The organism is Echinicola arenosa, from assembly GCF_014841125.1.
GTDB lineage: Bacteria > Bacteroidota > Bacteroidia > Cytophagales > Cyclobacteriaceae > Echinicola > Echinicola arenosa.
The window spans coordinates 1-57,671 of record NZ_JACYTQ010000006.1 but is presented as its reverse complement, the minus strand read 5'-3'; the positions used below and the strand labels follow the sequence as shown (position 1 = coordinate 57,671).

At 42.1% G+C, this 57,671-nt stretch carries 46 protein-coding genes and 1 tRNA gene (1 of these 47 running past the window's edge); 17 read left to right on the top strand and 30 right to left on the bottom strand.

The features are described from left to right. Positions 1-376, bottom strand: partial view of a polyprenyl synthetase family protein gene (locus IFO69_RS15710; RefSeq protein ID WP_192011087.1) — the beginning only. 599 nt of this gene lie to the left of the window's left edge; the window shows 376 of its 975 coding nt (coding positions 1-376); it begins with the start codon at positions 374-376; the stop codon falls past the left edge of the window. A gap of 105 nt (positions 377-481) precedes the next feature. Beyond that, positions 482-1,402, bottom strand: coding sequence for a lipid A deacylase LpxR family protein (locus IFO69_RS15705; protein WP_394354474.1), 921 nt, complete (start codon positions 1,400-1,402; stop codon positions 482-484). Positions 1,403-1,570: 168 nt separating this feature from the next. Between IFO69_RS15705 and IFO69_RS15700 the strand changes: the two genes are divergently transcribed. The 3 genes from IFO69_RS15700 to IFO69_RS15690 are packed head-to-tail and all read left to right on the top strand — an operon-like array spanning position 1,571 to position 5,244. Further along, positions 1,571-3,271, top strand: coding sequence for a 1-acyl-sn-glycerol-3-phosphate acyltransferase (locus IFO69_RS15700; protein ID WP_192011085.1), 1,701 nt, complete (start codon positions 1,571-1,573; stop codon positions 3,269-3,271). Further along, positions 3,246-4,310, top strand: a complete 1,065-nt coding sequence (locus IFO69_RS15695) for an NAD(P)H-dependent glycerol-3-phosphate dehydrogenase (protein WP_192011084.1) — start codon at positions 3,246-3,248, stop codon at positions 4,308-4,310. Before IFO69_RS15700 ends, IFO69_RS15695 begins: the two co-directional genes overlap by 26 nt. Positions 4,311-4,347: 37 nt before the next feature. Beyond that, positions 4,348-5,244 carry an SMP-30/gluconolactonase/LRE family protein gene (locus tag IFO69_RS15690; RefSeq protein WP_192011083.1) on the top strand — a complete coding sequence of 299 codons (897 nt, stop codon included), beginning with the start codon at positions 4,348-4,350 and terminating at the stop codon, positions 5,242-5,244. Between the two features lie 11 nt (positions 5,245-5,255). Here IFO69_RS15690 and IFO69_RS15685 read toward each other — a convergent pair whose 3' ends face one another. From IFO69_RS15685 to IFO69_RS15670, 4 genes are all read right to left on the bottom strand, one after another. Next, positions 5,256-6,287: a phosphotriesterase family protein gene (locus IFO69_RS15685; RefSeq protein WP_225444171.1), complete on the bottom strand. Its 1,032-nt coding sequence runs from the start codon at positions 6,285-6,287 to the stop codon at positions 5,256-5,258. Between the two features lie 129 nt (positions 6,288-6,416). Continuing rightward, positions 6,417-7,997, bottom strand: coding sequence for a M81 family metallopeptidase (locus IFO69_RS15680; protein WP_192011082.1), 1,581 nt, complete (start codon positions 7,995-7,997; stop codon positions 6,417-6,419). A 132-nt stretch (positions 7,998-8,129) separates the two neighbouring features. Next, a complete protein-coding gene (locus IFO69_RS15675; RefSeq protein ID WP_192011081.1) occupies positions 8,130-9,365 on the bottom strand; it encodes a M48 family metallopeptidase in 1,236 nt (411 codons plus the stop codon). 12 nt (positions 9,366-9,377) lie between these two features. Further along, complete coding sequence (locus IFO69_RS15670; RefSeq protein WP_192011080.1) at positions 9,378-10,427, bottom strand: PorP/SprF family type IX secretion system membrane protein; 1,050 nt, start codon at positions 10,425-10,427, stop codon at positions 9,378-9,380. A 78-nt stretch (positions 10,428-10,505) separates the two neighbouring features. Between IFO69_RS15670 and IFO69_RS15665 the strand changes: the two genes are divergently transcribed. The 3 genes from IFO69_RS15665 to IFO69_RS15655 all read left to right on the top strand — a co-directional run bounded on the left by IFO69_RS15665 (position 10,506) and on the right by IFO69_RS15655 (position 17,309). Continuing rightward, positions 10,506-16,115: a T9SS type B sorting domain-containing protein gene (locus IFO69_RS15665; RefSeq protein ID WP_192011079.1), complete on the top strand. Its 5,610-nt coding sequence runs from the start codon at positions 10,506-10,508 to the stop codon at positions 16,113-16,115. Between the two features lie 2 nt (positions 16,116-16,117). Further along, entirely contained in the window at positions 16,118-16,870 is a 753-nt protein-coding gene (gene yaaA / locus IFO69_RS15660; protein WP_192011078.1) for a peroxide stress protein YaaA, read from the top strand. 76 nt (positions 16,871-16,946) lie between these two features. Further along, a complete protein-coding gene (locus IFO69_RS15655) occupies positions 16,947-17,309 on the top strand; it encodes a septal ring lytic transglycosylase RlpA family protein (RefSeq protein WP_192011077.1) in 363 nt (120 codons plus the stop codon). 60 nt (positions 17,310-17,369) lie between these two features. Here IFO69_RS15655 and IFO69_RS15650 read toward each other — a convergent pair whose 3' ends face one another. The 11 genes from IFO69_RS15650 to IFO69_RS15600 all read right to left on the bottom strand — a co-directional run bounded on the left by IFO69_RS15650 (position 17,370) and on the right by IFO69_RS15600 (position 28,492). Further along, the gene (locus tag IFO69_RS15650; protein WP_192011076.1) at positions 17,370-18,569 is read right to left on the bottom strand and encodes a phosphoglycerate kinase; all 1,200 of its coding nucleotides are present in this window, start codon (positions 18,567-18,569) and stop codon (positions 17,370-17,372) included. A gap of 34 nt (positions 18,570-18,603) precedes the next feature. Further along, complete coding sequence (locus IFO69_RS15645; protein ID WP_192011075.1) at positions 18,604-19,566, bottom strand: L-threonylcarbamoyladenylate synthase; 963 nt, start codon at positions 19,564-19,566, stop codon at positions 18,604-18,606. Continuing rightward, positions 19,566-20,282, bottom strand: a complete 717-nt coding sequence (locus IFO69_RS15640) for a tetratricopeptide repeat protein (RefSeq protein WP_236252667.1) — start codon at positions 20,280-20,282, stop codon at positions 19,566-19,568. Before IFO69_RS15640 ends, IFO69_RS15645 begins: the two co-directional genes overlap by 1 nt. Before the next feature lie 173 nt (positions 20,283-20,455). Beyond that, on the bottom strand, positions 20,456-21,007 hold the full coding sequence (locus IFO69_RS15635) for an NUDIX hydrolase (RefSeq protein ID WP_192011074.1): 552 nt from the start codon (positions 21,005-21,007) through the stop codon (positions 20,456-20,458). Positions 21,008-21,012: 5 nt separating this feature from the next. Next, positions 21,013-21,594: a hypothetical protein gene (locus tag IFO69_RS15630; protein ID WP_192011073.1), complete on the bottom strand. Its 582-nt coding sequence runs from the start codon at positions 21,592-21,594 to the stop codon at positions 21,013-21,015. After that, complete coding sequence (locus IFO69_RS15625; RefSeq protein ID WP_192011072.1) at positions 21,591-23,513, bottom strand: RecQ family ATP-dependent DNA helicase; 1,923 nt, start codon at positions 23,511-23,513, stop codon at positions 21,591-21,593. The genes IFO69_RS15630 and IFO69_RS15625 overlap by 4 nt, the downstream gene beginning before the upstream one ends. A 1-nt stretch (position 23,514) precedes the next feature. Beyond that, positions 23,515-24,291, bottom strand: coding sequence for an enoyl-CoA hydratase/isomerase family protein (locus IFO69_RS15620; protein WP_192011071.1), 777 nt, complete (start codon positions 24,289-24,291; stop codon positions 23,515-23,517). Between the two features lie 65 nt (positions 24,292-24,356). Further along, positions 24,357-26,312: a ComEC/Rec2 family competence protein gene (locus tag IFO69_RS15615; RefSeq protein ID WP_192011070.1), complete on the bottom strand. Its 1,956-nt coding sequence runs from the start codon at positions 26,310-26,312 to the stop codon at positions 24,357-24,359. Positions 26,313-26,473: 161 nt separating this feature from the next. Further along, positions 26,474-27,013 carry a DUF3575 domain-containing protein gene (locus IFO69_RS15610; RefSeq protein WP_317173478.1) on the bottom strand — a complete coding sequence of 180 codons (540 nt, stop codon included), beginning with the start codon at positions 27,011-27,013 and terminating at the stop codon, positions 26,474-26,476. An 83-nt stretch (positions 27,014-27,096) separates the two neighbouring features. Next, positions 27,097-27,534, bottom strand: a complete 438-nt coding sequence (locus IFO69_RS15605; protein WP_192011069.1) for a GNAT family N-acetyltransferase — start codon at positions 27,532-27,534, stop codon at positions 27,097-27,099. Beyond that, positions 27,497-28,492: a PhoH family protein gene (locus IFO69_RS15600; RefSeq protein ID WP_192011068.1), complete on the bottom strand. Its 996-nt coding sequence runs from the start codon at positions 28,490-28,492 to the stop codon at positions 27,497-27,499. Before IFO69_RS15600 ends, IFO69_RS15605 begins: the two co-directional genes overlap by 38 nt. A gap of 102 nt (positions 28,493-28,594) precedes the next feature. Here IFO69_RS15600 and IFO69_RS15595 point away from each other — a divergent pair, with 102 nt between their 5' ends. Both IFO69_RS15595 and IFO69_RS15590 read left to right on the top strand, forming a co-directional pair. After that, entirely contained in the window at positions 28,595-29,374 is a 780-nt protein-coding gene (locus IFO69_RS15595; RefSeq protein ID WP_192011067.1) for an SAM hydrolase/SAM-dependent halogenase family protein, read from the top strand. Positions 29,375-29,852: 478 nt separating this feature from the next. Next, a tRNA-Leu gene (locus IFO69_RS15590) sits at positions 29,853-29,934 on the top strand. 429 nt (positions 29,935-30,363) lie between these two features. Here IFO69_RS15590 and IFO69_RS15585 read toward each other — a convergent pair. From IFO69_RS15585 to IFO69_RS15560, 6 genes are all read right to left on the bottom strand, one after another. Next, the gene (locus tag IFO69_RS15585) at positions 30,364-31,209 is read right to left on the bottom strand and encodes a hypothetical protein (RefSeq protein WP_192011066.1); all 846 of its coding nucleotides are present in this window, start codon (positions 31,207-31,209) and stop codon (positions 30,364-30,366) included. An 828-nt stretch (positions 31,210-32,037) separates the two neighbouring features. Further along, a complete protein-coding gene (locus tag IFO69_RS15580) occupies positions 32,038-32,889 on the bottom strand; it encodes an HAEPLYID family protein (protein ID WP_192011065.1) in 852 nt (283 codons plus the stop codon). Positions 32,890-32,953: 64 nt separating this feature from the next. Next, positions 32,954-33,340, bottom strand: coding sequence for a hypothetical protein (locus IFO69_RS15575; protein WP_225444170.1), 387 nt, complete (start codon positions 33,338-33,340; stop codon positions 32,954-32,956). A gap of 277 nt (positions 33,341-33,617) precedes the next feature. Then, complete coding sequence (locus IFO69_RS15570) at positions 33,618-34,214, bottom strand: dihydrofolate reductase family protein (RefSeq protein WP_192011064.1); 597 nt, start codon at positions 34,212-34,214, stop codon at positions 33,618-33,620. A 258-nt stretch (positions 34,215-34,472) separates the two neighbouring features. Continuing rightward, entirely contained in the window at positions 34,473-35,108 is a 636-nt protein-coding gene (locus IFO69_RS15565; RefSeq protein WP_192011063.1) for a DUF2306 domain-containing protein, read from the bottom strand. 337 nt (positions 35,109-35,445) lie between these two features. After that, on the bottom strand, positions 35,446-35,601 hold the full coding sequence (locus IFO69_RS15560) for a hypothetical protein (protein WP_192011062.1): 156 nt from the start codon (positions 35,599-35,601) through the stop codon (positions 35,446-35,448). A 126-nt stretch (positions 35,602-35,727) separates the two neighbouring features. Between IFO69_RS15560 and IFO69_RS15555 the strand changes: the two genes are divergently transcribed. From IFO69_RS15555 to IFO69_RS15545, 3 genes are all read left to right on the top strand, one after another. Next, entirely contained in the window at positions 35,728-37,794 is a 2,067-nt protein-coding gene (locus IFO69_RS15555; RefSeq protein ID WP_192011061.1) for a family 20 glycosylhydrolase, read from the top strand. Between the two features lie 178 nt (positions 37,795-37,972). Continuing rightward, entirely contained in the window at positions 37,973-38,134 is a 162-nt protein-coding gene (locus tag IFO69_RS15550) for a hypothetical protein (RefSeq protein ID WP_192011060.1), read from the top strand. Positions 38,135-38,689: 555 nt separating this feature from the next. Next, complete coding sequence (locus IFO69_RS15545; protein WP_192011059.1) at positions 38,690-39,886, top strand: serine hydrolase domain-containing protein; 1,197 nt, start codon at positions 38,690-38,692, stop codon at positions 39,884-39,886. Between the two features lie 428 nt (positions 39,887-40,314). On the opposite strand, the gene IFO69_RS15540 is transcribed toward IFO69_RS15545, so the two are convergent. Next, on the bottom strand, positions 40,315-40,512 hold the full coding sequence (locus IFO69_RS15540; protein ID WP_192011058.1) for a hypothetical protein: 198 nt from the start codon (positions 40,510-40,512) through the stop codon (positions 40,315-40,317). 747 nt (positions 40,513-41,259) lie between these two features. On the opposite strand from IFO69_RS15540, the gene IFO69_RS15535 reads away from it, so the two are divergent. From IFO69_RS15535 to IFO69_RS15525, 3 genes are all read left to right on the top strand, one after another. Then, a complete protein-coding gene (locus tag IFO69_RS15535) occupies positions 41,260-42,024 on the top strand; it encodes a hypothetical protein (RefSeq protein WP_192011057.1) in 765 nt (254 codons plus the stop codon). Positions 42,025-42,026: 2 nt separating this feature from the next. Then, complete coding sequence (locus IFO69_RS15530) at positions 42,027-42,515, top strand: hypothetical protein (RefSeq protein WP_192011056.1); 489 nt, start codon at positions 42,027-42,029, stop codon at positions 42,513-42,515. A 123-nt stretch (positions 42,516-42,638) separates the two neighbouring features. Next, positions 42,639-42,869: a hypothetical protein gene (locus IFO69_RS15525; protein WP_192011055.1), complete on the top strand. Its 231-nt coding sequence runs from the start codon at positions 42,639-42,641 to the stop codon at positions 42,867-42,869. Between the two features lie 521 nt (positions 42,870-43,390). On the opposite strand, the gene tnpA (IFO69_RS15520) is transcribed toward IFO69_RS15525, so the two are convergent. The 3 genes from tnpA (IFO69_RS15520) to IFO69_RS15510 all read right to left on the bottom strand — a co-directional run bounded on the left by tnpA (IFO69_RS15520) (position 43,391) and on the right by IFO69_RS15510 (position 46,526). Continuing rightward, positions 43,391-43,852: an IS200/IS605 family transposase gene (gene tnpA, locus IFO69_RS15520; RefSeq protein WP_192011054.1), complete on the bottom strand. Its 462-nt coding sequence runs from the start codon at positions 43,850-43,852 to the stop codon at positions 43,391-43,393. Between the two features lie 416 nt (positions 43,853-44,268). Beyond that, positions 44,269-44,730 (bottom strand): IS200/IS605 family transposase, encoded by a 462-nt coding sequence (tnpA, locus tag IFO69_RS15515; RefSeq protein WP_192011054.1) that lies wholly within the window; start codon positions 44,728-44,730, stop codon positions 44,269-44,271. Positions 44,731-45,950: 1,220 nt separating this feature from the next. Continuing rightward, positions 45,951-46,526 carry a hypothetical protein gene (locus IFO69_RS15510; protein WP_192011053.1) on the bottom strand — a complete coding sequence of 192 codons (576 nt, stop codon included), beginning with the start codon at positions 46,524-46,526 and terminating at the stop codon, positions 45,951-45,953. 1,069 nt (positions 46,527-47,595) lie between these two features. Between IFO69_RS15510 and IFO69_RS15505 the strand changes: the two genes are divergently transcribed. Together IFO69_RS15505 and IFO69_RS15500 are read left to right on the top strand one after the other, a co-directional pair. Continuing rightward, positions 47,596-48,024, top strand: coding sequence for a MauE/DoxX family redox-associated membrane protein (locus IFO69_RS15505; RefSeq protein ID WP_192011052.1), 429 nt, complete (start codon positions 47,596-47,598; stop codon positions 48,022-48,024). A gap of 487 nt (positions 48,025-48,511) precedes the next feature. Then, the gene (locus IFO69_RS15500; protein WP_192011051.1) at positions 48,512-48,766 is read left to right on the top strand and encodes a DUF6520 family protein; all 255 of its coding nucleotides are present in this window, start codon (positions 48,512-48,514) and stop codon (positions 48,764-48,766) included. Positions 48,767-48,818: 52 nt separating this feature from the next. Here IFO69_RS15500 and IFO69_RS15495 read toward each other — a convergent pair whose 3' ends face one another. The 3 genes from IFO69_RS15495 to IFO69_RS15485 all read right to left on the bottom strand — a co-directional run bounded on the left by IFO69_RS15495 (position 48,819) and on the right by IFO69_RS15485 (position 55,613). Next, on the bottom strand, positions 48,819-50,171 hold the full coding sequence (locus IFO69_RS15495; RefSeq protein WP_192011050.1) for a RagB/SusD family nutrient uptake outer membrane protein: 1,353 nt from the start codon (positions 50,169-50,171) through the stop codon (positions 48,819-48,821). Between the two features lie 513 nt (positions 50,172-50,684). Continuing rightward, positions 50,685-53,873 carry a SusC/RagA family TonB-linked outer membrane protein gene (locus IFO69_RS15490; protein WP_192011049.1) on the bottom strand — a complete coding sequence of 1,063 codons (3,189 nt, stop codon included), beginning with the start codon at positions 53,871-53,873 and terminating at the stop codon, positions 50,685-50,687. A gap of 30 nt (positions 53,874-53,903) precedes the next feature. Next, positions 53,904-55,613: a TlpA family protein disulfide reductase gene (locus IFO69_RS15485; RefSeq protein ID WP_192011048.1), complete on the bottom strand. Its 1,710-nt coding sequence runs from the start codon at positions 55,611-55,613 to the stop codon at positions 53,904-53,906. A gap of 1,115 nt (positions 55,614-56,728) precedes the next feature. Between IFO69_RS15485 and IFO69_RS15480 the strand changes: the two genes are divergently transcribed. Further along, positions 56,729-57,262, top strand: a complete 534-nt coding sequence (locus tag IFO69_RS15480; protein WP_192011047.1) for a helix-turn-helix domain-containing protein — start codon at positions 56,729-56,731, stop codon at positions 57,260-57,262. Positions 57,263-57,671 lie beyond the last annotated feature (409 nt).

Here is a 57,671-nt window from a genome sequence, read left to right as displayed (position 1 = left end):
CACTTAATAGCAACCCTCTTGAAAGCAGGTAATCGCCCACCAAAACTGCAATCTTATTTTTCCAAAGGGCATTAACAGAAAAGAAACCTCGACGGTAATTGGCATCATCCACCACATCATCATGTACCAAGGTCGCTGTATGTAATAACTCAATTAAAGCAGCTCCCCTGTAAGTGGACTCAGTGATGCCGCCTGTCACACCAGCTGTTAAGAAAACAAACATAGGACGCATCTGCTTTCCTTTTCTTTTTACGATATAACTGGTAATGTGGTCCAGGAGCTTGACCTTGCTTTTCATAAAAGATCGAAACTTCTTTTCGAAGTCGGTCATCTCGACAGCAATAGGGGCTTGTATTTGTTTGAGGTCTGGCTTCATCGCTTTTTTGGTGATGCAATAATACAATCTAATAAACCATTGACAAAATAGAGGGGATGATTATTCCAAAGCAATGTCATCATTCAAGGCCTTTTAGCCCATTGATTAAAAAAGGTAAGAGAAATTCAAGCTACCCAAAAGCTGCCCCTTTGCAGCCTCAGTCTCCTTACTTCGGTAAAAAAACCTGTACGAAAAGCCAAACTTAGGATAAGCCAGTACCAATTCGCCAAAATATTCATTGACCATCTTTTCTGGCACCATCCTAATAACGCCCCAGTCAGCCCTTTCACCAACGCCTTGGATGGTTGCATTCCAAAAGACCCGTTTAAATTCCATTCCTCCATGAAAATAGATTTCCGTTCCCCCACTTTGTCCCACTCGTGAGCCAGTGATATAACTTTGGCCTGAATGATTAAACTTCCCCAGTCTAAAAGAAGGAGATAAACGTATACTTCGATCAAAAGTCCCTAAAGCAAACTTAGAAGAAAGCCAAAAATCAAAATGCCCAGCATCAATCACTTGATATGCAGCATCTGTCCTAACATTTACCAAAGCACCGCTTCCAATCTGATATCGCCATCCCTGAGGCTGTGGGAAACCAAAAAGACGATGGTACCAAACCTGTACATCCTCAGCTTTTGAGCCAGGACCAACCTTTCCAAGAAGGAGATTGCCTTTTAACCAACCTCTTTTAATCAAGTACTGATATGAAGAATTCAAAAAGAGTATTCCTGCATAAGGCCGGTCATATTTTCTTACATCTTTCTGGGTATATCTCTGTGGGGTATAAATCTGCTGAGATAAATCAAATTTCATTCTGCTGCGGGGGGTCAAATACCGAACATACCCTAGAAAAACGCCATGGGTATAATACCGATCAAAATGGGTAAATGCCAACGCATCATTATCCACTTGCAAAAATATTTCATGTTTTCTTAATGCCTCGTCATCGCTTTGAGCCTGACAACAAATGACTCCAAACATCAAAAAACATAAGGAAAATAAGATTTTATTGGGCTTACTCAATTTTAATGCTTCTAAGTCGAAAAGATGAAGTAAATTATCAAAAAATCTTTATTCATATAGTTTTTGAGGGCATTTCTTAGTGTTTTGTTTTAATGAGCATATTATTTCTGCTTGTTATCAAAGCTTCATTTTTTCATTATCTTTGACAAATCATCAAATCTAATCCCCTTGACTGACGATTATATCAAACATAAATACGACCCCATTCTTCCCCGGAAAGATGAGTGGCCGGTGGTGAAGCTTTCCAAAAACAGAAAAGAATTTGTCCAAACCATAGCTTCCCATAGCAGCGATAGGATCATCAACATCACGGGAAACAATTTAGATCTTCTCAAGGAAGAACTCGAGACCACCCTTTACCGGGAAAGAATGAGAGTAAAGCAAAACCCTTGGTTGGTAGATCCAGATGATGAAGAGGATTTTTGGTCTGGTGTTAAATCTACCTTGGTGCAACTCTCCTCAGAAACCCATAGCACAGAAGAAGACAGAAAAGCGGGGTACCATAAAATCCTTGACAGCATCACCACGCGTTATGCTGAAGAAATCGCCAGTAATTTCAAACACAGTCATTACAAGGCCACTAGAAAAATTGTAACTTTTGGCTTTTCCCGACTGCTCAATGCTGGGAGAGTAAAGGGTTTCGGGTCGATCTTCAGTAAGCAATACACCCTTCAGGACAAAATCCAGATCATTGGTGAGACGGATCAAATCAGGGATCTTGCTTCCAAAGGAACGATAGTCATGGTCCCTACCCATTTCAGCAACCTGGACAGTATTTTGATTGGTTGGACCATCAGCACTTTGGGCATGCCACCATTTATTTATGGTGCCGGACTCAACTTATTTAACATCCAGATTTTTGCCTACTTTATGAATGCCCTTGGTGCTTATAAAGTCGACAGAAGAAAAAAGAATTTACTGTATAGGGAAACCTTGAAAACCTATTCCAGTGAGGCTATCCAGTTTGGATGTCACAGCCTTTTCTTTCCAGGAGGAACTCGATCTAGAAGTGGCAAAATTGAATCCAAACTAAAACTAGGATTGCTCAGCACCGCAATAGAAGCGCAAAGAGCCAACTATGAGCAAGGGCTGAACGATATCAGTGGAAAAGTATTCATTGTTCCTGTCACGATCAACTATCACTTCGTATTGGAAGCTCCCAGTTTGATCAAAGAACACTTGAGCTTAACCGGTCAAGAAAGGTACTATAAGGAAACAGATGAATTTTCCACTTCTTATAAAATCTCAAAGTTCCTGGTAAAGTTTTTCACCAAAGGATCTGATATTTCCGTATCCATTGGACAAGCCATGGATATCCTCGGGAACTATGTGGACAAAGATGGAAACAGCCTAGATAGAAACAACCGCGTCATTGATTGCCGTGACTATTTCCTTTCCGATGGAAAAGTGACGGTAGATCCTCAGCGGGAAGAAGTGTATACTCACAAACTAGGAGAACGGATAGTTGAGGAATTTCATAAAATCAACAGGATTTTCAGCAGTCACCTTGTTGCCTTTACTGCTTTTCAGATGATCAAAAAGAAAAACAGTAAAATGGACCTTTTCAACCTGCTAAGACTACCAGATGACGAACTGATCTTGGAATACAATGATTTCAGGTCAGAATGCCAAAGGGTACTGAACCGAATCATGGAAATCCGTAGTGAAGGACTAGTTCATGTGGCTCCCCATTTAAAGCAAGGCCTAGACGAAATCATTTCTCATGGCTTGGCCAATGTGGGGATGTACCATGCCAAAAGACCACTTATCAAAAACTCTGACAATAAAATCACCACGCAGGACATGAGCCTCCTGTATTTTTACCACAACAGACTTGACGGATATGACCTTGAAAAGCTCTTCAAATAATTTTGACAAACCTGTCGGGGTGATTGGAATTGGCAGTTTTGGTACAGCCATCGCCAATATTCTTGCCGAAAAAAGTAAAGTAATCGTTTATGCCCGAAAGCAGGAAATCGTTGACGAAATCAACTTTCAACATAGTGCGGAAGGAAGGAGCCTCCACCACAATATATCGGCTACAACTGATCCTGAAATAATTTGCGACTCCTGTGAAGTCATGTTCCCAGTGATTTCTTCATCAGGTTTTAGGGAGGTCATGCAAAAATTCGCTCCTTTTCTCCACCCTTACCATATTCTGATCCACGGCACCAAAGGCCTTGCCCTCAATCTCCCCGGTGACAAAAGCCTAGAAGATGTCAGCAAGATCAAAAGGGAGAATATATGCACCATGAGTGAGGTAATCCTCAATGAAACAGTAGTGGTTAGGGTTGGCTGTTTGGCTGGTCCAAATCTTGCCAAGGAACTTTCAAAAGGACAACCAGCCGCTACCGTAGTCGCTAGTAGATTCAATGAGGTTATTGTGGAAGGTCAAAGGCTTCTGCGATCTGACAAATTCCAAGTATATGGAAACCAAGATATCATAGGCGTAGAACTTAGTGGCGTACTCAAAAACACCATTGCCATAGCTTCAGGTGCATTGGCCGGATTAGGTTTGGGAGAAAATGCACGCGGACTCCTTATTTCTCGAGGCATGGTTGAACTGATTCACTTAGGAAATGCACTTGGTGGACAAACTCAATCCTTTATCGGCTTAGCAGGCATTGGAGACCTAGTGGCCACTTGCAGCTCTACGCTTTCCAGAAACTATACTGTTGGCTACCGTCTGGCCCAAGGTGAAACCTTAGAGCAAATCAATGACAGTATGGAAGAAGTCGCTGAAGGCATCAATACGGTTAAACTCATGAAAACTTTCCTAGAGGGAACAGGCATGCGCGCCCCAATCACTGAAAATCTCTACAAAGTCCTTTTTGAAGGTTTTAAGGTGGAAGATGCCTTATACTACTTGATGAAATATCCATTCAATGTGGATATTGATTTTCTGTAGGAAGAAATTTGGAAACTCAAATGACCATTTAAGCTTTATGAAAAACCTTTCTATCTTTTATTTTCTGATCGCTTTCAGCTTACTTTTCTCCTGCAAAAGTAGTCAAGAGCTACTTTACACAGATGGCCCCACCCCTGCCTTAGTGGCTGATGGCTTTGCATTTACGGAAGGCCCCGCGGTAGCTCCCAATGGGGATATCTATTTTACTGACCAGCCTAATAACCGCATTCATCTTTGGTCTGCTGAAACAGGAAAAGTAACTGTCTATATGGAAAATGCTGGAAGAGCCAATGGTTTATTCTTTGATCAAGAGGGCAATTTATTGGCCTGTGCCGATGAAAAATTCCAATTATGGCAAATTGACAAAAACAAAAATGTAAAGATATTGGTGGATGGCTTTGAGGAAAAGGATTTTAACGGCCCCAATGACCTTTGGGTAGATCAAAAAGGAGGAATTTACTTTACCGACCCTTATTACCAGCGTGAATATTGGGAAAGGCAAAAAATGGAGATGGAAAGCCAGCGGGTTTACTATAGAAATCCTGAAAACAAAGAAGTGAAAGTAGTGGCAGACCATTTTGTGAGACCAAATGGTATTATCGGCACAAAAGATGGTAAAACACTTTATATCGCTGATATTGGAGACAAGAAAACCTACAAATACACCGTTCACAAGGATGGAAGCCTTGGTGAGCCTCAACTTTTTACCGCACTGGGATCTGATGGCATGACCATCGATGAGAAGGGGAATGTTTACCTTACTAGCAATGGTGTCACTGTCTTTAATCCTCAAGGGCAGCAAATTGGCCATATCCCCGTCCCTCAAAAATGGACAGCTAATGTTACTTTTGGAGGAAAGGACAGAAAAACCCTTTTTATCACTGCCAGTACAGCTGTTTATACAGTAGACATGAATATTAAAGGAGCTAAATAAGAGTATTCAAATTAATCTTCATTTGAAGGGCGCCCTAAGCTTTTAACTGAAATTCCAAAAGCTTTGGCAGGGTTGACTTTCAAGAGCGTGTTAATATCATGTTGGGTAAAGCCCTGCTCTTCTAAAGCTGGGAGGAGCTCCTTAAAAATCCGGGTGTAGCCAACAATATTTTGATCTGTCTTTTGAGGATCATACCATCCCGCATCATGTGAAATCAATACCTGGTCCAAAATCCCATTTTCCTTGGCAAAGACCAACTTCTCCAAATGCTTCTTCATCTCCCAACCTAAGCCATCAAAACTAATCCAACACCCTGAATCGGCTGCTTTTAAGTATTGAGTCATATCCTCCTCTGCTTGGGCGTGCACCCAAATAAACGCGCTTGGAGAAACATTGAGACCCTTTAAAATGTCTAATTGTGGCCACAAACCCTTAGCCGCTCCAGTGTGAGAGGCAATGGTCAGCCCAGTCTTAAGGTGTGTTTTAGCTGCTGCTTTCACCAGTTTGGCATCCATGACCTCAAGTGGGGCCAAATTATCTACGCTTATCTTTATAAACCCAGGCTTGATTCCTGTATCTTCTATTCCATTTTCAAATTCACTTATCCAACTTTCAGCCAATTGGTCATCAGTCCATTGGTAGGCATATTCAGGTATATGTTTGTTGTTGACCGCACCATACAAACCTGTATTAGTAATAATGGCAATACCAGACTTCTCTGAAAACTGTTGGAGCAAACCAACGTCCCGTCCTAAAAAATTTGGAGTAGGATCAACAAAATAATGTACACCATAGGTATGTAGATCACTTAAATAAGGAAGCATTACCTTTAACACCTTTTCATCGACCCAATCCTCTTGAGAAATACTATCGGCACCAATAAAGTCCACTAATAAATGCTCATGCGTCAACCATACTTTAGAGGTATCTATCTCATTTGTGCCATTAACGGTCTGAATAAATGGCATATCCTTACTTCGAGAACAAGAATGAAAGGACAAGCACAAGACGACAATGATGATATATACTGGGTCATTTCTCATATGGAATAAATTAAATACCTCCAATTAATTTACCATCCTTTCCTTTTCAATCAAATGCCAATGACCTAAAAAAGCCTCTTACTAATGATATAAGAGGCCTTGAAAAGTTTTAATAAGTAATTTGGAAGCTTATTCATGGGATAAAGGAATCCACTGGACTGATAAATCAGGATCTTCCATACCTGCATCAAACGGGAACATTGGCCTTTTGATACGGTTATATTCCAGGCGCATCAAGTCCTGATCCACTCCGCCTGGGGTCAAAGCAAGCAGCCAGTCAGCCCTCATGTTGTAGAGTTCAGGTACAAGGTATCCTATCTTTACGACCACTATATCTGTCTCTTTTGGGTTCAATCCTAAATTGGTAAAGTCACTTTCATGATGATAAGGCTTGCGCTTATTAGTCACTATTACATGTACACTTCCTACTTTGACCACAACTTCTGTTTCTGCGTCCCTGTCACCATGTTCGATGGCTTCCACGGTTCCTTTCAAATTAATCGGCCCAGCATATCTATTATCAACAGCTGCTCCCACAGGTGCATCGACCTCTCCGCCTACACCTGCTTCAACAGCAGCCTTTATCAATTCAGGCCCTGGGATGGACGCATAGATCAAGCTGGGGCCATCTGCTGATTTAAATTCTGGTCTAGCCAAAATTTCCCTCAAAGTCCAGGTCACATCTCCCGCTCCACCAGCAGTGGGATTGTCACCTGAATCACTGATCATAAATGGTACTTTATCACTCTTCAATGCAGCATCCAAAGCCTCTTCAAGCGTAGCAGTTGGTGCTACAAAATCAAACTCATCTCTAACCGCCCAAAAACTTTTAGCCAAATCTTCAGCTGTCTGACCCACCTTTTCTTTATCATCTCCGGTGACCATCACCACTCCATGATTGCGAGGTTCATCAGCCCAAGCATAACCAATCCAGATGGCAGCATCTACTACTCCTTCTTGATCGGCAGCAGGAGCTACCTTGGCATATAAACTTTTCCCAGGCTCAATTCTTGTACTGGTTTTTTCTCCAGGCAATAAGATCGGCACTGGAATATAGGCTTTATAGGCTGGCTTACCCTCACCACTTTCCAGTCTTTCCAAAAGGTTGCCCATGGCTCTTTTTTTGGATTCCATAGCATCCTCATGAGGTGCTAAGCGATAGCAAGTGATGATATCAGAATGCTTTGCCAGCTTATGAGAAACATTGCCGTGCAAATCCATAGAAGTAGAAATAATTGGCTCGTCACCGATTACTTCACGAATTCTCTCAATCATATCTCCTTCAGGATCGTCCAGCCCCTGGACACTCATGGCACCATGAATATCAAAGAATAAACCATCATAAGGACCATTTTCTTTCAACATAGTGAGGGTCTTTCCCATTAAAGACTCATAAGCCTCCTTACTGACAATTCCACCTGGAATAGCATGGCCTTTTACCGTGGGAATCCATTCTGCTCTTTTTCTATTGGTCGAATCGGGTGCCATAAAGGGATAATAAGAAAATATATCGTCTCCGGTCTTGGCATGAAATGCAGCTTCCTCTGTAACAGCAGGAGAAAAAGTACTGGATTCTATTGCCAATCCTGCAATGGCTATGCGAGGCAAGGAAGAAGATTCTTCTTGCTCTGCGGAAGGGTTACAGGAAATCAACCCAACTACAGCAAACAACAAAACAAAGAATTTGGTGAGGGTGAGTGTTTTTTGCATAAATGAAGTTTTTACGTAATTCAACTAATTTAAATAAAAATTTCATCAATGTTTAACCATTCATCAAGTTCTCAACTGCATTTGTGACTATTCCATCAATTTAATATTAAAAAGAAAAATCATAGAGACCTATCAGGGTAATTCAAGCTTCTCCAACCTGGCCAAGAGCGGGGGATGGGAATAGTTAACAAATACATGCAATGGGTGTGGGTTGATCTGTGTCAAGGTTTTGACGGAAAGGGTTTTGAGCGCACTGGCCAACGGTTCTCCCGCGTAAGTCTCTTTGGCATAGCGGTCTGCTTCAAACTCATTCTTTCTACTCAATATATTCATCCCAATTCCCAAAAGAGTTGATATGGGAGAAAAAAGCAATACAAAACCTATAAGGTTGAGATGCACTGCTACCCTTTCACCGCCAAGTGCTTGACTAATTGCTTCACTGTTCACAAACAATGATAAAATAAACAACATCACACCTACTTGAAGCACGCTCAGCACCATGCTTTGAAGGATGTGCTTTTTCTTGTAGTGGCCAATTTCATGTGCCAATACTGCTACCAATTCTTCTGTCGTATTTTGATTGATCAAAGTGTCATACAGCACAACTTTCTTCTGTTTCCCAATTCCAGAGAAAAAAGCATTGGCTTTCGTTGACCGGGTGCTACCGTCAATGACAAAAACATTCTCCAAAGAAAAGCCTACCGAATTGGCATAAGCCATGATACTTTCTTTTAGCTCACCTTCTACCAAAGGTGTCAACTTATTGAAAAGAGGTAAAATCCATGAAGTATAAAACATATTCAGCAGCACCATAAAAAAGGCAGCCACGGCCCAGAAATAGAGCCAAAATGAAGCCCCCAACTGATCGATCAACCAAAGCAACAAGGCCAACAACCCTCCACCAAGAACAATACCAAGCACATAGCCCTTCAACTTGTCCAGCACAAAAGTCTTATGGGTAGTTTTGTTAAAACCAAAATCCTCTTCAATCTTAAATGTATGATAGTAGTCAAAAGGCAGTGACAAAAGGTCTGATGCAATAAAAAGCAATCCAAAGAAAATCAAAGATTGCCAAACGGGGTTTTCCACCCATCCACTTACCCAAGTATCCATAGCGCCAAAAGTTCCCCAAAAAATCAAGCCCAAGGTCACCACAAATGAAAGTAAGCCTGTAAGTAAACTGAAACGATAATTTGTCTTTTGGTAAGCTTTTGATTCTTTTAATTTCTCTTGGTCCAGATGGCTGATAAGTGTTCTTGGAACAACGGGTACCTTTTGGTTTACATTCAACCAACTTATCCATTTATCAAAAAAGAAACCGGCCATAATCAAGCCGATCATCAGGTATTTCAATCCTTCTGCGCTCATGCCGCAAATCTACTAAAATTTGGGACAAGGCAACAAGGTCTCTCTTAATCGTGGTGCTCCAGGGTTACGATCTGGAAATCGATAGGAAATACTGATTTCATGCGCTCCACCGGACTGTATTCCTAACTGAGACACCGTATAATCAAAACTATAGCCAATATCAAGTCCAGTTGGAAGGCTGACGCCTAGTAGCATAACCAAAGCATCCCGATTACTTTCACTATTTAGGGGCTTATAAGGGAGTCCTCGATACCACAATCCGACAATCAGTGGCTCCGCATACAAGTAAGCCCCCATATCCAATTGCTCAAATGGCCCTTGTCTTTTGTAGTTTAGGGTAGGCACAAAATACCTTTGTCTATAGGTATGGGTAAAATCCCTTTTCATGGCTCCATGTCCCAGTGAAATCCGGTAACCGGCATGTGCGGAATATTTTCTAGGCAGTAAACTTTCATCCTCCAAAAATGATTGATTAGGTTGATTGATATGATGGACTGATGCACCAAACCAAAGGTTTTCTGTAAATAGCAAACCACCAAATGATAATGAGAGCATATTCACAGGTTCTCCCAAACCGGACAAGTCTGTATTTCCTGGCAAAGTAGGCCCAAAAGGATCTTCAGGATTGATTTGATTCGCGAACACCAGGTTTTCATAATAACCAATATCCCGACGAATATAACTGGCCTGAAAACCAGGGCGGAAGTAAACTGACTCGCCAATCCTCAATTCATAAGAGTAAATTCCGGAAATAGTCAAAGACCTTAAATCCGCAGCCCCCTCGACATCGTTCATAATCATAAGACCAAAGCCACTGTTATATTGCTCAAGGAATGTATCGGCGTACACTGAAAACGTATTGAACTGGGCATCCAAGCCAGGCCATTGGCTTCGATAATTAGCTCCAATACGTGTTTGTAAATCTGAACCTGCAAAAGCCGGGTTTAAATATAGTGGCGCTGCATAGTACTGACTATATTGAGGATCTTGTCCAAAACTATTGCCAGTAGAGAACGTTAATGCTAAAGCGCAAAAAACTAAATATATATAAGACCTAAACAAATATTTGTTCGTTTATTTGAGTAATATAAGCATATAAACGAAACCTAAGGAAAAGGTGTTTACTGCAGCCCGTAAATTATGAAAAGGACTCCTATTTACATAAATTTCAGATTGATTTATATTTTTTTCCTGATATTTTTGTGCCCTTCCATTTACAACATTACTCACGCCCAAGGCTATAACAATAACGAGTGGATTTTTGGCTACTGTGGACCTGGCACCGAAAATAACTACATTTCTTTCGGTAAAGGAGGCTCACCCAATGTAAACACCCTTCCCGGCAATGTAGTGGTCGGCCAAAACAATAATGCGATCGCTATCAACCCTATTACTGGAGAACCACTGTTTTATACCAACGGAGAACTGGTTTATAATTACCTCAACGAACCCATACAAGGCGCCCCTAATGGTATCAATGGGAATTTTGATGGCATTCAGACGGTGGCTATTTCTCCACTTAACTATGACCCAGAGGGAGAACAAACTTTTTATACCTTTTACATCAGCCCCAGTGGACAATTGCAATACGCTGTCATGGACATGAATGCCCAAGGTGCCGCTCCTGCCAACTCTCCACCAGCTGGAGAGGTAACCAGTCTTGATCACAACATTGGAACAGCTTCAGGTGCTATCGCAGTAGTCAAAACGCCCGATTCCCCCAGTTATCTGATCAGTTTTGAAAATGGACAGCTGGTATCTCGTGAAATCACGGATATTGAGGGTGATTTTATTGAAACGGACAACACAAGCCTTCCTATCACCCCTGAGCGAATTATCTTCGATGAAGCCACAGGCACTTTGATACTCATTCCTGAAAATCCCGAAGATGCTATTTATATTTCCAATTTTGACACGGCATCAGGAACATTTACTACTCCGGAGCCTATTGCAGAATCTCCAGGAACTGTTTCCAATCCACATGGTGGTGCCACTGTCTCCCCTGACGGGAATTATATTATTTATTCTCAAGGTGACAATATACAAAGGGTTCCCATCAATGACTTAAATGCACCAGCAGAGCAACTCCCTGTCCCTCCAAGTTCACTGGAGCCTGTCCAGCAAATTCATGATATCAAGATAGGACCTGACGGACAATTATACTATATCTATCAAGAGCCCAATAACGACGCCTTTTATGTTGGTACCATAGAAAACCCTGCCGAAGAAGAAATAACCGAGGTTATCGTTGACGCTGACCCTTTTGATGGCACAGATTTCTGTGGTGGTATTTTTCCTTCATTTGCACCCAACTCAGATATAGATGTCAATGTGGATTTCACTTGGTCTCCAGCAATGCCATGTATGAACAACCCTCTTCAGTTGACATCTACTTTGACTCCTCCAAATATCCCAATTGAGTCCTATGAGTGGGAGATTAGTCCTCCCCCTGTGGATGAAGATGGTGAAGAAATTGAAATGGACCTGACAGAGGAACATTTATTGATTCCTGCTGATGCCACCGGTGAACAAAACATTACCGTCACCTTGACTGTGACCTTGGCAGATGGAAGCACCGAAACAGTTTCCTACCCGATCACTTTTACTGAAAACAATTTACAGGCTAGCTTTACACCTTCTGACACCACCACTTGTTTACAATGTCTGGACCTCAATGAAATGCTGGAAGTGCAATCCAGTGAAGAAGGCCAAGGCGGTGGTTCTGGCGGTGGTGGCGGTGGAATTGGTATTCCAGGCAATGGAGGAGGGCAAGGGGGAGGCGGCAGTGGCTCTACCTATGAGTATTTCTGGTCCAATAAAAAAGAGGATGGCTGGATTCCTGAAGGGGCCAATGAAGTCTGCGAGCCAGGCACTTATTGGGTTTTGGCCCGTGAACCTGGCTCAACTTGCTACGTCTATGCAGAAACCACAATCAAAATGTGGGATCCGGTGGCCAATGAAAAAGTCAATGACCAAACCAATAACATATGGTACTTCGGGAATGGAGCCGGGCTGGACTTTAACCCTGACCCAGATAACCCCGACGGTCCTTTGCCAAGACCTGTTGAGGATCCTGGTTTCACTTGGGACATTCCTGCCGGAACCACTACTATTTCTGATCAGGCTGGCCAAGTACTTTTCTATACTGATGGACAAACTGTATGGGATTTGAATGGCAATGTCATGCAAGATGGGGATGACATTGGAGGAGATAACTCATCCGCTCAAAGTGTCATTGCTGTCAAAGTACCTCAGGAACAAACGCTATACTATCTCTTTACGACAGAGTCTTCTGGCGGAGGCAGCAATACCGTTAAATTCTCTTTGGTGGACATCAAAGGAGAAAACCAGCAAGGAGTGGGAAGTGTGGTCAGCAGTGATAACTTCCTATTTAGCCCTGGCACGGAACAGTCCGCTGCCATTGCCTCAGGAGACACCACTTGGGTCATGTTCCACGAACTCGGCAACAACACTTTTAGGGCTTACCCGGTCACCTCTGAGGGTGTTGGTCAATCTGTCAACAGCTCCGTAGGAACTGACCACGGCTTTAGCTCAGGGGTAGGTTCCATGAAATTCAGTCCTGACGGGGAAAAACTTGCCGTAACCATTGTTGATGAAAGTGGATGTAGTGTTGTAGATGTCTTTGACTTTGACGAAAGCACTGGTGAGCTCAGGGAATACGCCACTATAGACTTAGGATGCGATGATGAAGTCTATGGACTTGAATTTGGCAGTGACAGTAACAAGGTTTTTGTTTCCTATAAAAACGGAAAAGGCATTGAAGAATTCCCAATCAGTGGTACTGAAATTGATGAAGACGATGGCAGCACCAGCACCTGCCCTGACTGTTTCCAAAGTGCCAGTACCCAAGACGAAATCGAACAATGTATTCTAGCTAACAGATCAGTACTCTCAGGAAGTACTGGAGGAACACTTGGAGCCTTACAAATGGGCCCTGATGGACAAATTTATGTCTCAGTTGTAGGTGCTCCACAAGTAGGTCAAATCCAACCCGGAGCTGACTGCAACAATAGCACCTATAATCCACAGGGTCCCATCACCAACGGAACAAATAATTTAGGCCTTCCTTCCTATGTTCAAAACTCCGGCAGCAATGTACCTGACCCTGAAATTTCAGGTCCAGAAAGGCTTTGTTTGATCGAAGGTGAGGCGCTAGCAGAGTTTGAGGGAGCAGGAGAACCAGATATTGATTTTTACAATTGGGTAATCACTGATAGTGACGGACTTGAAGTATTTACCTATGCAGGTGAAGGTGACGACTTCCAGCTAATGGAATATGCGTTTGACTCAGCGGGTGTATACACCGTTAGTTTGGATGTGGAAAGATGCGGCAATCCAGAATACTACCGGGGCAGCATGGAAATTGAGATTGTTGCTCCACCTGAACTCACGCTACAGGATGATATCACGCTTTGTAGCGGAAACACCGTTACATTAACGGCCATTGACGGGTATGACCCCAGTGAGGGGTTGTATAATTTTGAATGGATAAACTCTGCTGGCGAGATCTTAGGGGACAGTACTTCCAATTCCATTGATGTCACAGAGGAAAGTATTTATACCGTCACGGTTAATCATGTGATTCCAGCAGGTGCTGATTCCACTTTCCAATCTTGTCCTGCCACCGCTTCAGTATTTGTTGGTCCAGCATTTGACTTTGAGGTCAATCAGGATGCGGAATCATCCTGCTATGAAGAGAACTATATTACCTTTGCTCCTGATACGCCTGTGAGTGGCGAATGGTCCTACCAGTTACAAGGCAGTAATGATACACCAACGATTTTGGGCGAAGGTTATGAGTGGGAAGTCAATGTAGAAGAACTTCCTGGCCCTGGGACATATGATATTATTTTCAGAGCAGATGACCCTATATTGCCCGGTTGTGTGGTCGAAAAAAGAGTAGAGTTGCTGGTTTCTCCATTGCCAGAACTTACCACCAATGTGATCAGCACCGCAACTGATTGCGCCACTCCTGACGGCAGCTTTGAGTTCACCATGCTTTCTGATGCAGACACCGTAACTGTAGTAGAAACAGGCGAAGTCTTCTTGGGTGTCACCGAAGGACAGACCATTGGGCCAATAGCAGACCTTTTGCCTGGTATCTACACCATAACTGCTGTCAATGGAGGCTGCTCATTTACAGAGACCGTAAGCATAGACAATGAAAATCCTCCAGCAGGATTTAGTTATACCATTAGCGTTAGCCCTGAATCTTGTGGACCAACGGGAGTGGATAATGGCAGCATCAGTATCATTCTGCAGGGAACTCCTAACACAGGGTCCTATGTCATTACCAGAGAAGACGATGGAGAGCAATTTACTGGGACTATCAATGGTGAAGTGAATGTTTCTTTGGAGGACGGAACCTATGCAGTGGAAGTTTCTGACCCCGCAGGCTGTGCGGTGCCTGATGCTCAAAATTACATAATTGAAAACCAAGGCTTGGTGTCCTTTAGTGTTCCGAGTAATGCCATTGCCTGTGAAGTGTTTTATTTTGCTCCTGAACCAGCGAATGGGGTCAATTATACCATCACTGGGCCCGATGGAAGTATTCTTACCCCACAGCCTAATGATCTATATGTCATGGATCAGGAAGGCGTGTATACGATTGTAGGCGAGGACCCAAATGGTGTTGAATGCCCACGAACCCGGGAAATGAACCTGACCCTTACCAATCAGGTTGAATATGAATTGGCGGACCCAATATTTGATTGCGAAAACGGGGTTCGGTATTTGGCTGAGCTTGGGGCTAACTTTAATGAAGAAGATTATAATTTCCTTTGGAGGAATACAGTAGGCGAAATCATTGGCAGGGGTATTTCTTTTGTTCCAAACAACCCTGGCGATTACTCTTTAGATGTCCAACCCAAGGTAGGCGCCGGCTGTCCAAGACCTCCAATTGAGTTTACTGTAGAACCATTTACAAGCAGGGTTCCAGTGGAACTGATCCTAGATGCCGGCATCTGTTCCAACAATCCAACAGGAACTATTCAGGCCGTATTTACAGCACCTGCTAGTTCAAATATTGAAACAGCGTGGTTTACGGTCGATGAGGATGGCGTCAGCTCACGCCTTCCAGAATTTGACGGCATGACCAGCATTCCCGTTACCCAGGAAGGGACTTATAGGGTAAGGCTTATCAACGAATCCTATGGCCAGCTTTGTGCAGTGGGCACGGACAGAATAGATGTTTTGAGTTCCAACGCTGAGGCTCCCCTATTACAACCGAGTTATACCATTTGCGCCATTGAAGGCGTGACGGAGACCTTGGACTCTTTGGGCAACTGGTCTGAATATGAGTGGTGGCTGGAAGATGATATGGTCAGTACAGATTCTACCTTCACCCCCACTTTGCCAGGGAACTACACCTTATTTGTAACAGATGAGGCAAGCTGTACTTTTGCCGTCAACTTTGAGGTCATTCAGGACTGTGCTCTGCTCATCACCACCCCGAATGCTTTGATCCCTGGAGATGAAAGCCGAAACTTCATTGTCTATGTCAATGACTTTGTAGACGAAATCAGTGTCTTGATCTACAACCGCTGGGGAGAGCTCATTTATCACTGTATAGAAGAAAATGTACCAGAAAATTCGCCTTTCTGTCAGTGGGATGGCTTGGTGAACGGAAAAAAAGTCCCTGTAGGAACCTATCCCGTAATAATCAAGTTTAAAAGCCGAGACCAAGCAATTGAGAAAACCATCAAAAAAGCAATAGTAGTAATCGAATAAATATGATCGCATTAATTTCTCCAGCCAAAACGCTGGATATGAGTACAGCTGATGTGCCCACGGCCACTCAGCCAGACTTTAAAACTGACATCAAAGCATTGGTATCGTTGATGAAAAAAAAGTCAGCTTCTGATATTCAAAAACTGATGAAAGTGAGTGAAAATATCGCCCAGTTGAATGAAGAAAGATACCGCACTTTCAACAAAGACTTCACGCTGGAAAACTCCAAACAAGCCCTTTTAGCCTTTAAAGGGGATGTCTACCGAAGCATGGATGTAGATAATTATTCAGAGGATGATCTCGTCTTTGCCCAAGATCATTTAAGAATCCTTTCCGGTCTATATGGACTACTCAAACCAATGGACCTGATCCAACCGTACAGGTTGGAAATGGGCATTAGCCTAGAGAACAAAAAAGGAAAAAACCTTTATGAATACTGGGGCACTAAAATCTCCAAGGCCATCAATGCAGCGGCCCAAGGTGAACCTATTATCAATTTGGCCTCTCAGGAATATGCCAAAGCCGTCGACAAAAAGGCATTGAAATCCCGCATCATCCATGTCAATTTCAAGGAACACCGAGACGGAAAATATAAGGTCATAGGGATTTTTGCCAAACAAGCTCGAGGGATGATGGCGGACTATATCATCAAAAACCGCATTACTTCTCCTGAAAAAATCAAACTCTTTAATGCAGAAGGCTATGAATTTTCTGAACCTCAAAGCAAAGAAAATGAGTGGATCTTCGTTAGGTAATTAGTTTACACCTTGAACAAATAAGCCATCAGTAAAACTATCCTGCTGATGGCTTATTCATTGCTATTAGCCAACTATGAAAAAACAGCTAACGCTCTGGATCCTCATTATATTGATTTTCAGCTCTTGTGCCACCTCCAAAAATCAATCTGCAAGGGTGGAAAAAGGAATGGCCAGCTACTATGCCAACAAGTTCAATGGAAGGAAAACCGCTAGTGGCGAGAAGTACCATCACAACCAGATGACGGCTGCTCACCGAACTTTGCCTTTTGGCACCATTGTGCAGATCAAAAATTTAAACAACGGCAAAACGGTTAAGGTACGCATCAATGACCGAGGGCCCTTTGTCAGAGGCAGAATCATTGACCTTTCCAAAAAAGCAGCCCGGCAATTGGACATGATCCGTGAGGGCGTTGTACCTGTGGAGATAAGATATTAATACAAAAAAAGGCTGCCTTCTAAGAAGCAGCCCTTACAGTTAATAGTCTTTAAATTATACTTAAGGCTCTAATGCTTTAACACCAGGAAGTACTTTACCTTCCATATGTTCTAGTAAAGCACCACCACCGGTAGAGACAAATGATACTTTATCCCCAAAGCCAAATTTGTTTATCGCAGCAGCAGAGTCACCTCCACCGATCAAGCTAAACGCACCACCTTCCGTAGCTTCGACCAAGGCCTCGGCTACCGCTTTGGTACCTTTATCAAAGCTCTCCATTTCAAATACACCCATTGGGCCATTCCAAAGAATGGTTTTCGAGTTTTTGATGACGTCAGAGAACAACTTACGGGTATCCACCCCGATATCCAGTCCCATCCATCCATCAGGAATTTCGCCACTTTTTGCAGTGCCTTGCTCAGCATCATTGGCAAATTCTTTGGAGGTAATGTTATCTACAGGCAAATAAAGATTGACTCCCTTTTCTTTGGCTTTAGCTTCCAATTCCTTGGTCAGTTCCATCTTGTCTGCTTCCAACAATGAATCACCAATAGATCCGCCTTTGGCTTTGGCAAAAGTATAAGACATCCCTCCACCGATAATCAAGTTGTCCACCTTATCCAAAAGCTTCTCGATAATCAAAATCTTATCAGAAATCTTCGCTCCTCCCATGATAGCCGTGAAAGGCCTCACAGGGTTTTCCAATACCTTATCTGCATTCTCCAACTCAGAAAGCATCAAGTAACCGCATACTTTATCATTAAAGAATTCTGCCACAATGGCTGTGGAAGCATGGGCACGGTGAGCTGTTCCAAAAGCATCATTGACATAGATGTCTCCTAATGAAGCTAGCTTACCAGCAAAATCTTTATCTCCCTTGGTTTCTTCAGGGTAGAACCTCAGGTTTTCAAGTAACAAAACTTCTCCACCCTTAAGAGCTGTCGCCAACTGCTTAGCTTCAGCACCAATACAATCAGGGGCAAATTTCACTGGTCTGTCCAAAGCTTTTTCCAAATCAAGCAAAATGTGCTTTAGGGAAAACTTATCTTCAGGTCCGGTTTTAGGCCTTCCCAAGTGTGACATCAAAACAACAGATCCTCCATCATTCAAAATTTTGTTGATGGTGGGCAGTGCTGCCTGGATTCTGGTATCATCAGTAACCTTTAAATCTCCATCCAAAGGCACATTAAAGTCTACTCTAACTAGGGCTCTTTTACCCTCAAAACTAAGGTTGTCAACAGATTTTATCCTACTGTTCATGGTTAAATAGGTTTTATATGATGTTTCTAAAATTCTATCTCGCTGAGGCTCTTCTCAAACGGTCATTGATGGCTTTTCCGAGTCCCTTTTCCGGAAGTTCTTCGGACAATATTACATTGACATTTTGATTGTCCAAGTACCTCATGGAAGCAAATAGGTTTTGTGCGGCCTCCTGAAAATCCCCTTCCTCACTGAGCACCCTTTGGTCTTCAGGATCTACCTGATCAAAAAGCTTATTAAAGCTTAACACTCCAAACTTTTCCCCCTTATTAAGGTAATGAGGGACCAACTGGTCCAAATCTCCCAATACAAAAGGAATACGTGGAGCATAATGGCTCTTCAGCATACCTGGAGATTTTGGATTACTACTGGATTGTGGTAATATAAGGACATTTCCTACTACCTTTTTGATTTCGGAAACTTCCACTCCTCCCAATCGGTAAATAATAACCTGGCCGTCTTCTACGCCCACAATGGTACTCTCCAAACCTACTTGACATGGACCTCCATCCAACACATACTGGATTTTTCCCCCAAGCTGATCGACCACATGGCTGGCTTGGGTAGGGCTAATATAACCAAAAGGATTGGCACTAGGAGCCGCCAATGGAAAATCAAGTGATAAAAGTAATTCTCTCGTCAAAGGATGGCTGGGCACCCTCACCGCTACCTGGTCCAAACCACTGGTCACTAAGTCTGGCACAATGGATTTTTTGGGAAGCAAAAGCGTCAATGGTCCAGGCCAAAACCCCTGAGCCAACTCTTTTAATTCCGGTAACAGCTCAGTAGTATAATCACCAATCTGCTCAATACTCCCGGTATGAACAATCAGCGGATCAAAACTAGGTCTGTTTTTGGTTTCAAAAATCTTACTGACAGCATCTGGGCTTAATGCATTTCCTGCCAAACCATAAACTGTCTCTGTAGGGATTCCTACCAACTCACCCGCTTCAAGGAGTTGTTTTGCTTTGCTAATATCCTTTCCGATTGTTGTCATCAAGATGCTGTATCACAAAATTCATCAATCCATTCCTTTGCACCAGTGTAGCCTAACTTTAAGGCTGTCTTAAGATGCATGCAGCCTTCCTCTTTTGTATTGGTCAGACTCATTTCCGTAACACCCAAAAGATAAAATGCTGCCCCATTTTGATCATCCAACTCCACGGATCTGTGCAGTGAATTGATCGCCTCCTCGGGGTTATTGTTGCCGATAAGTGCTTTTCCGCGGTTAAAGTGGGTAAGGGCCTGACTTGGATCTACTTGAAGTGCATTGTCAAAATCCAAAATGGCATCTTCATAGGCCTCCATTCCCAAAAGGGCCAAACCTCGATTGTAGTAAATATCTGTTTGGTTCGGGTCCAGTGAACTGGCTATATTGTAATTAATAACCGCTTGCTTGAATTCTTTTTTCTCCAAATAAGCATTGCCTAAATTCAGGTATGGCTTATAAGAAGTAGAGTCTTTTTCCATTGATGTCTTAAAAGAGGCTATGGCAGCGTCCCAATTCTCTTGTTCAAAAAATGCCACTCCCTTTGCATTATGGGCTTCTGTATTGTCTGGGTTGATTTCAATAACTTTATCAAAATAAGTAATTGACTCTTGATAGTTTCCGGACCTTAATTCCTTGACCCCTCTATCATAAAGCTCTTGCTCTGAGGGAGAACAGCCCATCAAGAGCCCGATCAATAAAGGAAGTAATATTATTTTTCTCACTTTTAGTAATTTTTCAGACAAAGATAAGAATTATAAGCGATATCGCAGTCTTTTTGCCTGATCTTTACCAAATACACAATCTCTTTGTCACTTAGGCCTTTCTGCAAGAAACAGATTTGATAATACTAGGCCTGTTCTTTTGAGCAAAAACCAAGCCTAAGGTGGTTTCGTTGTTAATAAACAAATTCTGACTTACTGGTCTTTTCCAGCATTCTCAGGATTGACTCATTGCCAGCAACCACATCTGGGACTGTTTCATAACTTACCCAAGCCAAATCTTTACTTTCTTTACTTATGGTCAAGGGCTCGTCCATGGCTGCTTCAATCAGAAAACGCACATCATAATGATAGTGCTGAGGGTCTTTAGCATTGGCGGGAATAATATGCTTATCAATATCAAAGATATAGCTGTCCACCAATTTCAGGGAAATCAGCCCACTCTCTTCACGGGCTTCAGTCATGGCAACCTCCATTAAGTTTTCATTTCCATCAGCATGACCACCTAATTGCAGCCAACGGCTCAACTTTCTATGATGGGTCAACAAAGCATGGGTGCGTGTTTTGTTGACTATCCAGGCGGATGCTGTAAAATGTCCTTCTTTCCTTTCTCTCTGAAAGGCTAATGGATCTTCAGTAAGAGCAATAAACTCAGCCACAAAATTTTTCTCTTCCTCAAATGGTGTCCGGTAGCTTTTCAGTATTTTTTTTAGTCCTTCTCTATTCATATAAATTACTGGGGGTTAAATATCGCTTCTATAAAGGCATCAAATGATCTGGCCTTGGTGTACAGCCGATCAGAATAGACCGTGACCAAGATTTTTATCATTTGAGGTTGGTGATTGACCGACACCTTTTCGATAGCAACATTCCCAAAAAGTTGGTCGGTCTGATCTGCATTGAAGGTTGCTTTGGGCTTTAAGTACTGTTTCTCGGTGACATTGACTCCGGGATCTTTTTCTTGAATGGTCCGGTCCAAACTCACCCTTTCATAACCTAAATCTACGATTCGCTGACCAAAAGCAAAGAAAAGTTGTGAAAAAGTTTTCGTTTTAAGGGGCAAATCGTATAAAATCGCTATTCCATTGGCATATGGCGACCTAAATACGAGCATTTCAGGGGTAATTTCCTCTCCAGTTTTTTGTAGATGATAGTTCTTATAGATCATTTCAAAGATAGACTTCCCCTCTTCTGAAGCCATCCAATTCTGTATTTCAACTGCCTCACCATCAGCTTGCGAAAAGTTTTCTTTATGAGTATAAGTCTCTCCGTTTCCGGGAAATAATTTCTTAAGAATAGTATCAACAAATTTCATTCAGTATTTCTCTTTATTCTACCGTCAGCTAAACTGATGATCAACCCTTCATCCTCCATTTCTCTCAACATCAAATGGGCCTTTTCATCATCACTGGCCAAATTGGCCTTAGCCAGTAGCTCCTTGTAAGTAAACAAATTCCCTGCATTTAAAGTTTGCATCAACCTTTCTTTGAGTTTGAAACTATGTGAGGCAAGATGGGAAGATCGCTTCTTATCTAGACAAACATCACAAACCCCACACTCCTCATCATTCTCTTCTCCAAAGTAAGTCAAAATCTGCTGGGTACGGCAAAGCAGGTTGTTTTCAACATACGCTACCATTGCCTTGGCTTTCTCTACACTGTTCCTCCTTCTTTCGTCAATTCTTTTGACATTCAGAGGCAATCTGCCTGCATCATGCCTAGGTGTGAGGAAGGTTACCTGAGGTTTGTCCTTTTTCTTATTATAGGCAGCTATCCCTAAGGTCTCCATCCTTTCCATCAGGCTGACCACTTGGCTTTCGGACATATTGAGCATTGCCCCGATTTTATCTTCACGGATCTTGAGGTACTCTGTAAACAACTCTCCCCCATACATTCTCAACAACACTTTGATCAATGGATCCAATGATGCCTGGGCTATTTGATAAGCGTACAGCTCACTTTGATTCACCAAAAAATGTAAAGTACTGGGGCTGTAAAAACCTTCACTAAGCTCCACCAGTCCTTCTTCCTGAAGCAGTTTGATAGCATTATACGTCAGCAAAAGGTCAAGGTTATATATCTCTGTAAAGGTTGTAATTTCAAAATCATAACTTACCATCAAACTACTCCCTACGGCAATGCGGTAGTAATTGGCCAAACTCTGGTAAACCCGCTTGATAAATTCCACTGGAGGGTAGGCCTGCTCGGCCCTTTCTTGCAAAAGGTCCATATCCCTATCATGAAATAGGATCACTGCAAAAGCTTTCCACTCATCTCTCCCTGCACGGCCCGCCTCTTGGTAATAATTCTCCAGATTTTCTGGTATATCCACATGGACTACCAGGCGGACGTCAGGCTTGTCTATCCCCATCCCAAATGCATTGGTGGCCACCATCACACGGATTTTATTCAGCTTCCAATCCTGCTGTCTGGCCTCTCGGACCGATTTGTCCAAGCCAGCATGGTAATAGGTGGCAGAAATACCCAATTGATGCAGGGCAATGGCCAATTCTTTGGTGGCCTTACGACTTCTCACATACACAATTGCCGAACCATTGACCTTCTGAAGAATTTCCATGGCTTTCTCCAGCTTATTTTCCGCCTTTCGGACAGCATAAGACAGATTCTTTCGAGCAAAAGACTTTATAAATATCTTAGGGTTATCAAGCTGTAATTTTTCAATAATATCCTCCTTAACCCTCAGGGTAGCTGATGCTGTAAGGGCAATAAAGGGGACATTAGGATGATAATTCCTCAACTCGGCAATTTCCAAATAGGGAGGCCTGAAATCATAACCCCACTGTGATATGCAATGCGCCTCATCAATGGCAATGAGGTTGACATTCATCCTTTTGAATCGCTCGATGAACAAGTCCGTCTTTAAACGCTCAGGAGAAACATATAAAAACTTATACCCACCATAGATGCAATTATCCAAAGTGGTATCTATTTCCCGTTTTCTCATGCCCGAATAAATGGCCGTGGCCAAAACACCTCTTCGGCGCAGGTTATCCACCTGGTCTTTCATCAGGGCTATCAGCGGGCTCACCACCACACAAATCCCTTCCTGCATCAAAGCCGGCACTTGGAAGCAAATGGATTTCCCACCACCTGTAGGCAGCAATGCCAAGGTGTCCTTTCCAGCCGCTACAGAAAGTACAATATCCTGCTGCATAGGCCTGAAATCATCATAGCCGAATACTTTCTTAAGAACGGATAATGCCTGGCTTTTCAACTTACCACTGGATTTTTTTCTTCTCTAAAAACGCAGCAATGCCTTTCTTACAGTCCTCAGAAGCCCGGGCCCTGGCATTCATTTGGGCTGCATAATCAAGGGCATCCTCCAAAGACATTTCCTGCACCTTCCCGATCATTTCTTTGGTCAAAGCCATCGATGAACCCGAGTTATGCTCTACCAAATGATTTGCCAATTCCTGCACTTTCTGATCCAAATCTTCAGGTTCTACCACCCCATTCACCAAGCCTACAGCCGCTGCCCGGGATGCCTCTATCAATTCTCCTCCCAATAACAATTCCTTCGCTTTCCCCTCTCCCAACTTCCTCAACAAAAACACCAATACCATTGCCGGCACAAAACCGATTTTCACTTCTGTATAGCCAAATTTGGCATGAGGAGCTGCATAAACAAAATCGCAGACGGAAACCAAGCCACAACCACCCGCCAAAGCGTGTCCTTGCACCTGAGCAATCACCAGTTTTGGGAAACTATAAAGCCGATAAAACAATGCCTTTAAGAGCTGGCTATCCAGCAAGTTTTCCTCATAGGTGTTCGTTTGCATCTTTTTGATGTCCTCCAGATCAGCCCCGCTGCAAAACACCTTACCCTCTGCTTTGATAATGACAACCTTGACCGTATTGTTTTGCTCGAATGCATCCAACGCCCCTTGAATCCCTTTGACCATGGCGGCATTCAAGGCGTTACGTTTTTCAGGTCTATTTAAAATAATATAGCCCAACCGGTCCTTTTGTTCAAGTTTGACTTGGTCTTCCATATTTATTGGTGCTTGGATAGTTGAAGATAGGTGTGGAAAACTGATCTTCCAAACAAATGATTTCCTCACTTTAAAATTAAGCGGTATGCGAATTGGTTAAGCAAAAGACTATCAGTGAACTCCCGTTCAATCCATTCTCCCTTTTCAAAAGCTGCCATACTTTTCACTCCAACCCCGGCTACCTTTAGCTTACCATCTACTCTCATTATTTTTCCCCCATTCGGCAAAAGCACCATGTCAGCCCCTTCTGTTTTTAGTCCCATTAACTGGAATTCAGTCAAAGGCTGCATGGCTTCTCTTAGGGGTGAAACATGGTAGTTGATATCTTCTATTGACTCCAATGACTGGTAACTGTAAAGGCTTTTGTCCGCATAAAAATCCACCACAAAATCTTCATTCTTTAAGGCATACACATAAACTTCCTGCTTTTTACTTTTATATCCTAGCCAGGGCCAGACCACCAATAAGGCCATCAATAGTGACACCCAATAAGCATATTGTTTTTTTCTTTGGGAAAGCAGCAAGTAGGCACAGGCTAATATTCCCCAGATCAGTAGGATTCTTCCAAAGTCCAGAAAAATCCTTTCCGACTGGGCCATGGGTAAATCCTGAAAAAGAAAAATTAGATAGTTTAAGCCTTTAAGCAAATGCTCCAACAGGTAGGAAAAGGGCTGTAGAAAAACATCCAAGGTACTCAACACCATAAAGGGAAGCCCGACAGACATGACCAAAAAAGCTCCTGGAATAGCCACCAAATTAGACAGTAAAAAATAATTGGGAAATACATGAAAGTAATAGACAGATAAGGGAAAGGTCGCCAACTGAGCTGCAATACTTACAGTGGTAATCTCCCAAGCATAAAATACCAGCCTGTTTTTAGGCAACCAAAATGACACCAACAAAGGTTGCAAAAGCAGAATACCAACCATAGCAGCATAAGATAGTTGAAAGCCCACTTCAAAAATTATAAAAGGGTTAAAAGCCATCAAAATCATGGCAGAAAGAGCCAGAGAATTAAAAATAGAAGGACTACTTGACCTCATTTGGGATAAGGAAATCAAGGTAAACATCGTTGCAGCTCGAAGGACAGAGGGAGACATTCCAGTAAGTAAGGCATATAACCAAACGAGAAGAATCACCGCGGTTAGCAGCAAAATTTTGCTCAATCTCTTTAAATTCGAAGGCTTGAAAAACAAGAAAAAGACCCCATATATCATCCCCACGTGCAAACCAGAAACAGCCAAAATATGCATGGCACCAGCAGTCACATAAGCCTCACTTACCTGCTCCTCCAACTGTGATTTCTGCCCTACCAATAGTGCTTGGGCCACCTGTCTCGCTCGGTCATCTTTGATCTCTTGATCTATCGCACTGGTGATGCTTTTACGCAAGCTCAAAACATTTTGCTGAAGCCCATTTTCCTGTGAGTCCCCTAACCTAGTAACCTCTTTGCCTATAAACTGGCGATGGTACACTTGCTTATTCGCCATAAATTTTTGGTAGTTAAATTCCTTTGGATTCATGGGTGCTTCAATGCGTTGTGGTGCTCCTTGCAGCATCAAAATCTGGCCAGGTGTCAACGGTTCTTCCAATCGGTGATATACCAGCACCTCTCCACTTGCGGCCTTCCACTCACCTTTATTTTTTACAAAATACACCATAAGCCGATTCCCTATTGAGTTGGCCTTTTGCTGGTCATATTCACTCACTACGGCCACATAAGCATCCACCTCTTTGAAATTACTCAAGTGTTCAAGTTTATTGGTGGCTACTTTTTGACCACAGACTAAAATCCCTGAGAGAAAAAGCATGATATAAGACAAGAAGGGTAAAAGTACTTTGAAACGGTAAGATCTCTTAAAAGCATTAATCAATAGTATCAAGAGATATCCCAACATCAAAAAGCATAAGGCACCTCCCACGTAGGCCATTACAGGTAAGTCAACAAAAAAAGGATAGCCTATTACACCCAAAGCATAAAAAATCACGTAGCGCAAAAAAGGATATTCACTAAACTTCATTTCTGTATCAAAAAGTAAAGAAATAAGGTAGCAAATAACTGGTAAACAATCAAATAGAAAAGGGCTCCTTTGACAGGAACCCTTTTCTATAACTTATTTATGATTAGCCCTTCAAAAGATCCTTCCGAACTCTTGTGCCAATTTCATTGATCTACTATTGATTAAAATCGATATCCAATGCTTACACCCGCATTGATTTCTACTGCAGAAAACCGATCCGTGACTTCTTGACTAAAACCCCTGGCAATATTGACATATGGAGCAATGGCAAATTTGTCTCGTTGCACCCATTTGTAGCCTACCCCAATCCCCAGCATCGCACTGTTCATGTCTGTCACAAAAGGTTCATCAGGCTCGGTAAAGTCTCCAAACCGGTATTTAAAAAAGGGATAAACATATAAGCTTGCGGGATCATAATCATTCAGAAAGTAAAAATTATAAGACACCAAAATACTGTTGGTATTGTATTCTTTGCCATTTCCTTGACCATTGTAACCAAAACGGTCATTGATCAGGTATTCCACTCCGATAGATTGATCCCGATCAACAAAATACTCATACCCAATTTCTACAGACCCTTGGACGATGGTATTGAGAATATTCAACTTAATCTCATGTTGGTTATAATCGCTCTCAGTCTGCGCACTGGCATAAAAGGCCAGACCCAACAAAAACATCAAAAGTGTATACTTTTTCATCATGTTACTTAAATCAATTAAAAGATAATTAAAGGTAAATTTATTGATATGATTTGCTTATCTATGTAAAACAACCTTCCAATAGCTCACAAATATCGCTCCATTTTGTAATGTAGTATATCACATTCGCTAAAAATATCCCCTCTTTTTTGAAAACCGAATTTGGCATAAAGTGGAACCGCATCTAATTGGGCATGCATATACAATAGCTTACCCAGCGCATCAGGAGTGGCGGCAATATCATCTATTACAGCTTTGACCAAAGCTTGCCCTACCCCCTTTCCCCTGGCCTCTTTTAACACCGCAAACCGTTCTAATTTGATACCATTATCAGTAAACCTCCATCTAGCGGTTCCAGCCGGTTTCCCCTCCAATATCGCCAAAAAATGGGTTGAGGTCTTTTCGTACTCGTCATATTCTTCTTCCGGAGCTACCTCTTGTTCCTCTACGAATACTTTTTGCCTGATGTCAAAAATAGTTTCTAAATCAGTCTCCGTTTTGACCTTTCTGACTATTATGTTCATGTTTAAACTGTTCCTTTTGCAATTCATCTGTATCGTAGGCCGCTATGATGGACTTCACCAATTTGTGTCGAATCACATCCTTGCCACTGAGCTGTACCACACCAATTCCCTTCACATCTTTCAATACCCTCAAAGCCTCTCTTAAGCCAGATTTTTGCTTACTGGGCAAATCCACTTGGCTTTGGTCTCCATTGATGATCACTTTGGAGTTAGGCCCCATTCTGGTCAAAAACATTTTGATTTGTTCCCTGGTGGTATTCTGCGCCTCATCCAACAACACAAAGGCATCGTTCAAGGTCCTTCCCCGCATATAAGCCAAAGGAGCAATCTCAATAACCCTGTTTTCCTGATAAAATTTCAACTTCTCCGGAGGCACCATATCTCCCAAAGCATCATAGATGGGCCTCAAGTAGGGATCTAGCTTTTCCTGCAGATCCCCCGGCAGGAATCCTAGATTCTCACCAGCTTCCACTGCAGGCCGTGTAATGATGATCCTTTTGACCTCCCTGTTTTTTAGCGCCCGTACTGCCAAAGCCACTGCAATGTAGGTTTTTCCAGTACCAGCAGGCCCAAGGGCAAAAACAAGATCATTCTTAAAAGCAGCATCAACCAGTTTGCGTTGATTAGCAGACTTTGGCTTAATGGCCAAGCCCTTATTACCAAATACAATTACATCGTTTTTACGGTCTTCTTCAAAAGGAACCCCTTCCAGGTCAATATATTCCTTCACATTCTCGGGAGTCACTTGACCAAAACGGTTAAAGTGCTGAAGCAGCATATTCAAAACGTCATTGATTCGGATGATCTCAGGAGCCCTGCCCTGAATTCGAATTTCATTTCCGCGGGAAACAATTTTGCTTTTTGGGAAAGCCGCAGCGATTTGCCGGATATTCTCATTTTCGGTACCGAGAAAATCCAAAAGCGGAATATTTTCTAAAGTAATTACCTTTTCTACCAATCCGTTATTTTGTATTTAGCGATGTTAGATTATTCTTACAAGAATAAAATTTCTATTTTTGTTACTCTTACAAAAGTACAAAATTTTAATTGACTTCGTTCCATGGCCCTAGTAACATTCCTGTCTGATTTTGGAGATTGTGATTATTATGTACCTGCAGTAAAAGCCAAGATGTTATCGATTAACCCCCAGCTCAATATAGTGGACATCACCCACCATATTGAGACTTATGATATCGCCCATGCTGCTTTTGTGCTAAGGTCCGTTTACAAGGATTTCCCAAAGGGAACGGTTCACTTAGTGGCCATCAATAGCACCAGCAATATGACGGCCGGCTATATTGGCATCAAGCTAGAAGAACATATTTTTATTGGTCCAAACAATGGAGTATTGAGCATGTTGGCAGATTATGACCCTGGGATTGTGGTGCAATTTGCGGATATCCATATCAAAGACAGCACTTTCCCTGCCAAGGACATCCTCGGCCCCATTGCCGCTAAGGTCGCCAGTGGTGCAGCTATCCATGATTTTGGAGGACCTTTGAAAAATATCAAAAAGATGATGCCCCGACAGATCAAAGCCACCAAAAAACAAATCGTGGGCCATGTACTTCGCGTAGACAATTACGGTAATTTGATCACCAATATCCCCAAGGATGTATTCAACAAGCTAAATCCCGGTAAATTCACCTTGGAGTTTAGCCGTGAGGTTTTGACCGAAATCCAAAACTCCTATGACAATGTAGAGCCAGGTGATTGTTTTGCCTTTTTTAACAGCCTGGACTTTCTGGAAATCGGTATCAACCATGGCCATGGTGCGGACTTATTGGGCTTAAAATATGATAGCCCGGTGATGATCAATTTTGAGCAATTTGAAGAGTAATAAAGAAACAACTCAGCCTTAATCAGCCCTTGATTGCCCTTATGAGGCCATGAAAAACCTTTCAATCCTTAAGCTTGATGGATATCATAAGTCGTTTTAAAAAAAATATTTTATCCGAGTCATTTATTTCCCATAAAACACAAGCTTCATCAACAATATGATTTACAATAATTTAACCTGACAAAAACGTCTTGTTCTCGCGAAATCTCGACGTCAATGCTCAAAAAAATAACAATAAGTAAGCTCAGGGTATTGCATAGAAAAAAATCTTTGTTCATATTTGCATCCCGTTCAGGAAGGAACGAGAACGAAACAAGCGAAAATCATTCGTCAGGTTTCAACAAAAGTGGTATTTTCACCATGTTACCATGCCCAGGTGGCGGAATTGGTAGACCTGCCTTTACCGGCAGACAGGCGCGTTGGATCAAGGCCTGTTAAATAAATTATGATCCCTGTTGGTAAAAGTACCGCTGTAAATGCCCAGGTGGCGGAATTGGTAGACGCGTTGGTCTCAAACACCAATGCCTTCGGGCGTGCCGGTTCGACTCCGGCCCTGGGTACTCAAAACCCCTTCAGATGCAAATCAGAAGGGGTTTTTCTGTTTTTGGACAAACCATTGACAAACGGCATAGAATTTTTCGGGATCAGGCCATATCAGAAACTATTCTAATCTACAGGTAAAAAAGATGAATATAGTTGAAGTTTGATAGCAACTGGAGTCTGGGCATTGCAAATGCTTAATATCCGTGAATTTGGATTGCAAACTTAGCCCACTATATCCCATTTTTCATGTGGTCAAGCACATTAAGGATAATCGATAGTTTTTTGGAATAAACCAAAGGTGATGCGGAATTCTCATAAGAGATAATGGCTTTATCAAACGTCTAATAATCAAGATGACAAAGTTATACATTGGCACCTGAAGGCTCGAAATTAGAAGAGTTCCAAGTCTGCACAAGGCTTAAGACTTGGAACTATAACAGCTTACATTAACCTCCCAACCTTGAATCCCTTGGGCCATTAATCGGTCTAGAAGATTTCCAAATCCAGAAACCACCTTTTTTTAGTTTATAAAGTGGAATAGCATAAGAAATTGTTAAAAAACCTGGCCTTTGAAATTCTGATCGAGTCCCTAATTCATATCCCATCCCTATCTGAAAGTCCAAAACACTTACATTTAGAGTGGGTGCAAAAACATTCTGTGAACCTTCCCCTGTTTTGGCCGAGAATAAAAACCCCAAGTGCAACCCAAGAGTATTGGTAAACTCTTGGTTGATTAGATTACCATTTGCATCTCTAGTTTCACTCAATTCTCCTCCACTTATCCCAAAACCTGCTCCTATTGAGTTAAAAAACAACAAATCCCCTGATTTTCTGTCTTCACTTCGCGAAAAATTGAACCTTGCCAGAGGAATTGAAAAATTGGTATTCCAAATTGTAGCTTTGTAAACCACTGTTTTTCCTGCTACAGAAGGGGATGTAAAGCTATTAATTAAGGGAGGCTGATCAGTAAGTGAAGACAAGATGGATGAAGCATCTTCCACCTTGACAAAAATTCTCTGTGATACTTCTTTGTCCGTATTTTCAGACCAAACAATGAGGTCATCACCCGTATTCAAAGCTGGGTCAAAACTAATAGAGAAACGACCTGAATCAGAAACATCTATCGTATACTCAGCAGAGAAGTCCCTATCCGTGCTGATCTTAACTTTTTCCCCTGGAGCGGCTAACCCCGTAATCCTATTTGGAGATGCATAATGTATCTCTGGATTAACCTGAGAAAACCCCAATAGTGGAATAAAAAACAATACTAATAGTAGTAATTTAGAATTCATAATAAGTAAGTTTAGTTAGGGCAATTATATGGGTTTTAAAAATTAAATAAAATACATCATTTAGAGTATGTATGTTCCAAATTAATAAATGAACAAATAATTATAAATTCCAGGCTATTTTTCCAAAAATACATTAGCTTAACCATTGAGGAGTCAGAATTGACCGAGACAACAAAAGTTTGCTGCCGTGGCCACCCAACATCAAGTCAATATCCTAAAAATGAAATAGCTATTGGCGTTTGAATATTTCTCTTTTGATGAGTTCGAAGACACTGATTTAAAAAGACTTGAAACATCAAGTCTCATGAACCGTGTTGATAGCACTTACTATGGAGCTTCTCTTTATCAAAATAAGAATGAATCCCCTTGAAGCAATATTCTAACTTCTTGCCACCAGCACTTTTTCTGATGATAAGTTGCTATAACTAGTGAATGATCATCAGCAACTACGGCAGTAAGTAAGGATAATTAGAATAAACGCAGAGAGAGGTTAATAATTGAAACAGGAAGCTGGGAAGTAGAGATACCGAGACTGACTTATAGCAGACGAGTGAAAGAGTCTGAATCTGCTTGGACATTGCAAATGTTTATTATCCTTAAATCTAGATTGGAACCCCATATCAGCAAATCGATCGTACCCAAGGCAATACACTGGACTGTGTTACTGACCGAATTATAAGAAGCCTGAAAGAAGAATCGTGAGTGAAAAAATTGATTACATTCAATTCAATCTAAATAATAACCGATAGGGTTCCAAGCCCCTGAAAAATCACAAAGACTTGGAAACCTTTGGTTTAAATACGGATTTCATTAATATAGGCCAACCATTTAGTGAGGTGGCTCCCAAATCAAACGTATAAAGGAGCTCAGTCTTTCGCCTTCTCTGCTAACGGGAATTCCTCCTACTATCCCTACCATCAGATGATCCGCTATTCCTACACGCATCTGTGGGCGTAAAGTCATATTGAAATCACTTTCCTCAAAGGTCTTGTTCACCTCCATTCCAATGAAATTCCTAGTACCTGGAATCATATAATGGAAACTGGTATTGACGTCAAAGGAGTAATGCCAGTCTTTGGAATTAAAGTCCTGACCAATGACTGGGCCTGTATACACCAAGGAATGATAATTCCTGCCCCATCGTTTGGCCACCACCAAAAAAGGATTATACACATTTCCCGTAATCAAGGGATTTCCAAAGCTTCCAAAATCAGAAAGCTCGAACTCATTGATATACCCCAGTGCCATGGATGTCGCCATTTTCTCGTTCACAAAAAACGACCACTGGGCTGCCACTTTTACACTATTTAGCCTATTGGAAGGAACTTCACCTAGTTCCCTTTCCGAACTGGCAGTATAAAAGGTAAAGGGCAATTCCACCTCCAACCCTAGCCTATCAGCAGGCGCCCATTCGTACTCTATCAACGCTTCATAACTGTCATAAGATAGGTTGTCCGTCAGCCCAAGGCCCAAGTTCCACTCTCTTTCCCCTTTTCGTGCGCCAAGATCCCTAATCAGGTCTATATATAGTGGCTCGGCATGCAAGACCTTGGCAGGAGCACGCTGCTCTTCCACTTCTTGAATAAAAAGACTATCCTGCTCTGCTTCGGAAACTTGAGCCCAAGCAGATGCTGTGGATGCCAGCAATAACATGGGCACCCATTTATTTAAAATGTTCATTTTTACATGGTTGGTTGAAATAATAAATTCTATCGATCACCTATTGACTGACCGATCCTTGCGATTATCCAAACAAACCAAAGTCAGGTGGTGGTGTATCTATCCTAAAAAAACCGTTTATGAGCTGCCCAGTATGAGCTGGAAAGCGTAGCTTCAGCTGTATGGACAATAGTGGTATTTCATAAAAATTGTGGGAAGAATTCAGGATACAGTCCAGCTTCCCAATATTTTTTTGGTTATGGTCCTCTGTGTCTGGGTCATCATACTCAGGGATGGCATTTTCAAAACCCAATATTTTTTCAATAAAAATCTCCACTAAACTTTCCTGATCATTGAAAGTCAAATCCTCTGGCACGTAATTGGGAAAAGGGTCTGCCGCATCTACACTGATATTCAGCAAGTACCATCCCATTATTCCCCAAAGGAACCTTAACCATGTGCTATTTCTCAATTTGGAGATCACCTTATAAAGTTATGTGGTTTGTGGGATTTTTAACAAGTCATTTAAGACAATGTTCATTTAGTATCCCAAAAATATCTTTCTCTGAAGAGATTTAAAAAAAGAGGTCAATAGAAATTCATTTAAGAAAATTTATTAAATAATAGGAGAATACTCCCTGATACCAGACCGATTGGCTCTGAAATATGAAGCAGAAAGCACTATATATGATAAATCAGATTAAGGAAGGTCGCCTGAACAACAGGAATTTATTTCTTTTCTAGTTACTTTACACTCCCATGATACCTGTTTCTACTCTTCCTGCCCGCTTGTAATTGGCTAAGATCACTCCTTTGGTTGTGCTGCTGCATTCAGTCAAAGTAAATGCAGCAGGTATTGTCCCATCACGGAAAAGCTTTTTCCCATTCCCCAATGTTAATGGGTGAATTTTTAGTCGGAGTTCGTCCACCAAATCCTGCTTCAACAGCAACTGGACAAGAGCGGCACTTCCCCATACCTGAATATCTTTTCCTTCAGTTTCCTTGAGCTTTTGGATATCCACCAAGGACTTTAGGAATACCGTATTTTTCCAATCAGACTCCACCCTGGTCCCAGAAAACACATACTTGGTTCCTTCATTTATTTCTGGCCAAAAATCATCGTGTGCCGGCCAGTAGTTTTCCCAAATTTCAAATGTCAAGCGTCCTAAGAGATAGTCTACCTTTGCGGCCAACTCCTTTCCTACAGCATCATCATATGCTTTATCACCGTAAGGGGCCACCCACCCTCCAAAATCAAATCCATCAGCTAGGTCTTCTTCCGGCCCGCCCGGTCCCTGAATGACGCCGTCCAAGGTAACCATGGATAAAACTATTATTTTTCTCATGTCTGTATCATTAGATTACAAAGTTCAATCTCATCAAAAAAAGGCAACTATACTGTGTAGGAATACGACAATTTAAGGGGGGCAATTCGCCATGTTCAGCTACTGTACTCCCCTTGTAAAGATTTAGAACATTTAATAGCAAAACCACAAAGGTCACGGAATACGTAATGGGAGGTCCACCCGGAGGCTGACAAGCAGAAATTTAAGCGCTTGCCTGTGTAATTATAGATAAATCAATAACGGTAAGACTTTGTTATTTTAGGCTAGGCTGGTGATGGGCTTTCTTTTTTTACTTTGGATGATAAAATAAGCAACGACCAAATTGGGTACCCAGCTCAGCCACCCCACAATAAGGTAGGCCGCCTGAAACTCCCCCAATGCTATAGTCAAAATCGGCAACCAAAACCTCAGGGTTACGGCTGAAAAACAAACAGCGTAACTGTAAATCATATAGTTCTGATGTTTTTCCAACTGGCCTTTTCTTATGGCCTGGTATGCCAAGATGGTGGTCAGCAGCCAAACTGTACCGCTCATCGAAAAGCCTATCACATTGCTGATCCCTCCCGTGGCAAACTGGGCTATGTAAATACCACAAGTTCCACTGATCAATACCGCAATGATATAGAGCTTCCCCACGTTCCTATGGAGCTTTGGTTTTCTTTTTCTCCATTGGGAACTGAACTGCGTCCAACCTACCAACAATGCCAGTCCACCCAAAATGATATGGCCATAAAAGCCAATATTCCAACTCAGGTTAGCCAAGAGTTCTTGGCTTTTAGAGGATAACAGACCAAAATGTCTGTCCATTAAAAAGTAAATCAATGGATAAAGCCCAATCATCACACATAGGCTCCCAAAAATCCACCAAGTCGTTTTATTGATTATTTTCTTCATCCGTATAACTAACCATTCAATAATAAAAGTAATTGTGCTTCAATGCAATATAAAAAAGAGCAGCTTTTAAGGTATGGAAAACTGTAATTTCTTTTTTGTGTGAAGAAAACTAGGGTATTTTCTAATCTATCATTAGGAACTTGGTGATGAACCTAAAGACATGACCCTTTTTTCTAAGATGAGATTGCTTCTCCCGGACAACCCGGATCGCATTGACGTGAGGCTAGTTCGTATTGTCCATAGGATCCTGGAAGGGGGAAGCAGGAAGTCGGTTAGATGTTAGACGTTAGATTTCAGATGTTAGACAAGAACTGATAGCACTTCCGTTGATTTATGTTTAAAGCAATTTGAAACCATTCCTTGAAAAGGAATTAGGCTTGGAGCCTTTATAAATGACCTCCCTTGGATAGAAAGTGGGAATGACAATAGAGGAAGCTTGAAGTTGAATGGCAGAGGATTTGGGCAAAAGGGTAAGTCCTCTGAACTCTTTCATTTACTTTCCTTATTTGTTAATTAATTTCAAAATACAATTTTTACTAATATGAAAATTTTCATATTATTTTTTCTTATCAGTAAAATAACTACATTTAGGAAAATCTATTCTGATAAACACACCATTATGACACGTTCTCTTCTAAGGATCTTGGTTGTATTTCTGGTCTCGCTCCAAGCATGTACTAAAAAGTCTTCGACATTAGGCGATTTCAAGTTATTGCCTTCACCACAGGAATTTGAGATTTCTGGTGTAAGTGACCTCCATCCTGATGACATCATAAGTTATTATGGATTGAACCAAACACCTCTTCCAAAATCCTCTCTTTCCGCCTCTTTATCCGCCGCCAATGGTGATGCTGAAGCGACTGTTGTTTACCAAATTGACCCTACTCTGGGTTTGGCATCAGGCGGGTACCACATGCAAGTTTCACAAGACCAGGTTACCATTGATGCCCAAGACGAGGCAGGGCTTTTGTATGCCTTTGAAAGCCTTCAGCAGCTGTGCCTGGATGCGGAAGAACAACAGGTAACACTTCCTGCATGTACCATCACGGATTATCCTAAACTGGCGTACCGATCTATCCACTTGGACATCAAACACCACAGGGAGACGCTTGAATATTATTATAGCCTAATCGACAAACTGGCGCATTATAAAATCAACGGCATCATACTGGAATTGGAAGATAAGCTTCAGTACGAACAGCAGCCAACTGTCGCCTCTGCTGATGCCTTTACCCTAGCAGAATGGAAAGACCTGAGTGATTATGCTCATGCAAAACACATTGAAATCAGTCCCTTGATCCAAGGTCTCGGGCATGCTAGCTTTATTTTAAAACACGATGAATACAAAGCACTCAGGGACAATCCTGAAAGCGATTGGGCATTCAATCCCTTGGACGAAAAAACCTATGAAGTGCAGTTTGACCTGTATGAAGATGCCCTCAAGGCCACGCCTCATGGAAAATACCTGCACATTGGGGGTGATGAGGTACACACTACCGGGAGGAACAGTGGTAAATCGAACTTGGAACTACAGCTGATATGGCTCAACAAGGTGACGGCCTTTGCGGAAGAACATGATCGCATTCCCATTTTTTGGGATGATATGCCCCTGAAGTTTGCCGGTGTGTATGGACCTACCCACGACTCCAAATACACCAAGGAAGAAACGGATTCCCTGTGGGCAACCAATGGTCCTAAACTGGAAGCCTTTTTGGAAGATTTCCCCAAGAACTGTATCTATATGCGATGGAGCTACCTCCATCCCGAACTCTACGGTAACCAAAAGGCCATGCAATGGTATGATGAAAATGGACTAAAAGTAATGGGAGCCACAGCTGGGCAAACCCGCTGGGTACTTATGCCCCAAAATGAAAGTAATATCCGGTCCATCAAGTCATTTGCGGCATCTTCCATTGAAAACAATTTAGGCAGGCTCTTGCTGACACTTTGGGATGATGATTCCCCCCATTTTGAACTCTATAACAGAGGCATCCTCGCCTTTGCGGAATATGCATGGGCTGGAGATAAACGAAATGTGGAAGAAGTCAAATCCCTTTATAGGCGTAGGGCGTTTGCCAATGCACTGGCCGATGATTCATTTGCTTTTATTGACTCCCTGGAAAGTCCGGTTGCTTTTTGGAAGAATGCATTGCTAACAGGAAACAAGCGTAATTACCTTATGCGCTCCGAGAACCCAAAAGAAACAGCTGTCATTGCGTTACCTGACCCTGACAGTCCAGGAGCATGGACCAAAGCAAATCAAGAAAGGTTACAGCAAGCAGAACAAGCGATGGCGACCACCACTTCATTGAAGGAAAAGATCAAAACACTGAAGTCAAAGACCCTCCGTAATGAATACACTTTGGAGGTCTATGAGCAAGTGAATAACCTGGTCCATTTTTCTAACCATGCCTTGTTATTGCTCAAAGATTATGACTTGGCCACAACGGAAAAGGAAAGGGCTAGCGCCAAAGCTTCCTTAAAGAACTTGCCTGATGAGTTTCGGTTGGTCAGAAATGAACTGGAAAAGGTCTATAGCAAAACCAGGCTTATTCACAAACCTGACAACTACCTATTGGACCAAGATCATCACGTTCACCTGGCCAATCAGTCTATCAATTTTGACTGGCAATTTTATGCGGAGATGTTGTTTTTGGAAAAGCTATCTGAACAACTAGAGCCGTAACACGGGGATTCCTCTTGGCACTGATGGCACTTGGATGGCATGTAGTGCGACCGGTCCGAAGGTGCTTGGAAATCTATTCAGCTGCTGAAAAGGATAAAGTACTCTCTATAGTCAGCCTCAATTTAGACCAAACTGGACATGTTTAATTATCGTCCATAGATGAAAGGGATGAACAGGGATGGTAAGCAGTGAAAGTGGGAAGCGGGAAGGTCGAAGCTGGAAATTGGGACAGATGTTAGGTGCTGGATTTCAGATGATAGGCTATGCCGCTAGGCCTGGGGTAGGCATGGCTACCTTTGTGCAGAATGGCACTGCATGGCCATTGCAAATAACCTTTTGACGTGAAGGATGTTATTGGGTAGCAGCGGATAAAAAGGTGTCGATGGCAATCTCACCTAAAGAGTGTATTTACATAGCCTGTATATTTACTTTATTGTTAACGATAGTAACAGGATGCAGCTTTAGACACAGAAAAAACAACTTAACCTAAAGGTAGGCAGGGAACCGCAAGCAAGAAATAAAGCAGCTCTAGGCCTTGGCATATTACTTTCAGCTTTTGGCCTCCCGCACTTACTTATATTATTCTCGGGGCGAGTTATACGTCATCTGCAGTTGTAGTATGCCACTTCACCAAGAGGTGAGCTACCATAAGTGGGTTTGGTAAAATTTAGCCTATTTAGGGTATTTTATTTGATCCTCGGGTTGTTTATTTTAAAGGATGTATTCAATTGTAAATGTTTTTAATGATTTCCAATTGGAAAAACGGTCTTGAAATGACATGGATGGCCTTTTCGAAAACTTAAACATAGGGGATATGCGCCATGCGTATATACACTCGGTTGTGTATAATTATGTATAAGAACTAACTTGAGATTTAATCGATATATCTTCAATTATGAAAAGCACTCTATCATTCTTAATCGTACTTCTCTTATTTACACCCCAAATTCATGCTCAAAATATCAAAAGGATAGATAATTCTACCATACCTGTTGAGGCGCTAGATTCTAATTTTGGACGTTTGCAACGTGAAGCCAATGTTCATGGACTCACCATATCTATTATTACAAAAGACAGTATCTTGTTTCAAAAACCATATGGTTCTAGAAATTTAAAAGAAAAACAACCATTAGGAATGTCACATAACTTTTATGCGGCATCTTTAAGTAAGCCGGTATTTGCTTTTATAGTGATGAAACTGGTAGATGCAGGAGTTATTGATTTGGATAAACCCTTAGTGGAATATCTAGATAGGCCATTGCCGTCTTACACTTTTAAAGAGACTTATGAAGGGTATCAAGATTTGTCAAGCGATGAAAGGTATAAAAAGATAACCGCCAGAATGTGTTTGTCCCATACCACTGGATTTCCTAACTGGAGATATATAGGCAATTCAGGCATCAATATGAATAAGCCACTAGAGATAGAATCAGCTCCCGGAACCTACTACAGTTACTCTGGCGAAGGCATTCAATTGCTTCAGTTTGTAGTAGAACAAGTCACAAAAAAACGATTGGAAGAACTGGCACAGACTTATGTTTTTGAACCATTTAATATGACTATGACTAGTTTTTTATGGCAGGATAGGTTTGAAACCAACTATGCTGTGGGACATTATGGAAAGAAGAAAGTACTTGAACGACGTAAAAGAAATCAAGAATACGCAGCAGGAAGTATGGATACCACACCACAGGATTATGCCAAATTCATCCAAGCTATGTTAGCCAAAAAAGGATTAAGCGCAACGGCTTATGAAGATATGTTCAGCCCACAGATTTCTATTACCGCAACGCAGCAGTTTGGAAATAATAGATGGAAAATTACTGAGGAGAATAAAAATATCAACTTAAGTTATGGCCTGGGCTGGGGTATTTACGAGACACCTTATGGAAAAGCTATTTTTAAGGAAGGACACATGGATGGCTGGGAACACTATGCTATATTTTATCCATCAAAAAACATAGGTATGGTTATTATGTGCAACAGTTCAAACGGAGAAGGAATTTTTAAAGAGCTATTAGAAATTGCCATGGGAGATAGATGGATGCCTTGGTATTGGGAAAATTTTATACCTTATGATGTAAAGGGTTAGCTATGACCGTTGATAAAATAAACTATGCACAATAGCATTCGTGTGGCCCCCGACCAGGCGTAGTCTATGACTGCACCTTCCTATCCTTGGAATTTGTAATTCCAAAAAGCTAAAATTATTCTTAGATATGGGTGATGCATATCAAATCATTGACCAGGAAATACCTTATTTTCCCCAGTGGGGAGATTACTGGACTTGTGTTTTGGCCACTGCAAATAGCCTTTTGACGTGAGGGATGTTATTGGTTAGCAGCGTATAATTAAGGTGTAGGTGCAGGCGGGACAGTAGGATTCTTTCTGTTTTTGTTTTTATAAGTCTTGTAATACCATTTGAAGAGAAAAAGACCTCCTTTGAGGGGAGATCCTTTTTTTGATCCTATGTGGTTTAAATACAAATCACCAAAAATTTGGCCCTACCGGTTATCGCCCCTACCTCAAATAGGGCCATACATCTTCTATTTCTACGCCGGTATACACAGAAAATTCGACTACAGTAATGTCTTGGTGATCTTTTTTATCAAAAGCTTCTTTGATCCTTTTGATAAGGTTTCTACTGGCTTTTTCTCCTTTTCCAGTAATTATCATTACATCCTTGCAGTACATAAACAATCGTCGTCCTTGCTTCATTCTACAACAATTTTATTTAACCGAGACTTATGCTTTCCATGATCACATGCTGTTTGTCCAGGTCAAAAATAAAAACTTCCCCTCTTCACAAGTACCTCCACCGATTGGTCGAATTTCATTAGATCAGTGAGGCCCTACCAAGTGCTCGCGCACCACCATTTGCCTATTGTATTGTCATTCCTTTTACTTTCTACTTCGCCGTCATGAAGCGAGTTCAATTTCGGCCTTATCAAAACACCTATCTTCCAGTTATCATAAAGGGGTATTTATAGGGCCAATAATGGTAATTCTTTCACTATTGATTGGGAACTTTACTTTCTTGCCATGTCAAAAAAATAACTACAGGAAAAAGACAACCTTTGTCTTTCATCAAAAAGAGGAACCTAAGTGCAACCATCGAGGAGACATCTAGGGAATGTCGTGGGAATGTCCATCAATCAGCAAACCTTTTCATTCTCCAAAACCTAATTGAACACCTTCCTTTCAAAAATATAGTTATTCTAATCCATATTTTAACCTTTACCAACCGAAATATCTCCAAAATAAACAATTGATTCAATTTATAAAAGCATTTTGTTTCTATTTTAGTAGCTTTTATTAACAAATTACATTCATTAATTCCATTTTGATGCTTTTCATTCCTTTCAGGTACAATTCAATCATTTAATCCTATATCATCCATGATTCTTTACATCATTAGTTCAATTAATGATCTTGGGGTATGTTTCATTTTAAAAGTAAAAAGTTATGCCAAAACAAGAAGGATTGCTGAAAGTAAAAGGCACCATGGATGATCTTAACTATTATAAGACCAAGGATGGTGAGTATCGTGTTAGAAAAAAAGGAGGGGTGGATGCAGAACGTATCCAAAATGACCCTCGCTTCGAAAGGACCCGCCAAAACAATGCAGAGTTTGGAAGAAGCTGCAGAGCAGGGGGCAAAATCAGAAGGGCCCTTAGACCGGTGCTTAGCCCCACCAATACAGACCCAAAAACGGTGGGACGTTTATCAAAAGTCATGCATATGATCACCAAGTCTGATCCTATCAATGACCGGGGCATGCGTACTCCCATGGAAGGGGAGCCAGACCCGCTAAAAGGGTTTGAATTTAATGTACAATCCCATATGGGCTACCTACTGGGGAATAAAATCCAATATACCATGGGTACAGGATCGGGGGATTTCAGTTTGCCGACAGGCTTTGAATTGCCCAAGGATATTATTCCGGACGGCTCAGATGCTGGGCAATTTTCGCTCAGCTTACTGACCATAGACGTGGACAAGGAAGATGCTTTTGACCTGGATATTGTGAAAAGTGACTTCTTTGATTTGAAAACAGGATTAGCTGCGGACCTCAACCTATCTGTCACGCAAAGCAGTAGTATCAGCCCTGCTTTTCAGCTGTTGATTTTGGGACTGGAATTTAGCCAAGAGGTCAATGGCAAATACTATGACTTCAAGGGGCAAAAGACCAATTCCCTCCGGTGCCTGGATAGCCTAAAGATCAGCTAAGTATGCGTCTTTATCTGTTTAGACGTCTTTTCGATGATGTTGGGCAAGGCACCATCTGTTGGAAAGGCCAGCAATTAGTAAAGACGGTAGAGTTCCCTTATACGGATAAATATGGCCAGGCGTCATTTATTCCTGAGGGGCTCTACCCCTTACACAGAAAGTACATTCCCCAGCTTGGCTGGAATATCGAATTGGAGGGAGATGGGGGAAATGCCCATCCTATCCGAAGTTTTGACAGGGGAATGACCGTTCAATATGGAGGAATACATCCTGTACTCTTTCATATGGATGCTATCCAGCTGAAAGAATCTAGGATAGCCTATCAAAATTTCAAGCAGTTTATTTTCAATCAGATGAACCAAGGAGACTCCGTTCATCTTAACATTATCACCTATGGAACAACTAGAAGAGTGGATGATCAGCTATCCAGGTCTATGGCTACAACTGATTCTGATCAGTGGGAGCCTGTATTTTCTAAAAATCCTGCATGATGACTTCAGGACCATGCAGAAGGATGTTGGAACCCTTAAATCTTCAGTCGTATTGATGGAGGGATTACTAAGGGATTGGATAAAAGAACAGTTTGTTCATCATCAATCAAGACTAAAAACATAATGTTAAAAGAAATCAATCAATTAAGGTATGAAATCGTGGAGCGGGCAGGAAAGCCTACTCCACCATTTTTCAGGAGTCTGCGGAATGCTGGCATTACGATGGCAGCTTTAGGAGCGATACTTATGGGAGCTCCAGAGGGATTACCGGACATGATCCATCATTGGGGAGGCTATATGAGTTTGGTGGGTGCTGTGATCTCTGCTTTATGCCAGGTGACGGTGGAAGAATGAGGAATGGGGAATAGGAAATGGGATGTTTAAAGGGTTAACTGGTTAATTGTTTAGGGCTAAGGGCTGCAAAGGTGGAACTGTAGGGTAAGGAGGTATGAAGCAGGAAGTCGGGAGATTTGAGTCTGGAGACTCAATTTTAATCGTCCCGTCCTCCACCGCGGGTTAGGAACAGCTGGGAAAAATGGACCGTGCCGATGGCACTTTTGTCTGGGGGGCATTTTCTTTAGTATGGGGATGAAGCCCCATGGAACTAAATCTTGCCGTGCCTCTGGCACTCTTTGATTTGATGTTCGTTTTCTTTATCACGGGGATGAATCCCCTTGGAACCAAATCCTGGCGTGCCTCTGGCACTGGTGTTGATTTCGTGTTCGTGTGGAATTAGAAAGCAAGTGTTGCAGCAATATAACTACTCTTAATGCCGATAGGCATGGACAAATATGTTGGAAGCAGGTTTCAACCTGCTTTATAGATTGGCTCGTAGATCATGAATGCCAGAGGCATGGTACATCTAAACTCGATGACTAAAAAAGAGGATCAAAAAGATATTCTAAATCAAACTGGACATCATATTCCTTTAACAATTCAATGTATTCTTCATGAAAACTCATCTTATGATGATGGGCTTCTTGATTTTCAATATATCGATAGACATTGGAAACATGTGACTTGCTATATGTAAAACAACCAAACCCCTTTTGCCATTCAAATTTACGGTCAGCCAATCCATTTTCGTTGATCCATTTAGATGATTTGGCCTTAACAGTTTTCATTACTTCGGAAATACTTATTGCTGGTTTCTGTGAAAAAAAACAATGGACGTGGTCTTCCACCCCATTAACAATGATACACTTACAGCCCGTTTCATTAATGAGATTTCCCATTACCGCAAAAAGTCTCTTCCTCCACGCTTTGTCCAATATTGCTTTCCTATATTTCACAGCGAAGACAACTTGAACATACATTTGATGATAAGTATTGGCCATGGTTTTAAAAAGTATTTAATGATGGCTTCGATAAAATTTCCATTAATATACTTGTTTTAAGCAATAAAGTAAAGAAAATGAGTCGTGCCGACGGCACTTTTGTCTGGTGGGCGTTTTCTTTAGTACGGGGATGAATCCCCATGGAACTAAATCTTGCCGTGCCTCTGGCACTCTTTGATTTGATGTTCGTTTTCTTTGGCACGGAGATGAATCCCCATGGAACAATATACTATCGTGCCGATGGCACTAGCGTTGATTTCGTGTTCGTGTGGAATTGAAAAACAAATGCTACAGCAATACAACTACTCTTAATGCCGCTAGGCATGGACAATATGTTGGAAGCAGGTTTCAACCTGCTTTATAGATTGGCTCGTAGATCATGAATGCCAGAGGCATGGTACATCTAAACTCGATGACTAAAAAAGAGGATCAAAAAGATATTCTAAATCAAACTGGACATCATATTCCTTTAACAATTCAATGTATTCTTCATGAAAACTCATCTTATGATGATGGGCTTCTTGATTTTCAATATATCGATAGACATTGGAAACATGTGACTTGCTATATGTAAAACAACCAAACCCCTTTTGCCATTCAAATTTACGGTCAGCCAATCCATTTTCGTTGATCCATTTAGATGATTTGGCCTTAACAGTTTTCATTACTTCGGAAATACTTATTGCTGGTTTCTGTGAAAAAAAACAATGGACGTGGTCTTCCACCCCATTAACAATGATACACTTACAGCCCGTTTCATTAATGAGATTTCCCATTACCGCAAAAAGTCTCTTCCTCCACGCTTTGTCCAATATTGCTTTCCTATATTTCACAGCGAAGACAACTTGAACATACATTTGATGATAAGTATTGGCCATGGTTTTAAAAAGTATTTAATGATGGCTTTGATAAAATTTCCATTAAATATACTTGTTTTAAGCAATAGTGTAAAGAAAATGAGTCGTGCCGATGGCACTTTTGTCTGGGGGGCGTTTTCTTTAGTACGGGGATGAATCCCCATGGAACTAAATCTTGCCGTGCCTCTGGCACTGGGTTATGGATCATCTGACAGTACTGAACTGCTGAATTGGAATAGCAAAATATATGGACCGTGCCGATGGCACTTTTGTCTGGTGGGGCATTTTCTTTAGCACGGGGATGAATCCCCATGGAACCAAATCTTGCCGTGCCTCTGGCACTGGGTTGTGAATCCAAGATTTCAATCCACTAAAAAACAGGTAATATGAAGGAAAAAGATGGGAGGTTTGAGTTTGGAGACTCAATTTTCATCGTCCCGCAGCTCAGCTAACGGGACAACTGGGGATGAATCCCCTTGGAACCAAATCCTGGCGTGCCGATGGCACTGGTGTTGGATCATCTGACAGTAATGAACTATTGAATTGGAACAGCAAAATATATGGACCGTGCCGATGGCACTTTTGTCTGGTGGGGAAGTTATATTTATCACGGGGATGAATCCCCTTGGAACCAAATCTCGGCGTGCCGATGGCACTGGGTTGTGAATCCAAGATATCAATCCACTAAAAAACAGGTAATATGAAGGAAAAAGACGGGAGGTTTGAGTTTGGAGACTCAATTTTCATCGTCCCGTCCTCCACCGCGGGTTCGGAACAGCTGGGAAAAATGGACCGTGCCGATGGCACTTTTGTCTGATGGGGAAGTTATATTTATCACGGGGATGAATCCCCTTGGAACCAAATCCTGGCGTGCCGATGGCACTGCGTTATGGATCATCTGACAGTACTGAACCGCTGAATTGGAATAGCAAAATATATGGACCGTGCCAATGGCACTTTTGACTGGTGGGCATTTTCTTTAGCACGGGGATGAATCCCCTTGGAACCAAATCCTGGCGTGCCTCTGGCACTGGGTTGTGAATCCAAGATATCAATCCACTAAAAAACAGGTAATATGAAGGAAAAAGACGGGAGGTTTGAGTCTGGAGACTCAATTTTAATCGTCCCGCAGCTCAGCTAACGGGACAACTGGGAGGATCGGGAGTCCGCCACGGCGGGATAGGGAGTTGAAAACAGTTTTAATAAATGAAGACGGAAGGTCGGAGACGGGGGAATTGGGGTTAAAAATCGCCTTCGATACGGCTGTAAGAACTGGGGTGTAGGTTGAGGTATTTTGCAATGACCTTTTTAGGAAAATGCTGTACCAAATCCGGGTTGCAGCTTTTGAACACCTGGTTTCTTTTGGACGCGGGTTTGATGTACAACAAGGTGTTTCTTTTTTCTTCCCGTGCTGTCCAAAATTGGTTCAAAAGGGCCAAATAAGAACTTTCGGCACTATATTTCCCGATCAATTCTATGAGCTTCTCCAAGGAAATGAGTTTGACCTCTGTTTCCTCAGATGCAATGAGCTTGATCTTCCTGTCCCCTCCCCCATTTAATATGGCATGGTCAAAAGCTATTTCCTTCTTTAGGCACAAGTCTGTGCACTGGTAGTCAGAACCTCGAAGCTCGTATTTGGCTATCCCCCCTTTGACTATTATGCATAAAGGGGAATCCATAGGCTCATAAGGCCCCATCATTTTTCCACTGGATAGGCTAATATACTCCATAAACTCATTGGTCTCATTGTAAAAATCCACCCCTTCATTAAACAAAAAGTTGTATAGTTTCTTTAGATAAAAGTCTGAATGATCCATAACAGCCCTGATTTTAATTATTCCAACACAACATTGACTATAAAAAAGACACCAGAATACACCCACTGGAAATTATCACCAATTCTATTAAATGTTTTCCTATGTAAGTGGTATTCATATACAGCAAACAATCCTCACAACAAGTCGCCTAAAAGTGGTATTTTTTTAATATGTAACGCGAATATGATTAATAATAGACTTAAAAGCAACATAAATCTTACTATGCCTACCAGAATATAGCAGGTGTTAACCTCATTAACATTAGACTTCTTTGTCTTCAAAAGTGAATAAAATTAGCAGACTTCAACCAACTTAACAAATGAATATAAATCATATAAATATCACTATTACAATTTCAATATTTTGGCTTTTTAGAAATGTTCTTCTAATTTGGAATCAAATCATTACAACCTTCCGTCGCGAAAAATGTAGGAATGAGAAGTGGAAAAAGAGGAGATGCGTTTTAGGGCGGAAGGTTATTTTTTGAGGTAGTGGAAGTTGGTCTGTGTGTCCCCATGGTTGAAACCAAGGGAACAGTATAGGGCGTCCTTACGGGACTTGGGAAGTCTTAGCGATGAAGTTGGTCTGCGGGGATTGGAATTAATAAGAAATAGGAGTCAGTAAGGGGTATTGGGTGAGTCGGAGACTCACATTTAGATGGTCCCATTCGCCACGGCGGGATCGGGACAACGGGGTTGGGTAATTGGTTAACTGTTTAAAAGGGATTTGTTGGACGAATGTTCCCATGCTTGAAACCAAGGGGAAGGATATGGATCGTCCCTATGGGACTGGGAAAGTCTTAGCGATGAAGTTGGGCTGCTGGGATAGGAATTAATAAGAAATAGGAGTCAGTAAGGGGTATTGGGTGAGTCGGAGACTCACATTTAGATGGTCCCGCAGCTCAGCTGGGTCGGAGACTCACATTTAGATGGTCCCGTCCGCCACGGCGGGATCGGGACAACGGAAAATAGAATTACGTAAGGGGCATTGCAAATGCCCTTAATAAGTAAGTCTGGATTGCAAATCCAGACTAGCGAAAACTAGCTAAAGTATTAAAGAAAGGAGTGTGATGAGAAAAGTGGGAGAAGTTTTGTGGGAAGGAGTTGCTTTGGTACTGATGATGCTGTTTGCCTATACTGCCATCAGTAAATGGTATGACTGGGGTGCCACTCAAAATGCCATGTACAATCAAGTATTTCCTGAATGGATGGCCACTCTCCTACTATATTCGCTTCCGGTATTGGAACTGGCCCTGGCCATTATGCTTCTCTTCCCAAAAACAAGAACGCTTTCTCTTTGGGCATGCCTGATTTGCCTTATCGGGTTTACGGTTTATATTGGATTGGTGCTGACGGATGTATTTGGAAGGATCCCCTGCAGTTGTGGCGGTGTGATCAGCAACCTTGGATGGGAAGCACATTTTCTATTCAATCTGGCCTTTATAACCTTGGCTATCATCGGTATTCTGGTCAAGCCGGAGGATGAAAGAGTTGGGTAATTGGTTAACTGTTTAAAAGGGATTTGTTGGACGAATGTTCCCATGGTTAAAACCAAGGGGAAGGATATGGATCGTCCCTATGGGACTGGGAAAGCCTTAGCGATGAAGTTGGGCTGCTGGGATAGGAATTAATAAGAAATAGGAGTCAGTAAGGGGTATTGGGTGAGTCGGAGACTCACATTTAGATGGTCCCGTCCGCCACGGCGAGATCGGGACAACAGATCCCGTCCGCCAAGGCGGGATCGGGACAACAGGGGAATAAACTAAAAATTGGATGCCGTAAGGGGCATTGCAAATGCCCTCTATAGGTGAGTCGGGATTGCAAATCCCGACTAGCAATACTAGCAATAATTAAGATATTAAACGGCCAGTGGAGGTACGGGGTGCTTGCCTGGCATCGGTAGGGGGAAGAAATCCGGTCGTCCCTCTCGGAAGGTCCACGAAACCAAAACGACCGGAATTTATTATTCATTATAATATTAAAATTATGAAAAATTCATTGAAGAACCTCCTACGCGGAGGTGTATTTCTAATGGCAGTTATTGCCGCATTTGCGTTTACACAGCCTATGGATGCCTCTCAAACTTATTGGGGAGATGATCCTATCCAAGGGCCTGTCCAAGTAGAGCTTGGTAGCTCGGAGTATAGCTGTGATTCCAATCCCAGTGAACAGTGTCTATACCACGATGAGGCACTTACCAATCCTGTATCTGGAAGTCAAGGGGAGTTTGAATTAAATTAAACCCCAAAGGTTCAGGCAATCCTACTTTAGGATTGCCTGTTTTCTAATGTAGCTATCTGTTTTGAAGCTCTTCTTCTGGGATCGGAAAAACGAATGAGTCCGGCTCCTCTCCCATCACATATTCCTGATCCCCCAGTTTTCTTATTAATGGAAATAGCTCTGTTCTTTCTCCTAAAAGCCTTTTCAAATCAGACCACCTTCTACCTCTGAATACTATTTCTTTTCTTCTTTCCATCAGTACAAATCCAAGGGGATCAGCCAAGTCCTGATAAGAAACAGGATCGTAACTTCCCTCACTGTAACGAGATTTTAGCAGCTTGTCCAAAGCGGCAAAAGCTATCACAGGATTTTCCATTCTTAAGGCGCACTCCGCTTTTATAAGCAACATTTCACTTACCGTAAGCCCTGTGAAGAAACTATATCCTGAGGTAAAGCTTCCTTTATAATTAATATGTCCTTGTGGATTGATAAGGAAATAGATGGACTTTCTCAGGTCATCATCATGATATGACTTGTACAATGTGGTATCAATTCGTGCTTCGGGACTTACATTGATGGAAGTAAAGGTAGGTGCCAAGGTATGATAAATCACTTCCTCATTTCCCAAGGGCACAGGAAAATTCAAGGAAGGGTTCAGCTGATTGAAGTCCATTAACTGATCATCAATAGCCAGTGAGGCATCTGCTTCCATCCAAGCTTTTTCATACTGCTTCATCATCAGGTATACTCTGGCCCTCAAAGCATGGATGGCAGATTTGGATGGCCGTGATCTAAATTTAGGGGTACTTGGCAAGAGCGGTAGTGCCCGTTCCAGGTCTTCGAATATTTGGTCGTATACTTTTTGTACGCTCATATAATCAGGTACTGTGGTAACATCCGATTTTAAGGGAAGTGGGATTGACAAATGGGAAGCAGCGGCCGAGCTATACTGGGGAGCAAATACCTTGACCAGTTCGGCCAAAGCATAAGCCCTGATAAACCATGCACTGCCCATGATATTGTTAATAGCCTCTGTATTAGCATCCGAAACGATAAGTTCATTGGCTTGTTCCAGGCAGAAGTTAGCTGCAAAAATCTGTTTGTAAGGATAAACCCAGTCCCCGTTGCTGGTTCCTCCATACATATCAGGATGAAAGGACCTGATGTGGGCATTACGGTATAGTTCTTTATCTTCTGATTCGAAACCTTCCAGTGAATGGTAATAATCATCCGATGCGACTATGTCCAAGATGGTGGAATAGTTCATTATGGATTCGTTGTCCAATATGGCCTGAAGATCGGTTATTGTTTCGGGCGCCTCAATACTGAGGTTTGGTTTTTGGTCTAAGAACTCTTCGCAAGAGGTCAATAGATGGATGATGCTGATGATCATGGTGGTGAATATGGGGTTGAGTTTATTTTTCATTTTTTGTATTCGTTTAAGTTAGTGGGAGTCTGGAGGCTCCCTTTTAGTTGAGTTCCAAGTCACCGCTTTGCTAGAGACTTGGAACAACTCGACTTTTTTCGTTTCAATCTTGCTACTTACTATTAAAAAGAGTCCCGGTTTCCCGTCTGGAAACATGTCCCGCTGACGATGTTGTGTTATCAAATCATATGAAGAAAGTACGCGGTAAGGGACTCGGTGATAGTAGTCAGATTTTAGTACATAGTAGCAAGACTTGTTCACGTGAGCGAGATTATATGGTCTTATGTACTCAGAGGCTTTGACAATCCTATTTTTATAATTCGTTTTACCGTTATTTAGAGATGTTATTTTTATAATTCGTTTGCGTTAGTGGGAGTCTGGAGACCTGTCTTCCTCCAGGCAGGCTCCCTTTTAGTTGAGTTCCAAGTCACCGCTCTGCTAGAGACTTGGAACAACTCGTTTTCTGAAGAGGAGATTGCCACGACGCATGGCTCCTCGCAATGACGTGGTTCTTTAAAAGCTTGCTTTCACTCCTACTGCAATGCTTTTCAATGGCTTTGCTGTTCGGAAGTCGGGGTCGAGGGGGTCGTCTTTGGCGGACTTCCATATGATCCCGAGGTTATTGGCGTAGGTATACAATTCCAATCTCTTGAAGGGCAATGAAGGTATCCTGCGGTTGTCCAGGGTATAGGCCAAACGTATGTCCTGTAAGCGGAAATGATCGCCTTTTTCCACTAACTCGTCGCTGTATCTGTATATATTGTCCCTTAAGGTATTGGTGGAGCTTGGCAGTGAAGGGACTTGTGTAAAGTTTTCATCCCCGGGCTGCTGCCATCTCCGACCATAGTCGGCGTGCCCTCCCTCTCCCTTCAATACAGATGCGTAGAGAACGGATTCCCTTCTGTAGTAATAGCCCATCCTATAGGAAATATTAAAGGAGAGCTGAAAGTTTTTAAAACCAAAGCTGTTCCTAATGGCTCCAAACACCGTGGGTCGTCTAGGCCCGTGGTACTGGAGGTTTTCTGGACTTAATGATCTGAAAATCGCCAAGTAGTCTTCGCTAGGCTCGCCGTCCAACATACCCCTAGGTGCTCCTGTATCGGGATTTAAACCTCCCCAGAGGATACTATAGATGGCGAATAATGGTTTGTCTTCCAAAGGATAAAGGGAGGCCTGTCGCTGTGCGAGGTAATTGATCGGAGTGGACTCGAAATAATAATCCGTTACTTTTTCCTTTATGGTGCTGAAGAGTAGGTTGGTCGACCACTGAAAGTTTCCTATCAGGTTTTGGGATTGGACTTCTATGTCCATACCAGCACTTTTGGTACTGGCACTGTTTGTCCTTAAAGTGGAAAAACCTGTGGAAGGGATATAAGGGGAGTCACCAATTAGGTCCAGCCCTTTTTTTGAATAAACTTCAATCTGCCCCTTTAGCCTGCTGTTTTTGGATTCCACATCAAGCCCCAAGTTCAGGATAGCAATGCGCTCCCATTTCAAACGCCTATTGGCCGGATGGGAAATATTTCCCGCCAGCTGACCAGCCGAAATCAAGGTGGCATAATTGGTAAAATAGGTCGCTGTGGTCAGCGCGGAGACGGATTTGTCCACATTGCCGTTTTCACCATAAGTAGCCCTCAACTTCACAAAAGGGAATGCCTGTGAATTCCAGAAATCCTCTTCAGACAAGGTCCACCCTGCCCCTACTGACCAAAGGGGCACGGCTTTTTGGTTTGTCTCTACCCCGAAGAGGTTGGAAGCATCCCTTCTGGCACTCAAAGAAAGGTTGAGCTTATGGTCATAAGTATAGGAGGCATTGAGGTACTGGGACACGAAACGATCAAAGTAAGCAGCATGGGAGGCTCCGTCTGGAATGGATGACAGGGTTCCATTGTGGTATTGGCTGAAACGGGTAGTAAGATCGACTGGTTTAGAGATGGCCAACTGTTCCTGATAGCCGTAATAGCGGGTAGACCTTGCCGTGGTCTGGTAATCCTTGAGTTCCCATCCCCCTATTGCATCGATGCTATGGGCATTTCCCCATTGCTTGGTGTAAGTCAACTGCCCCCTTAGGCTATGGCTGAAGGCGTTATTTGACTGCAAGTCAAAGATAGCTTCCTGTGGTATGGGATAGGTTAATTGGCCATCCAAATCCACCTGCGTGTACCTGTTGATCAGGTTTCTGGTACTGAAGAGTTGGGTGGATTGGATGTCATTACCCGTCGTGCTATTGTTCCAGTATTGGTAATAGCCTTCCAAAGTCAAGCCAGGCAAGAGCTTATAGGACAAATCGATATTTATCCTGTAGTCATTCTGCAAAGTCCTCTTATCACTTGCCCCAATTTCATCCAAGGGCACATAGGTCCAGTCCAGGAGGCCAGAGTTTTGGATACTTTGGATGTACCTGCTTGAATACTCCCTTGTGAGTGAAAGGTGCTGCCCTGTGGTGACATCCGCAAAGGGCTCATAAGGGAAGGTTGTAGGAGGAAGTTCGGTGGTAATATTCCGATCCGTTCTCACCAAGTAAATACCCGTACCGATCCGCAATTTATCTTTGGCCAGTTTCCAAGTAAAACGATTACTGATGGTGTACCTGCTGAAGGTATTGCCGACGGTATTTTCGAGATTTCTGTCAAATCCTGCAGAGAGCGCATAAGAAAATTTCTCTGCCCCTCCATTGAGGTTGATGGCGTATTGCTGATTTACTTGGGGTCTGTAAAAATACTGCGCCAGCTCCCTCCTACTGTCCATGGATCGGTAAGCTGCTATGGCTTCATTCACCTGCGTATCGGTCAATAGTCCATCCCTTCCTTTGATGAGCGTTTCCACTACAGGAGAGAGAGCAGGATGGTTTCTATTGTTTTCGTAACGGCTATAGTAGTTATTGTCGAAAAGCATCTGTTCGATATCGATAAAATCATTTATGGACATGACAGGCTCATAAAAGGGATCCGGCTTTTCATAGAAATTGATGTTCGTATTAAAGCTGAACTGAGGTGAGGCATTGTCTCTTTTCTTGGTAGTAATGACAATCACCCCATTGCCGGCCCTGGCACCCCAAATGGAGGCTGCCGCCGCATCCCGAAGAATGGTGACACTTTCCACATCATTGGGATTGATGTTTTCCAAGGGTCCATCATATGGGAAGTGGTCAATAATGATCAAGGGACTGGTATTGGCAAACAAGGTATTTCTGCCCCGTATGCTGATGGGGTCATTGGCAGGTCCGGTCCTGTTGAATATCAGGCCTGAACTGATATCCTCCAGCCGATCCAATATTGAGGTGCTGACACGTCGATTTACCAGTGATTTATCGATATGTACGAATGAGCCAGTAGCCCTTTCCTTTGGGATTTCCTGATAGCCTGTGGCCATCACTTCCACCGTGGACAGGTTGATATCATCCTCTTCCAAAAGCACCGTAATCGAGGTATCCTTTAGCAGGTTTAATTTCCGGTGGTATTGGGAAAAGCCGAGGTAAGATACCGACAGGTCAAGTATCCCTTTCTTTACCAAAAGGCTGAAAGCGCCCTCTTCATCCGTCACAGTACTCCAGGTCAAGTCATCAAGGCTCACCAATGCCCCTACCAGTGGTTCCTGGGTGCTTTTGGCCAATACCGTGCCGCTCAAAACAATGCGTTCTTCCTGTGCATGAGCAGCAGTGGCCATGATCAGGACTAGTAATAGAAGTAAATATTTTTTCATGGTATTTAGTGGTTATGATAAAAGGATCTATTATGGTTTGCTCAGTAACTGCTCTATTTTGGCAGTGATGTCCTGATAGGTAGGTTTGTTGAATCCCAGGGTGGCCAGTTTTCCATCCTTGTCGATTAGCTGCAAGTATGGAAAAGCCCCTATGGCATAATGATCCAAGTAAGGGTGCGCGGTACCTTTGCCTCCGGTGTACAGTTGTATGATGCCATCAGGGGTATAGCGACCAGAGCGGATGCTCTTTTGCCAAGTATCACGTTTGCTGTCAATGGAAACGGCAAGAATCACCAAGTTTTCCTCCTCCGAGAACCTTTCCTTTAGTTTGCCGAAGTGATATTTATTAAAGGCGATACAGGCTGAGCAGCCTGTCATCCAAAAGTCCAAGAGCACGGTTTTCCCTTTAAACTGACTTAGTTGGACAGGCTTCCCCTCCTGTGATATAAAATCATATTCGGGTACAGGATCTCCTGTCAGAGAAGCCTGATAGATCTTTTTTATTCGGAGCTTTAGCGCGGCCGTTTCCATGGTCTTGTAAAATGTCTCCAAGTCCTCAGTGCCGTGTTTGAGGATGATATTCCTGTGGGAAAAGTAGGCTGTCAGGATGCTTTCCCTGACCGGGGTATTCTTGATGGATTCTGCCCACTTAAGCACGGGGATGCCCGAAATAGTGGACTTTCCTCTTAGCAAGTATTCTGATAAGAGCAGGTAGGAAGGTGAAAATCCTGCTTGATCGGCATCCAATTCTATGAATGATTCACTAAAGGCATTCTCCAAGAATCGGTCAAATTCTGGAAGAAGCATACTGTGGTCCGCTTTTAGCAGCCTTGGGTAATTTATCCTTTCGAAGCTGTAAATGATGGGGAAGTAAAACCGGGACAAGTATTCCGCCCTGACGGTCTGGTATTGCTCTTCTGGAATCCGATCCTTATATGTCCTAAGAATATCCTCAAGCTGATCATGGGGGACATTAGCCCATCGCTGTTTTAACATATCCAATACTACTTTGTGATCCGTGAGTGGCACCACCTCCTTTGCGAAGTTCCGGTTATGTAGATCAATTTTGCTTGTGTACTGTTCTTGTTGGCCTGGGTTTGAAAGCATCAAATCCAAGTAAAATGGAGCACTGAACTTATGGGCGAGCCACAGGTCTTGGAGCTTATGCTGCAATTGGAAAGTAGCGGCAGATGGACCCGAGAAAAAGGTTTGGTTAAACAGTCTATCCACTTTGATCTTCAGGCTATCTCCCGGAGAGATCAGCGTTCTGTACATTAAGTAATTCCCCATGGAATCCGTCAGGCTTATCCAAGCAGGCAGGTATTTGGCAGGTAGGTTAATCTTAAAGGTTTTGTCATGCCGTGAATACACCCCTTGGGTCAAGCTTGCCTTCTCCAATACTATCCTCATATCCAGGTCAGGAGATTCGTCAGTAGTGATTCTGAGCACATCATGCCATAGCTTCAGGTTAAGGGCTGAAGAAGGCTCTTTGGAGGCATATTCTCCATAAATGACAGCAGGCGTCTGCTGTGCCCAAGAAGGGGAAGCACATTGGCTTATCCAAACCATGCAAAATACGAGTAGTATATAGGGTTTTATCAAAAAGGCGCTTATGGAGAGAAAAGGGGCAGGACCATTTGATCCTGTCCCGATCTGGGCAAAGGGCAACTTTTTGGGTAGGTATTGGCTTCGGGTTAGGCATAGCAATGCCAGGAAGCACGTGAACGTTGTTTTTTTCATGCTTAAAATGCGGTTGTGTAGAAAGTGTTGGGACAAGACTCGGAGTCTTGTCAGATGCTAGACGCTAGACTAAAGACGCTAGACTTGTTTACGGAGTCGAGAACGCCCCCAAATCCGTCATTGCGATGACCATAGGGAAGAAGCAATCTCGTATTTACCCCCTCCTAGCCTCCCCCTTTAGGGTGAGGAACCGATCTCGTAAACGAAATCACTTGCCCTGCAAGCTGGCTACTCGCTAAAAACAGTCACCGACTGTTTTCTTTACGCTTGTCCCTCCCTTCAGGGGGATTTAGGGGGTAAGTCTCACGTCTTAAATCTGACGTCTAGTGTCTTTTCCAACACTTCTACATTATTTAAGAAATCATTTAATTACCCCAGCACTTATAAAGCTCCGGGCTAGGCTGCCCTACCAGACGCGAGGGGCGTCCCCCAGGCGAATGCAGCCTCGGAATCGTCGAAAAGTACGGGGTATGAGGTACCCAGTACGATGTATACATTTTAAAATAGGTTTGATGGTGTTTTTGGGTATTTGGAATGGAGTAATTGATCTATGCGCACATAATCGATATGCTCCATACTTATATCCAAATGTTATTAGATCGGATTTTTCGGTTTTCTCTCAAAAATGATATCAAATAAAGTTAAATCACGCCTAGAGATGAGCTGAGCAAAACAAAACAAACATACCTTTCCTATTTCTCTATAAAGAAAAGCTAGTTTAACTCTGTAAAGGCGGTTTTTAGATTGCTTCATTTGAACCTATAATTAATATTTTCTCCAAAAATGAAGCATATCTCTATCTAAAAAGTGGAAGAGATGGTGCTACACTCATGGCATGTTGTATGGGACGTAGGAGACCCGAATACCTCAAATTGAGATATTCTGAAACGCATGCTCAAGAGTGAGCCCACCTCTATATAACAAATATAGCGGATGGGCCACTACTCTCTGTCCTGCGTTTCAAGAAATTTCCTACGTTTCTACAACAAGACTTTGATTAGTTGCCTATTTCACACTTAATATGTTCTAAATAACATTGGCAATATAGCAAATGGTACTCAAAAAACAAATTAAATCCCAAATAATGAGGACAAATGTTTTTATCTATTTGTCTTATGAAGGGGAAAAAACAGGTTACCATAGATTTATCTCAGCTAGCAAAAAACTTAAAATCATTAAGAATTGAGGCAAAGCTTTCCATTTATGGTGTAGAAGCTGCTACAGGCTTTTCATCCGATCATATTAGACAACTTGAAAGAACTGATAACCAAGTAAATCCCAACACCAAAACCTTATTAGCATATTCCAACCTTTATAATGTATCAATTGATGATCTATTGAAAAAAGATAATATTGGGATTGGAAAGGATTTAACAGTTTTAAGCCAATTCAAAAATGAAAATATTATGAACAAAGAATATTTTCATAATAAAAACTCCTTGCCAGATTTTTTATTAAGTAAAGTTCTTCCCCATCCTGAAATGAAAAAAGGACTAAAAATATCGGAGATAATATCAATATTTTCTGACTATGACCTCAAAAGTAAAGCTGTATCTAGAGAGATGAGTAGATTAGTGGAAAAAGGTATAGTTGTTAAAGAAGACAAAACTGGAACTGGAGCTGTTTTCCATTATAAAACAAAAAAGTAGAAGGAGAGAAAATCTAAAGCCTTTAGTGGATTTAAACAGCGCAATTTATTAACTTAAGGAAGCTAAGAAATTATATAAGTTGTTTAAACCCTATTCAATAAATTATGGAAGCCCTTCGATTGGAGGGCTTTTTTTATGGAGTTTTGGTGTAAAATACCCCAAGCGGGATATTTTATTTATGAAATGGACTGTTTAGTTTTAGGTTTTAAAAAAATAAAGAAACTAAAACCAGACTTATTCCGCTAAATTGGAAGGATATGTCTGTAAAAACCAGACATATAAACAAGTTGAACAAAACCTCCTACGTCGGTAGTTGTTTGATTTTTAAAGCTTTAATAGGTTTAATATCAGTTGCTTACACTAAATTCATTCCATGTTTTATCATTAATTAAATAGTATCATGGAAAAA

Coding starts and splice junctions, on each gene's coding strand:
- IFO69_RS15695 (WP_192011084.1), top strand. CDS start 3,246: ATGACCTTGAAAAGCTCTTCAAATAATTTTGACAAACCTGTCGGGGTG.
- IFO69_RS15685 (WP_225444171.1), bottom strand. CDS start 6,287: ATGAGAAATGACCCAGTATATATCATCATTGTCGTCTTGTGCTTGTCC.
- IFO69_RS15560 (WP_192011062.1), bottom strand. CDS start 35,601: ATGAAAGAGTTCAGAGGACTTACCCTTTTGCCCAAATCCTCTGCCATT.
- IFO69_RS15500 (WP_192011051.1), top strand. CDS start 48,512: ATGAAAAATTCATTGAAGAACCTCCTACGCGGAGGTGTATTTCTAATG.
- tnpA (WP_192011054.1), bottom strand. CDS start 44,730: ATGGCCAATACTTATCATCAAATGTATGTTCAAGTTGTCTTCGCTGTG.
- IFO69_RS15585 (WP_192011066.1), bottom strand. CDS start 31,209: ATGAATTCTAAATTACTACTATTAGTATTGTTTTTTATTCCACTATTG.
- IFO69_RS15510 (WP_192011053.1), bottom strand. CDS start 46,526: ATGGATCATTCAGACTTTTATCTAAAGAAACTATACAACTTTTTGTTT.
- IFO69_RS15635 (WP_192011074.1), bottom strand. CDS start 21,007: ATGAATAGAGAAGGACTAAAAAAAATACTGAAAAGCTACCGGACACCA.
- IFO69_RS15485 (WP_192011048.1), bottom strand. CDS start 55,613: ATGAAAAAAACAACGTTCACGTGCTTCCTGGCATTGCTATGCCTAACC.
- IFO69_RS15680 (WP_192011082.1), bottom strand. CDS start 7,997: ATGCAAAAAACACTCACCCTCACCAAATTCTTTGTTTTGTTGTTTGCT.
- IFO69_RS15550 (WP_192011060.1), top strand. CDS start 37,973: ATGGTAAGCAGTGAAAGTGGGAAGCGGGAAGGTCGAAGCTGGAAATTG.
- IFO69_RS15480 (WP_192011047.1), top strand. CDS start 56,729: ATGAAGGGGAAAAAACAGGTTACCATAGATTTATCTCAGCTAGCAAAA.
- IFO69_RS15505 (WP_192011052.1), top strand. CDS start 47,596: ATGAGAAAAGTGGGAGAAGTTTTGTGGGAAGGAGTTGCTTTGGTACTG.
- IFO69_RS15495 (WP_192011050.1), bottom strand. CDS start 50,171: ATGAAAAATAAACTCAACCCCATATTCACCACCATGATCATCAGCATC.
- IFO69_RS15645 (WP_192011075.1), bottom strand. CDS start 19,566: ATGACAACAATCGGAAAGGATATTAGCAAAGCAAAACAACTCCTTGAA.
- tnpA (WP_192011054.1), bottom strand. CDS start 43,852: ATGGCCAATACTTATCATCAAATGTATGTTCAAGTTGTCTTCGCTGTG.
- IFO69_RS15555 (WP_192011061.1), top strand. CDS start 35,728: ATGACACGTTCTCTTCTAAGGATCTTGGTTGTATTTCTGGTCTCGCTC.
- IFO69_RS15665 (WP_192011079.1), top strand. CDS start 10,506: ATGAAAAGGACTCCTATTTACATAAATTTCAGATTGATTTATATTTTT.
- IFO69_RS15605 (WP_192011069.1), bottom strand. CDS start 27,534: ATGAACATAATAGTCAGAAAGGTCAAAACGGAGACTGATTTAGAAACT.
- IFO69_RS15580 (WP_192011065.1), bottom strand. CDS start 32,889: ATGAACATTTTAAATAAATGGGTGCCCATGTTATTGCTGGCATCCACA.
- IFO69_RS15565 (WP_192011063.1), bottom strand. CDS start 35,108: ATGAAGAAAATAATCAATAAAACGACTTGGTGGATTTTTGGGAGCCTA.
- IFO69_RS15570 (WP_192011064.1), bottom strand. CDS start 34,214: ATGAGAAAAATAATAGTTTTATCCATGGTTACCTTGGACGGCGTCATT.
- IFO69_RS15655 (WP_192011077.1), top strand. CDS start 16,947: ATGAAAAAACAGCTAACGCTCTGGATCCTCATTATATTGATTTTCAGC.
- IFO69_RS15630 (WP_192011073.1), bottom strand. CDS start 21,594: ATGAAATTTGTTGATACTATTCTTAAGAAATTATTTCCCGGAAACGGA.
- IFO69_RS15690 (WP_192011083.1), top strand. CDS start 4,348: ATGAAAAACCTTTCTATCTTTTATTTTCTGATCGCTTTCAGCTTACTT.
- IFO69_RS15525 (WP_192011055.1), top strand. CDS start 42,639: ATGTTAAAAGAAATCAATCAATTAAGGTATGAAATCGTGGAGCGGGCA.
- IFO69_RS15540 (WP_192011058.1), bottom strand. CDS start 40,512: ATGAAGCAAGGACGACGATTGTTTATGTACTGCAAGGATGTAATGATA.
- IFO69_RS15615 (WP_192011070.1), bottom strand. CDS start 26,312: ATGAAGTTTAGTGAATATCCTTTTTTGCGCTACGTGATTTTTTATGCT.
- IFO69_RS15650 (WP_192011076.1), bottom strand. CDS start 18,569: ATGAACAGTAGGATAAAATCTGTTGACAACCTTAGTTTTGAGGGTAAA.
- IFO69_RS15675 (WP_192011081.1), bottom strand. CDS start 9,365: ATGAGCGCAGAAGGATTGAAATACCTGATGATCGGCTTGATTATGGCC.
- IFO69_RS15490 (WP_192011049.1), bottom strand. CDS start 53,873: ATGAAAAAATATTTACTTCTATTACTAGTCCTGATCATGGCCACTGCT.
- yaaA (WP_192011078.1), top strand. CDS start 16,118: ATGATCGCATTAATTTCTCCAGCCAAAACGCTGGATATGAGTACAGCT.
- IFO69_RS15545 (WP_192011059.1), top strand. CDS start 38,690: ATGAAAAGCACTCTATCATTCTTAATCGTACTTCTCTTATTTACACCC.
- IFO69_RS15620 (WP_192011071.1), bottom strand. CDS start 24,291: ATGGAAGACCAAGTCAAACTTGAACAAAAGGACCGGTTGGGCTATATT.
- IFO69_RS15610 (WP_317173478.1), bottom strand. CDS start 27,013: ATGATGAAAAAGTATACACTTTTGATGTTTTTGTTGGGTCTGGCCTTT.
- IFO69_RS15595 (WP_192011067.1), top strand. CDS start 28,595: ATGGCCCTAGTAACATTCCTGTCTGATTTTGGAGATTGTGATTATTAT.
- IFO69_RS15530 (WP_192011056.1), top strand. CDS start 42,027: ATGCGTCTTTATCTGTTTAGACGTCTTTTCGATGATGTTGGGCAAGGC.
- IFO69_RS15535 (WP_192011057.1), top strand. CDS start 41,260: ATGCCAAAACAAGAAGGATTGCTGAAAGTAAAAGGCACCATGGATGAT.